This is a genomic window from Streptomyces sp. NPDC086023, from assembly GCF_044540325.1.
In the GTDB taxonomy this organism is placed as follows: domain Bacteria; phylum Actinomycetota; class Actinomycetes; order Streptomycetales; family Streptomycetaceae; genus Streptomyces.
Genome location: NZ_JBITRX010000001.1, coordinates 225,033 through 282,532, shown reverse-complemented (window position 1 = coordinate 282,532; position 57,500 = coordinate 225,033). Strand labels below are relative to the sequence as shown.

The 57,500-nt window shown below is 73.2% G+C and carries 43 protein-coding genes (2 of these 43 cut by a window edge); 23 read left to right on the top strand and 20 right to left on the bottom strand.

The genetic code is table 11. The features are described 5' to 3' along the window. From ACIF6F_RS01265 to ACIF6F_RS01245, 5 genes are all read left to right on the top strand, one after another. Positions 1-1,665, top strand: partial view of a hypothetical protein gene (locus ACIF6F_RS01265; protein WP_399939496.1) — the 3' portion only. The gene continues 294 nt to the left of window position 1, outside the view; only the last 1,665 of its 1,959 coding nucleotides appear in the window; the start codon falls outside the window, past its left edge; it ends in the stop codon at positions 1,663-1,665. A gap of 90 nt (positions 1,666-1,755) precedes the next feature. Continuing rightward, complete coding sequence (locus ACIF6F_RS01260) at positions 1,756-2,640, top strand: metal-dependent hydrolase (protein WP_399939494.1); 885 nt, start codon at positions 1,756-1,758, stop codon at positions 2,638-2,640. 1 nt (position 2,641) lies between these two features. Beyond that, positions 2,642-3,688 (top strand): PDR/VanB family oxidoreductase, encoded by a 1,047-nt coding sequence (locus ACIF6F_RS01255; protein ID WP_399939492.1) that lies wholly within the window; start codon positions 2,642-2,644, stop codon positions 3,686-3,688. An 83-nt stretch (positions 3,689-3,771) separates the two neighbouring features. Further along, entirely contained in the window at positions 3,772-4,572 is an 801-nt protein-coding gene (locus ACIF6F_RS01250) for a TetR/AcrR family transcriptional regulator (RefSeq protein ID WP_399939489.1), read from the top strand. A 7-nt stretch (positions 4,573-4,579) separates the two neighbouring features. Beyond that, complete coding sequence (locus tag ACIF6F_RS01245) at positions 4,580-5,104, top strand: GNAT family N-acetyltransferase (protein WP_399939487.1); 525 nt, start codon at positions 4,580-4,582, stop codon at positions 5,102-5,104. 116 nt (positions 5,105-5,220) lie between these two features. Here the strand turns inward: ACIF6F_RS01245 and pulA are convergent, their stop codons facing one another. From pulA to ACIF6F_RS01210, 7 genes are all read right to left on the bottom strand, one after another. Further along, complete coding sequence (gene pulA, locus ACIF6F_RS01240) at positions 5,221-10,575, bottom strand: pullulanase-type alpha-1,6-glucosidase (protein WP_399939484.1); 5,355 nt, start codon at positions 10,573-10,575, stop codon at positions 5,221-5,223. A gap of 343 nt (positions 10,576-10,918) precedes the next feature. Next, the gene (locus tag ACIF6F_RS01235) at positions 10,919-12,628 is read right to left on the bottom strand and encodes a carbohydrate-binding module family 20 domain-containing protein (protein WP_399939482.1); all 1,710 of its coding nucleotides are present in this window, start codon (positions 12,626-12,628) and stop codon (positions 10,919-10,921) included. A 270-nt stretch (positions 12,629-12,898) separates the two neighbouring features. Continuing rightward, complete coding sequence (locus tag ACIF6F_RS01230; protein WP_399939479.1) at positions 12,899-13,960, bottom strand: LacI family DNA-binding transcriptional regulator; 1,062 nt, start codon at positions 13,958-13,960, stop codon at positions 12,899-12,901. Next, a complete protein-coding gene (locus ACIF6F_RS01225; RefSeq protein WP_399939476.1) occupies positions 13,957-15,606 on the bottom strand; it encodes a glycoside hydrolase family 13 protein in 1,650 nt (549 codons plus the stop codon). Before ACIF6F_RS01225 ends, ACIF6F_RS01230 begins: the two co-directional genes overlap by 4 nt. 159 nt (positions 15,607-15,765) lie before the next feature. Then, positions 15,766-16,647, bottom strand: a complete 882-nt coding sequence (locus ACIF6F_RS01220; RefSeq protein WP_399939474.1) for a sugar ABC transporter permease — start codon at positions 16,645-16,647, stop codon at positions 15,766-15,768. A gap of 2 nt (positions 16,648-16,649) precedes the next feature. After that, positions 16,650-17,666: a carbohydrate ABC transporter permease gene (locus ACIF6F_RS01215; protein WP_399939471.1), complete on the bottom strand. Its 1,017-nt coding sequence runs from the start codon at positions 17,664-17,666 to the stop codon at positions 16,650-16,652. A gap of 44 nt (positions 17,667-17,710) precedes the next feature. Further along, a complete protein-coding gene (locus ACIF6F_RS01210; RefSeq protein WP_399939469.1) occupies positions 17,711-18,988 on the bottom strand; it encodes an extracellular solute-binding protein in 1,278 nt (425 codons plus the stop codon). 211 nt (positions 18,989-19,199) lie between these two features. Between ACIF6F_RS01210 and ACIF6F_RS01205 the strand changes: the two genes are divergently transcribed. The 3 genes from ACIF6F_RS01205 (at position 19,200) to ACIF6F_RS01195 (ending at position 23,021) form a co-directional block, all read left to right on the top strand. After that, entirely contained in the window at positions 19,200-20,915 is a 1,716-nt protein-coding gene (locus ACIF6F_RS01205) for an alpha-amylase family glycosyl hydrolase (protein WP_399939467.1), read from the top strand. A 25-nt stretch (positions 20,916-20,940) separates the two neighbouring features. Further along, entirely contained in the window at positions 20,941-21,963 is a 1,023-nt protein-coding gene (locus ACIF6F_RS01200; protein WP_399939464.1) for a LacI family DNA-binding transcriptional regulator, read from the top strand. A gap of 170 nt (positions 21,964-22,133) precedes the next feature. Then, positions 22,134-23,021, top strand: a complete 888-nt coding sequence (locus tag ACIF6F_RS01195; RefSeq protein WP_399939461.1) for a phosphatase PAP2 family protein — start codon at positions 22,134-22,136, stop codon at positions 23,019-23,021. A gap of 47 nt (positions 23,022-23,068) precedes the next feature. Here the strand turns inward: ACIF6F_RS01195 and ACIF6F_RS01190 are convergent, their stop codons facing one another. From ACIF6F_RS01190 to ACIF6F_RS01175, 4 genes are all read right to left on the bottom strand, one after another. Then, the gene (locus ACIF6F_RS01190; protein WP_399939458.1) at positions 23,069-24,352 is read right to left on the bottom strand and encodes a hypothetical protein; all 1,284 of its coding nucleotides are present in this window, start codon (positions 24,350-24,352) and stop codon (positions 23,069-23,071) included. A 383-nt stretch (positions 24,353-24,735) separates the two neighbouring features. Beyond that, positions 24,736-25,101, bottom strand: a complete 366-nt coding sequence (locus ACIF6F_RS01185; RefSeq protein WP_399939455.1) for a YbjQ family protein — start codon at positions 25,099-25,101, stop codon at positions 24,736-24,738. Between the two features lie 78 nt (positions 25,102-25,179). After that, the gene (locus ACIF6F_RS01180; protein ID WP_399939452.1) at positions 25,180-27,276 is read right to left on the bottom strand and encodes a PIG-L family deacetylase; all 2,097 of its coding nucleotides are present in this window, start codon (positions 27,274-27,276) and stop codon (positions 25,180-25,182) included. Between the two features lie 214 nt (positions 27,277-27,490). Further along, positions 27,491-29,533 (bottom strand): PIG-L family deacetylase, encoded by a 2,043-nt coding sequence (locus ACIF6F_RS01175; protein ID WP_399939450.1) that lies wholly within the window; start codon positions 29,531-29,533, stop codon positions 27,491-27,493. 261 nt (positions 29,534-29,794) lie between these two features. On the opposite strand from ACIF6F_RS01175, the gene ACIF6F_RS01170 reads away from it, so the two are divergent. Then, a complete protein-coding gene (locus ACIF6F_RS01170; RefSeq protein WP_399939447.1) occupies positions 29,795-32,791 on the top strand; it encodes a bifunctional [glutamine synthetase] adenylyltransferase/[glutamine synthetase]-adenylyl-L-tyrosine phosphorylase in 2,997 nt (998 codons plus the stop codon). Between the two features lie 240 nt (positions 32,792-33,031). On the opposite strand, the gene ACIF6F_RS01165 is transcribed toward ACIF6F_RS01170, so the two are convergent. After that, positions 33,032-34,393, bottom strand: a complete 1,362-nt coding sequence (locus ACIF6F_RS01165) for a glutamine synthetase family protein (RefSeq protein WP_399939444.1) — start codon at positions 34,391-34,393, stop codon at positions 33,032-33,034. A gap of 162 nt (positions 34,394-34,555) precedes the next feature. Here ACIF6F_RS01165 and ACIF6F_RS01160 point away from each other — a divergent pair, with 162 nt between their 5' ends. Genes ACIF6F_RS01160 through ACIF6F_RS01150 form a run of 3 tightly spaced genes read left to right on the top strand, consistent with a single transcriptional unit; the run spans position 34,556 to position 36,350 of the window. Then, entirely contained in the window at positions 34,556-34,936 is a 381-nt protein-coding gene (locus tag ACIF6F_RS01160; RefSeq protein WP_399939441.1) for a hypothetical protein, read from the top strand. 56 nt (positions 34,937-34,992) lie between these two features. Next, the gene (locus ACIF6F_RS01155) at positions 34,993-35,640 is read left to right on the top strand and encodes a DUF3105 domain-containing protein (RefSeq protein WP_399939439.1); all 648 of its coding nucleotides are present in this window, start codon (positions 34,993-34,995) and stop codon (positions 35,638-35,640) included. Next, positions 35,637-36,350 carry a DUF305 domain-containing protein gene (locus tag ACIF6F_RS01150; protein WP_399939436.1) on the top strand — a complete coding sequence of 238 codons (714 nt, stop codon included), beginning with the start codon at positions 35,637-35,639 and terminating at the stop codon, positions 36,348-36,350. Before ACIF6F_RS01155 ends, ACIF6F_RS01150 begins: the two co-directional genes overlap by 4 nt. 19 nt (positions 36,351-36,369) lie before the next feature. Here ACIF6F_RS01150 and ACIF6F_RS01145 read toward each other — a convergent pair whose 3' ends face one another. Both ACIF6F_RS01145 and ACIF6F_RS01140 read right to left on the bottom strand, forming a co-directional pair. Continuing rightward, a complete protein-coding gene (locus tag ACIF6F_RS01145) occupies positions 36,370-37,404 on the bottom strand; it encodes an alpha/beta fold hydrolase (RefSeq protein WP_399939433.1) in 1,035 nt (344 codons plus the stop codon). After that, the gene (locus ACIF6F_RS01140) at positions 37,401-38,087 is read right to left on the bottom strand and encodes a DUF998 domain-containing protein (protein WP_399939430.1); all 687 of its coding nucleotides are present in this window, start codon (positions 38,085-38,087) and stop codon (positions 37,401-37,403) included. Before ACIF6F_RS01140 ends, ACIF6F_RS01145 begins: the two co-directional genes overlap by 4 nt. A 73-nt stretch (positions 38,088-38,160) precedes the next feature. Here ACIF6F_RS01140 and ACIF6F_RS01135 point away from each other — a divergent pair, with 73 nt between their 5' ends. The 3 genes from ACIF6F_RS01135 to ACIF6F_RS01125 all read left to right on the top strand — a co-directional run bounded on the left by ACIF6F_RS01135 (position 38,161) and on the right by ACIF6F_RS01125 (position 42,323). Next, positions 38,161-38,658 (top strand): hypothetical protein, encoded by a 498-nt coding sequence (locus ACIF6F_RS01135; protein ID WP_399939427.1) that lies wholly within the window; start codon positions 38,161-38,163, stop codon positions 38,656-38,658. A 60-nt stretch (positions 38,659-38,718) separates the two neighbouring features. Then, positions 38,719-40,359 carry a multicopper oxidase family protein gene (locus ACIF6F_RS01130; RefSeq protein ID WP_399939425.1) on the top strand — a complete coding sequence of 547 codons (1,641 nt, stop codon included), beginning with the start codon at positions 38,719-38,721 and terminating at the stop codon, positions 40,357-40,359. A 212-nt stretch (positions 40,360-40,571) separates the two neighbouring features. Then, positions 40,572-42,323, top strand: coding sequence for an NAD+ synthase (locus tag ACIF6F_RS01125; protein WP_399939423.1), 1,752 nt, complete (start codon positions 40,572-40,574; stop codon positions 42,321-42,323). Between the two features lie 116 nt (positions 42,324-42,439). Here the strand turns inward: ACIF6F_RS01125 and ACIF6F_RS01120 are convergent, their stop codons facing one another. Beyond that, positions 42,440-43,462 carry an endonuclease/exonuclease/phosphatase family protein gene (locus tag ACIF6F_RS01120; RefSeq protein WP_399939421.1) on the bottom strand — a complete coding sequence of 341 codons (1,023 nt, stop codon included), beginning with the start codon at positions 43,460-43,462 and terminating at the stop codon, positions 42,440-42,442. A gap of 318 nt (positions 43,463-43,780) precedes the next feature. Here ACIF6F_RS01120 and panB point away from each other — a divergent pair, with 318 nt between their 5' ends. The 3 genes from panB (at position 43,781) to ACIF6F_RS01105 (ending at position 46,758) form a co-directional block, all read left to right on the top strand. Next, a complete protein-coding gene (panB, locus tag ACIF6F_RS01115) occupies positions 43,781-44,632 on the top strand; it encodes a 3-methyl-2-oxobutanoate hydroxymethyltransferase (RefSeq protein WP_399939418.1) in 852 nt (283 codons plus the stop codon). 231 nt (positions 44,633-44,863) lie between these two features. Continuing rightward, on the top strand, positions 44,864-45,907 hold the full coding sequence (locus tag ACIF6F_RS01110; protein ID WP_399939416.1) for an ATP-binding cassette domain-containing protein: 1,044 nt from the start codon (positions 44,864-44,866) through the stop codon (positions 45,905-45,907). Continuing rightward, positions 45,904-46,758, top strand: a complete 855-nt coding sequence (locus ACIF6F_RS01105) for an ABC transporter permease (protein WP_399939413.1) — start codon at positions 45,904-45,906, stop codon at positions 46,756-46,758. Before ACIF6F_RS01110 ends, ACIF6F_RS01105 begins: the two co-directional genes overlap by 4 nt. A gap of 68 nt (positions 46,759-46,826) precedes the next feature. Here the strand turns inward: ACIF6F_RS01105 and ACIF6F_RS01100 are convergent, their stop codons facing one another. Further along, positions 46,827-50,468 carry an AfsR/SARP family transcriptional regulator gene (locus ACIF6F_RS01100; RefSeq protein WP_399939412.1) on the bottom strand — a complete coding sequence of 1,214 codons (3,642 nt, stop codon included), beginning with the start codon at positions 50,466-50,468 and terminating at the stop codon, positions 46,827-46,829. 81 nt (positions 50,469-50,549) lie between these two features. Between ACIF6F_RS01100 and ACIF6F_RS01095 the strand changes: the two genes are divergently transcribed. Then, positions 50,550-51,371, top strand: coding sequence for a site-2 protease family protein (locus tag ACIF6F_RS01095; RefSeq protein WP_399939409.1), 822 nt, complete (start codon positions 50,550-50,552; stop codon positions 51,369-51,371). A 99-nt stretch (positions 51,372-51,470) separates the two neighbouring features. Here the strand turns inward: ACIF6F_RS01095 and ACIF6F_RS01090 are convergent, their stop codons facing one another. Both ACIF6F_RS01090 and npdG read right to left on the bottom strand, forming a co-directional pair. Next, a complete protein-coding gene (locus ACIF6F_RS01090) occupies positions 51,471-51,644 on the bottom strand; it encodes a hypothetical protein (RefSeq protein ID WP_399939406.1) in 174 nt (57 codons plus the stop codon). Between the two features lie 103 nt (positions 51,645-51,747). Continuing rightward, positions 51,748-52,476: an NADPH-dependent F420 reductase gene (gene npdG, locus ACIF6F_RS01085; RefSeq protein WP_399939404.1), complete on the bottom strand. Its 729-nt coding sequence runs from the start codon at positions 52,474-52,476 to the stop codon at positions 51,748-51,750. Between the two features lie 84 nt (positions 52,477-52,560). Here npdG and ACIF6F_RS01080 point away from each other — a divergent pair, with 84 nt between their 5' ends. Beyond that, the gene (locus tag ACIF6F_RS01080) at positions 52,561-53,163 is read left to right on the top strand and encodes a hypothetical protein (protein ID WP_399939401.1); all 603 of its coding nucleotides are present in this window, start codon (positions 52,561-52,563) and stop codon (positions 53,161-53,163) included. A gap of 84 nt (positions 53,164-53,247) precedes the next feature. Here ACIF6F_RS01080 and ACIF6F_RS01075 read toward each other — a convergent pair whose 3' ends face one another. Beyond that, entirely contained in the window at positions 53,248-53,484 is a 237-nt protein-coding gene (locus ACIF6F_RS01075) for a hypothetical protein (protein ID WP_399939399.1), read from the bottom strand. 58 nt (positions 53,485-53,542) lie between these two features. On the opposite strand from ACIF6F_RS01075, the gene map reads away from it, so the two are divergent. After that, on the top strand, positions 53,543-54,400 hold the full coding sequence (gene map / locus ACIF6F_RS01070) for a type I methionyl aminopeptidase (RefSeq protein WP_399939396.1): 858 nt from the start codon (positions 53,543-53,545) through the stop codon (positions 54,398-54,400). Positions 54,401-54,449: 49 nt separating this feature from the next. Here the strand turns inward: map and ACIF6F_RS01065 are convergent, their stop codons facing one another. Continuing rightward, positions 54,450-55,109 (bottom strand): PhzF family phenazine biosynthesis protein, encoded by a 660-nt coding sequence (locus tag ACIF6F_RS01065; RefSeq protein WP_399939393.1) that lies wholly within the window; start codon positions 55,107-55,109, stop codon positions 54,450-54,452. A 331-nt stretch (positions 55,110-55,440) separates the two neighbouring features. On the opposite strand from ACIF6F_RS01065, the gene efeO reads away from it, so the two are divergent. Both efeO and efeB read left to right on the top strand, forming a co-directional pair. Then, positions 55,441-56,583 (top strand): iron uptake system protein EfeO, encoded by a 1,143-nt coding sequence (gene efeO, locus ACIF6F_RS01060; RefSeq protein WP_399939392.1) that lies wholly within the window; start codon positions 55,441-55,443, stop codon positions 56,581-56,583. 63 nt (positions 56,584-56,646) lie between these two features. Continuing rightward, positions 56,647-57,500, top strand: the 5' portion of a protein-coding gene (efeB, locus tag ACIF6F_RS01055; RefSeq protein ID WP_399939389.1) for an iron uptake transporter deferrochelatase/peroxidase subunit. It continues 448 nt past the right edge of the window; 854 of the gene's 1,302 nt are visible here — the first part of the coding sequence; it begins with the start codon at positions 56,647-56,649; its stop codon lies off the right edge, out of view.

Below are 57,500 nucleotides of genomic sequence, written 5' to 3'. Positions count from 1 at the left end.
GAGGCCGGGCTGCCGCTGCGCCGGCGGGCCTGGCCCAAGCGGGCGCAGCTGCCGCCGGCCCTGCCCCAGGTGTGGGGGCTGCGGCTGTTCCCGCGTGCCGGGGGCGCGGAGGAGCTGGCGCTGGACCAGTGGCTGGGCACGCTGACCGGTGCCGGGCGCGCGGCCTACGTGCTGCGGGCCATGGAGGGCCTGCCGGAGGCCGAGGTGGCCCGGGTGCTGGCCGCGGCCGGGGTGGCCGATCCGGCGGAGGCGCTCGCGCAGGCCGGTGACGCGGAGTCCGACCCGCTGCTGGGCTCCCCCGAGTTCGACCCCTGCCTGCTCCAGGCCCGGCCCACCGACCTGCTGCGGCGGCGCCGGCACGCCCGTACCGCGCTCGCCGCGGCGGCTGCCGCCCTGGTGGCCGGGACGCTGCTCGCCCTGCCGGGCGGCGGTTGGGGTGCCGACGGCGCGGCGGCCCCGCCGTACGCCCGGAACGCCGCCGCCGAGCAGGCCCTGGACCCGGCGCTGGTGGCGTTCGCCGGGGCGGAGGCCTGGCGGACGTCCTCCCGCAGCGACTTCTCCGTCTGGCCCGCGCGGGGCGGGCGGACCGCCGACCGCGAGCTGCTGCGGCGCGCGCTGGCCGTGTGGGCCCGGCCGGGCGCCGCCGTACGGGTGTCCGCGACGCCGGGAACGCCGACCGGCCCGGCGATGGGTCCCCCGCAGCTGCTGTACGCGGGCGAGGTGGACCAGGCCGTGGTGGTGCTGCTGTACGACGGGCTGCGCATCGTGCGGTACGCCGAGCCGCGCGCCGGGACCGCGGGCGCCGCCCTGGACTTCGCACGGGTCGACGGGGCCTCCGCGGAGACCGCGAACGCCCTGGTGCTGAGCCGGGTGGACGGCAACGTCCGCTACCTGACGGCCCCCTGGGTGCGTTCGGCTGCGGTGCGGGACCTGCTGAAGCCCGCCGCCGAGCCGACGCCGCTGCGGCTGACGGACGGGGTGACCGCGCCCTCCGCCGGCCCGGCGCTGGACCGTTCCTGCGCCTCGTGGAACGCGCTGGCCTTCACCTCGGCCACGGCCGCCGGTGCGGGCTCCGGGGACGGATCGGGGTCGGGCTCCGGCTCCGTCACCCGCCTGGTCACGGACCTGGGCGAGCTGATCCCGGCCCGGCTGACCTCGGGCCCGCCGGAGGCGCCGACGGATGTGGCCGGCGCGACGGAACTGGGTCAGTGGGCCCGTACGGCCTGTCTGCTCCCGGCGGTACGGGCGCACGGCGTCCGGTCGGTCAACTCCTGGGCGTACGCGAAGCAGCAGCTGCCCGAGGGCAACGGCACCGCCGCCTGGCTGTGCACCCGGGCGGACACCTGGCGGGGCACGGCCGACCGGGTGCTGGCGCAGTTCCAGGCGCCGGGCAGCGGCGTCGGGGCGCTGGTGGCGCGCGGCGAGGGGGCGGCCGAGTGCGGCCCGAGGCTGCCGCGAGTGCTGGCGGGTGTGCTGTGGAAGTCGCGGGCCGGGAACTGGTACGTGCTGGCCGCCGGCAGCCGGCAGTTCGCCTCGGTGACCGTCGGCGGGGCGGTGAACCGTACCGTCGTGGGCAACCGGCTCGCCGCGCCGGCCGAGGAGGGCGCGCAGGTGGAGCTGAGCGGACGGCTGGCGGACGGGACGAAGGCCGGGGTGCTGCGGTAGGGCGTGCGGGGCTGCCCGGGAGGCGGCCTTCCGCGACAACTGGCTTGCAGGGGGTATTGCAGAAGCTCTACCCATCAGTACATTGACGCCATGTCTAATACGCAGCCTGCCCCGGTGGCGTCCGAGCACATGGAACTCAAGGCGCGCCAGGTGTCCTTCGACTGGGAGGACACCCCGCTCCACTGGCTCCCCGGCGACCCGTTCTCGACGCACACGATGAACGTGCTGCACCTGCTGCTCCCGGCGGGCGAGCGCTGGTTCGTGCACGTCTACAAGCAGGTGCTGCCGTACATCAGGGACGACCGGCTGCGCGAGGACGTGATCGGCTTCATCGGGCAGGAGGCGATGCACTCCCAGGCCCACGACGACGTACTCCCCCACCTGCGGCGGCTGGGCCTCGACCCGACGCCGTACACCGCCCAGGTGGACTGGCTCTTCGAGAAGCTCCTCGGGGACCGCACGCTGCCGCCGGGCAGGGCGCGGCACTGGTGGCTGATGGAACGGGTCGCGATGATCGCGGCCATCGAGCACTACACGGCCTTCCTCGGCAACTGGGTGCTCAACGCGGACGAACTGGACCGGCGGGGCGCGGACCCGGTCATGCTGGACCTGCTGCGCTGGCACGGCGCGGAGGAGGTGGAGCACCGGTCGGTGGCCTTCGAGCTGTTCATGCACGTGGACGGCGGGTACCGGCGGCGGGTGCGGACCTGGGCCACGGCCTTCGGCGCGCTGGTGTTCCTGTGGCAGCGCGGGGCCCGGTTCTTCATGGAGAACGACCCGACGCTGACGGACGCCAAGGCCTCCTTCGGCCAGTTCTACCGGGCGGGCCGGGCGGGCACGCTCCCCTCCACCCCCGCGATGCTGAAGTCCATACCCCGCTACCTGTCGAAGGCGTACCACCCCTCCCAGGAGGGCTCGACGGCCCAGGCGGCCGCGTACCTGGCCTCGTCGCCCGGCGCGAACGGCGGTGCGTGAGGTGTCCCGTGCCCTGAAGCTGGCCCTCGCGGCCGGCACCGCGCTGGTGGTGAGGCGGGCCCTGCGCACCCGCATCGAGCGGTCCCCGCTGTGGCCGCTGCCGGCCCTGGCGGACCCGGTCTCGGGCTACTCGCCGCGCCGCCCGCTGTACGGGCTGATCACGCGGCGGGACGTGGTCGCCGACGGCGTGGTCCGGATCCGCGTCGAATCCCCGGACCTCCCCTCCTGGGAGCCGGGCGCGCACGTCGACGTACACCTCCCCTCGGGCCTGGTCCGGCAGTACAGCCTCTGCGGGGACCCTGCCGAGCAGGGCGCGTACGAGTTCGCCACCCGGCTGGTCGAAGACGGCCGCGGCGGCTCGCGCGAGGTACACGAGCAGCTCGTGGAGGGCGCCGAACTGGAGCTCCGCGTCCCGCGCAACCGCTTCCCACTGGTCCCGGCCGGCCGGTACGTCTTCATCGCCGGCGGCATCGGCCTCACCCCCGTCCTCCCCATGCTCCGGACGGCATCGGCCTCGGGCACGGACTGGCACCTGCACTACGGGGGCCGCAGCCGCGCCACGATGCCGTTCCTGGCGGACCTGGCCGGGTACGGGGACCGCGTCACGGTCACCCCGGAGGACGAATCGGGCCTCCTGGACCTGGACTTCGTACGCACCCTGCCGCCGGGCACGGCGGTCTACTGCTGCGGCCCGGAACCCCTGATGGACGCGGTGACGGCCCTCGTCCCTCCGGCCGCCACGCTCCACCTGGAACGCTTCGCCCCGACCACGGCCACCGCGGACGCACGCCCCTTCACGGTGGAACTCCACCGCTCGGGCCGCACGATCGAGGTCCCCGCGGACTCGACGGCCCTGGCGGCCATCCGCAGGGAACTCCCGAACACCCCGTACTCCTGCGAGCAGGGCTTCTGCGGCACCTGCCAACACCGCGTCCTCGCGGGCGAGGTCGACCACCGCGACGAACTCCTCACCGACGGGGAACGCGCGGACTCGATGCTCCTCTGCGTCTCCCGCGCCAAGGACGACCACCTGGTCCTGGACCTCTAGCGAGGCCGGGACCGCCCTCTGCCCGCGGGCACCGGGACCGGTGGCTGGGCCGGGTGGGGGGCGGGCTGGGTAGGGTGGTTCGTATGACAACCGGGGTACGGCGCAGGATGGGTGTCGAGGAGCGGCGGCAGCAGCTGATCAGTGTCGCGCTGGAGTTGTTCAGCCACCGGTCGCCCGACGACGTGTCGATCGACGAGATCGCCGCGGCGGCGGGGATTTCGCGCCCGCTCGTCTACCACTACTTCCCCGGGAAGCTGAGCCTGTACGAGGCCGCGCTGCGGCGGGCCGCCGACGAGTTGGCGGGGCGGTTCGAGGAGCCCAGGGAAGGGCCGCTCGGGGCGCGGCTGTTGCGCGTGATGGGCCGGTACTTCGAGTTCGTCGAGGATCACGGGCCGGGTTTCTCCGCGCTGATGCGCGGCGGGCCGGCGGCCGGGTCCAGCCGGACCAACGCGATGATCGACGAGGTGCGTCAGGCCGCCTACGACAACATCCTGGCCCACCTCGGGATCACCGACCCGCCGGCGCGGCTGGAGCTGGTGGTCAGGTCGTGGGTGTCGCTGGCCGAGTCCACCGCCCTGATCTGGCTGGACGGGCGGAAGATCCCCCGGGCCGAGCTGGAGCTGCAGCTGGTGCACGACTTCGCGGCGCTGGCCGCCGTGAGCGCCGCGTACGACGCGGAGATGGCCGGGGTGCTCGTGCGGATCCTGTCGGGCGAGCCCGCGGACGGGCCGTTCGGCGATCTGGTGGGGCGGCTCGTGGCCCTGGTTCCGGCGGAGGTGGTCACGGAGGTGGTGACCGAGGTGGCCCCGGCTGCGGGGATGGGTGCGGAGGCGGGGGCCGCGGTTGCCGCCGAGGCGCCCGGCGCGGTGCCCGCGCCGCGATAATTCCCGCGTGATCATTGACGATGGGATTGTGTTCCGGCGGGCCGAAGAGAAGGACGCGCCGGTCCTCGTGCGGCTGTACGACGGCGCCGCGGCCTGGATGCGCGAGAACGGCATCGAGCAGTGGAAGGCCGGGGAGAAGGACGCCGAGCACTTCCGGCGGAAGATGCGCGAGGGCGAGGTGTGGCTGGCCCGGGACGCCGACGGCGCGGTCTGCGGCGCGTACGAGCTGTGGTGGTCCGACGAGGAGGCCTGGGGCGTGCAGCCGCCGGTCGCGGGCTACGTGCACCGGCTGATGGTCGACCGGGCGACGGCCCCCGCCGGGACCGGGCGGCGCCTGCTGGAGCACGCCGAGGCGCGGATCGCGCGGACCCGGCGCGAGCTGGCCCGGCTGGACTGCCAGTCGACCAACCCGCGGCTGCTGTCCTACTACCGGAGCGCCGGTTACCGGGTGGTCGGCGAGTTCCCCTCCAAGGTCGCCAAGGACGGGCGGGTCTACGGCGTGATCCTGCTGGAGCGGCGGCTGGACGTGTAGGCGGCCGCTGGACGTGTGGGCGTGGCCGGACGTGCAGGGGCCCCCGGACGCGCGCCTGCCGTGCCCGGCCCTCCTCGGGGCCCGGACACGGCAGGCGTTCCTGCGGTGCGCGTGGGTCAGCCGCGCTTGAAGACCGCCACCGTCCGGGCCGGGACGGTGAAGGTGCCCGACGCGTACGCGGCCCCCTTCACCACCGGGTCGGTGCCGGCGGCCTGGACCGGGTGCAGGCGGTACGCGTCCCCGGTGCCGAGGGTCTGCCGCTGCTCGGCGGGCGTGGCGTTGAAGACGACGACCAGGTCGCCCAGCTTCATCGTGACCACGCCCGGGGTCTCGTCCTTGCCGGAGAGCGGGAAGGACAGGGCGGACTGCACCTCGGCGGTCGTGGCCAGCGAGAACGCCGGCTCCGTCGTCCGGACGCGGAGCAGGTCGGCGTACCCGCCCGCCGCCGCGGTGATCTCGGCGCAGCCGGGGGCGGCGCCGGTCAGCAGCGGCTTGGCGTACACCCACTTGGACCGGTTGTCGGCGGCCGGGGGCAGGCCCCGGCCGAAGCCGTTGCCGTCGCGGCAGTCCCAGTGGACCGCGTTGAACCAGTCGCCGCTGTCGTACGAGTTGCGGTCGAGGGACTTGGAGCGGAGCAGGTCCGTGCCGGCCTGGGAGAGCGCCGGGCCCTGCGAGAGTGCGGCCGTGGCCATGGCCAGGACCTGCATGCGGGAGCGGTCGGCCGTGGACGTGCCGGCCGGCAGCTTGTAGGCGAGGGCGTCGTAGAGGGACTCGTTGTCGTGGGCGTCCACGTAGGCGAGGGCGTCGCCGGGGGCCGCCGCGTAGCCGGCCGGCTGGCCGTTGTAGTCCACCTCGGAGCCCTTGACCGTGCGGCCTGCGGTGTCGGTGAAGGAGTAGCCGGCGAGGTTGCCCGACAGACCGACCTTGAGCAGGTCCTGGGCGTGCAGCAGGCGGGCCTTCTGCTGGTCCGGGGTGCCGTTGGCCGGCGATGTGTTCGGGTCGGTGTAGAGGCCCGAGGCGAAGCCCTGGACGCGCGGGTCCTCGTCGAAGGGGCCGCCGCCGCGGACCGCGTCGCGGGCCCGGTCGGAGAAGGTGGCGATGCCGGTGCCGGCCATGTTCTTCTGCGTGGCCTGGACGAAGCGGGCGTCGTCGGCGACCTCGCCGAAGTTCCAGCCCTCGCCGTAGAGAACGATCCTCTTCCCGTCGACCCCGTCCTTGGCGACCGTGAGGGCGTCGAGTGCGGCGCGGACGGCCAGGATGTTGGCCTTCGGGTGGTGGCCCATGAGGTCGAAGCGGAAGCCGTCGACCTTGTACTCCCTGGCCCAGGTGACGATCGAGTCCACGACGAGCTTGCCCATCATGGCGTTCTCGGGCGCGGTGTTGGCGCAGCAGGTGGAGGTGGCGACGGAGCCGTCGGCCAGCAGCCGCTGGTAGTAGCCGGGCACGATCCGGTCGAGGACCGACTTGTCCGACTGCCCGGCGGCGACGGTGTGGTTGTAGACCACGTCCATGACCGTGCGCAGGCCGGCGCCGTTCAGGCCCTGGACCATCCGCCGGAACTCGACGGTGCGCCGGGTGCCTTCGGGGTCGCTCGCGTACGAGCCCTCGGGGACGGTGTAGTGCAGCGGGTCGTAGCCCCAGTTGTACGCGTCCTTCGCGGCGGCCGCGGCGACGCAGGCCTGCTGCTCCTCGGAGTCCGGCGCGTAGACGGACAGGTCGCAGGCGGGTTCGGTGCGGTCGGCCGGCTTCTCGGGGATGGTGCCGATGTCGAAGGCCGGGAGGAGGTGGACGTACGAGGTGCCGGCGGCGGCGAGGCTCCGCAGGTGCTTCATGCCGGCCGAGCCGGTGTCGGTGAAGGCGAGGTACCGGCCGGGGTGGGCGGAGGTGCGGTCGGCGACGGAGAAGTCGCGGACGTGCAGCTCCTGGATCTGGGCGCGCTGGAAGGGCACCGCGGCGGGCTTCTTCAGCCCGGTCCAGCCGGCCGGCTTGAGGGCCGGGTCGGCGAGGTCCACGGCGAGGCTGCGGGCCGAGTCGGTGGTGAGGGCGGCGGAGTAGGGGTCGGTGACCCGGTTGGTGACGAGCTGCTGGACCGAGGGGGCCCAGACGGTGACGGCGTAGCGGTAGGGCTTGCCGCGCCAGTCGGCGCCGCCGGTGGCGGTCCACACGCCGGAGGTGGCGTTCCGCTTCATCGGGACCGTGCGGTCGCCGAGTTCGAGGGCGACGCGCTGGGCGGTCGGGGCCCAGACGGAGAGGCGTACGGAGCCGTCGCGGCCGAAGACGGGGCCGAGGGCGGCACCCTTGGCGGCGGGCGCGTACAGGTCGTCCAGGACGCCGGCGAGCTGCACGCCGGTGGCGGCGAGCACGGCGCCGTTGGCGGCGCGGGCGGCGGCCACGAGCTGGCCGCGCAGCGCCTCGCGGACCCGGTCCCGGTCACGCTCGTCGACGGTGAAGGCGGTGTACTTCGCCAGGTGCGGGAAGACGGCCTTCTGGGCGTCGGTGAGCTGCGTGCGGTTCAGCCGCAGCCAGCTCGCGTTGCCGGTGAGGGCGCCGCCGGAGGCCTTGACCGAGCCGTCGCGGGAGGTCAGGAGCTGGGCGGAGGCGGCGGCCTCGGGCGCGTTCCAGGCCACGGTGTTCCGGTCGATCCAGACGGCGTGGGCCTTGCCGAGGTCCAGGGCGGCGGAGGAGCCGGCCGGCTGCGGGAGGAGGTACTTCTCCTTGCCGCCGAGGAGCCAGACCTCGTGGCCGTTGGCCTTGAGGTCCAGGGACTGGTCGGAGGGCAGGTCCTTCTCGTCGCCCTTGTGGAGGATGTAGCTGAGGCTCGCGGCGCCGGCAACGAGCGGGACCTCGTACACCGCGCCGTACGGGTCGAAGCGGGCCGGCATCAGCGGCTTGGACCACTCGGTCGGGTTCGCGGCGCCGGTCCAGGTGTGCAGGCCCCAGCCGTCGTACTGGCCGTCGGCGCGCTGGTAGTGCAGCACGGCCTTGGCGGTGTCCTGGGCGGGGTACTCGGGCCGCTCGGTGCGGGCGGCCTCCTTGCCCTGCTCCAGCCAGATCTCGCCGGTCTTCGTGACGTCGATGCTGCGGTCGGCGGCGACGTCCTTGTTGCCGTCCTTGTCGATGACCAGGTAGCCGACGGAGGTCGCGCCGGGCTTGAGGCGTACGTACGCGAAGGCGCCGTACGCGTCGCGGCCGGTGAAGCCGTGGCCGGCCGGCCAGGGGGTGGCCTCGCCGTCGGCGATGTCGCCCCAGGCGTAGAGGCGCCAGTCGGTGTAGTCCCCGTCGGGGCGCTTGTAGTGGACGACGGCGTAGTCGCGCTGGGTGGCGGTCGGCACGTCCTTCGGCGGGACCTGTCCGGCGACGGACTCCGCGAGGGCGCTCGCGGTGTGGCCGGCGGTGTCGACGGCCACGGCCTTGTAGCGCAGCGGGGTGCCCTGGGGGGCGGTGACGTGCTGGGTGACCCGGTAGGGGGCGTGGTCCGCGGTGCCGAGGACCCGCCAGGGGCCGTCGCCGGTCTGGGCGGCGAACACCACCCGGTTCAGGCCGCCGCCGGTGACCTGGGCGGACAGCTCGACGGTGCCGGTGGCGCCGGGCGCGGGGGCCTGGAGGGTGACGGAGGGGCCGGGGGCGGGGAGGGCCAGCGGGGTGTCCGCGGCGAGGACCACGGAGCCGAGGGCGGGGACGGTGACGGTGGCCTTGCCGTCGGCGTCGACGCGGGCGGCGTCCCGGGTGCCGTACAGGGCGGTGAGGTCCGTGCCCGGCGCGCTGTCGACCGGGACCGTCACGGTCTTCGGCTCGCCGGCGTTGTTGACGGCGACCAGGTACTCGGCGCGGGAGTAGGCGTCGGTACGGGTGAAGGCGTAGAGCGAGTCCTTCGCGAGGCGCTCCGTCTGGACGCCGTTGCGCAGCGCCGGGTGGGCCTTGGTCAGCTTCGAGAGCGCGGCGATCTGCCGGTAGAGCGGGTGCTGCGGGTCGTAGGCGTCGCTCGCGTGGGTGCGGTCGGTGCCGAGCTGGTCGTCGTCCAGGTAGTCGGCGGTCTTCGAGGCGAAGAGCGACTGGCGGGCGTCCTTGTCGCCGCCGGCGCCGGTGTAGCCCTGCTCGTCGCCGTAGTAGACGACGGGGTTGCCGCGGTTGAGGAACATCAGCTCGTTGGCGAGCCGGTAGCGGTCCAGCAGCTCCCGCTCGCCCTTGCCGGCGTTGTCCTGCCGGAGGAAGGTGCCGAAGCGGCCCATGTCGTGGTTGCCGAGGAAGGTGACCTGCTCGTAGGCGTTGGCCCGGTCGCTGGTGTAGCGGTGGTCGTCCGCGAGGACCGAGGCCAGCCGGCCGGCGGGGGCGCCCTGGGAGGCGTACGCGCGGATCGCTTCCTGGAGCGGGAAGTCGAGGGTGGCGTCGAGCCGGCCGCGGGTCACGTACGGCGAGGTGACGGCGGTGTCGGCGGAGTAGACCTCGCCGAACATGAAGAAGTCGGGCCGGCCGCGCTGTGCGGCGTACCGGTCGAGGGCGGTGGCCCACTGGGTCCAGAACTCGGTGTTGACGTGCTTGACCGTGTCGATGCGGAAGCCGTCGATGGCGAAGTCCGCGACCCACTTCTCGTAGATCTTCTGCATGCCGCTGACGACCTCGGGGCGCTCGGTCCACAGGTCGTCGAGGCCGAAGAAGTCGCCCTGGTCGGAGGATTCGCCGGCGAAGGTGGAGTCGCCCCGGTTGTGGTACATCGTGGGGTCGTTGAGCCAGGCGGGGACCTTGAGGTCCTTCTTGGCCTCGGGGACGACCGGGGTGCGCGGGAAGGACTTCGCGGAGACCGCGGGGAACTTCCTCTTCCCGTCGGCGTAGTCGGAGTCGTCGAAGGGGACGCCGTCCTTGGTCAGGTACGGGAAGGCGCCCTTGGAGAGGTAGTTGTAGGACTTCTCCTGGTAGTCGACGACGTCGGCGGTGTGGTTGGCGATGACGTCGAAGAAGACCTTCATGCCCTTGCGGTGGGCGGTGTCGATCAGTTTCGTGAGGTCGGCGTTGGTGCCGAAGTGCGGGTCGACCTGCGTGAAGTCGGTGATCCAGTAGCCGTGGTAGCCGGCCGACGCGTCCTTGCCGGTGCCCTGCACCGGCTGGTTCTTGAAGATCGGCGCGAGCCAGATCGCGGTGGTGCCGAGGCCCTTGATGTAGTCGAGCCGCTGGGTCAGGCCCTTGAGGTCACCGCCCTGGTAGAAGCCCTTGTCCTCGGGGTCGAGGCCGGTCTCCAGGCGGGTGCCGGTGAGGCCGCCCCGGTCGTTGGCCGGGTCGCCGTTGGCGAAGCGGTCGGGCAGGACGAAGTAGAACTGCTCGCGGGTCAGGTCGTGCCGGGTCGGCTGCTTGGCGAGACTCGCGTCCGAGGGCGGTGCCGGCGGCGTGGCCGCGGCGGCCGGGAGGGCGGGCGCGAGGGTCGCTGCCAGGGCGGCGGCGGCCGTCACGGCCGCCGCGCGCAGGGCTGGGCGTATCAAGGGAGGATCTCCTTGAAGCGGGGACAGGGGCCGTGCGGGGTGGAGCGTGCTGCCGGGTACGGAGTCCCGGTGCTGCCCGGGTACGCGCTCCCGGTGCCGCTCCACCGGCTGGTGCGGTCGGTACGGGTGAGGGCCGCCCGGCGGTGGCGGGAACTGGATGGTGCCGGGCGGCCCTGGTCTGAGGGGGTCAGGGGGTGTTGCGAAAGTCCTGTGTGGTGCCCGCGGTGTCCGGTGCGTGCTCTCGGCGTGCCGGACGAAGACCCTCGTACTGGGCGTACTCGGGGCTTTGGCCGGTGCGGCGAGAGTGCGTGCCGGGCGCCGTGCGGGACTTTCGCAACACCCCCTAGCTGCGCCAGGTGTCGTCGAGCACGACCTTGCCGCTGGCGGGGACGGTGGCGGTGCGGTTGGCGCCGCTCTCCCAGGTGACGTTGCCCGCCGCGTCCTTGCGGACGTACTTGTACTCGAAGGCGGTGCCGGCCGGCATCGTCACGTCGAGCTTCCAGACGGGGTAGGCCGCGGGGTCGAGCTTGAGCGCGGAGCCGGTGTTCCAGTTGCCGAGGGCGGCCTGGTTGCCGACCACGTAGACGTTCTGGCCCCAGCTCGTGGTGGCGTTGACGCCGAAGCTCGCGCCGGTGTCGCCGCTGGGCGGCGGGACGGGCGTGCCGGAGCAGGTGCGGGCGCCGGTGTGCAGCGCGAGGGCGGTGCCGGCGGCGAGGGTGGCGGTGAACTGCCCGGAGGAGTTCACGGTCACGTTCCGCCCGCTCTGCACGTCGCAGTAGTCGCCCGCGGCGAGCGAGGTCTGGAAGGTCCGGGTGAGCGCCGCGCCCTCGTGGTTGATGGCGACGTACGCCTTGGTCCCGCGGCCGAAGGCGATCTGGTCCCCGCCGTTGTCCCACCAGTTCACGACACCCTGACCGCGGGCCGTGTTCCGGAAGGCGACCATCGAGGAGATCTCGCGCCAGGCGTGCTGGCACTTCCAGCCATCGGCGTAGCAGGCGTTGACCGTGCCGCCGTTCGGCGGGCCCGCGTCCTTGTCGGTCCACTCGTAGCCGGAGTGGACGTCCGGGGAGCCGTACGGCCAGGCCAGCATGAACACGCTGGCGAGCGTGTAGGCGGACCCGTCCTTGTAGCTCAGGGTGTCGCCGCCGCGCTCGGTGTCGTGGTTGTCGACGAAGACCCCGGACTGGCCGCTCGGCATGTGGCCCCAGGCCTCGCCGAAGTTCTTGAGGTAGGCGAGGTTCTCGTTCTGGAAGACCCGCTTGAGGTCGCGGGCGTAGCGGAACTCCTGGACGTCGCCGTTGCCGAGGTACTCGCTGGGCGAGACGGCCTCGCCGGCGCCGTATATCGCCTCCTGCTTCCAGTAGACGGAAGGATTCGTCAGCCGCGACTTGATGTTGGCCAGGTCCGCGGCCGGCATGTGCTTGGCGGCGTCGATGCGGAAGCCGTCGACGCCCAGCGACAGCAGGTCGTTGAGATATCCGGCGATCTTCCCGCGGACGTAGTCCTCGCCGGTGTCCAGGTCGGCGAGCTGGACCAGCTCGCAGTTCTGGACGTTGGCCTTGTCCTGGTAGTTGGAGATGGTGGCGCGGCAGTCGTCCATGTCGGCGCCGGAGTACAGGCCGGGGTAGTTGTACTTCGAGTACGCGGAGCCGCCGGTGCCGACGCCGGAGCCGTCCTGGCCGGCCATGTGGTTGACCACGGAGTCCGCGATCACCTTGACGCCGGCCGCGTGGCAGGTGTCGATCATGTTCTTGAAGGCGGTGCGGTCCCCGAGCCGGCCGGCGATCTTGTAGCTGACCGGCTGGTACGAGGTCCACCACTGGCTGCCCTGGACGTGCTCCTGGGGCGGGGAGACCTGGACGAAGCCGTATCCGGCGGGGCCGAGCGAGTCGGTGCAGGCCTTGGCCACCGAGTCGAACTTCCACTCGAAGAGCACGGCTGTGACGTCCTTGGTGCCGGGCGGCACGGCCGACGCCTGCGGTGCCTGGACCGTGAGGGCGGCCGCCGCGAGGGCGACGGTCACCCCCGCGGCTCTGCGGGTGCGTGGGGGCATGGGTCCTCCTGGCAAGAGGGTGCGGGTGCGGGTGACCTCGTACGGCAACGCGCCATGCCCGTAAGGCCGAGAACTGCTCTGCAAGTTGACTGAAACTTCTTGCGGTCGCGACCGTACGAGGCCCACCACCGCACCGTCAACCCTTTGGACACACCTTCGTCATCCGCCGGTAATACAGGCGTTTTTTGGCCGCAACAACTTACGCAAGAGATTGCAACGCTGTACGGTTCAACCCAGTCCCGGCCCGGCCGGACGGGGGCCCTGAGGGCCCTACGCGCCCGGACGGGCGGGCCGGGGCGCCTGCGCCGTCGACCCCCGCACCACCAGCTCCGGCTGGAACACGAACTCCGTCCGCTCCACCGGGTTCCCCCCGACGGCCTCCAGCAGCGCACCCACCGCAGCCGTCGCCATGGCGCGGACCGGCTGGCGGATCGTGGTCAGCGGCGGATCGGTGAACGGGATCAGCGGCGAGTCGTCGAAGCCGACCACCGACACGTCCTCGGGCACGCGCAGCCCGCGCTCGCGCACCGCCCGGATCACGCCCAGCGCCATGGGGTCGCTGCCGCAGACGATGCCGGTGCACCCCTGGTCCAGCAGCGCGCCGCCGGCCGCGTGGCCGCCTTCCACGGTGAACAGGGTGCGCTGGATGTACGGCTCGGGGTCGTCGATCCCCAGCACCTCGGCCAGCACGGCCGCGAAGCCCTCCGCCTTCCGGCGCGAGGGCACGTACCGCGTGGGGCCGATCGCGAGGCCGATCCGCTCGTGCCCCAGCTCGGCGAGGTGGCGGACCGCCATGGTGGCGGCGGCCCGGTCGTCCGGGGACACGAACGGCGCGCTGATCTTCTCGTTGTAGCCGTTTATCAGCACGAACGGCGTGCCGCGCGCCGCCAGCCGCAGGTACCTGGCCGGATCCGCGGCCGCGTCGGCGTGCAGGCCGGAGAGGAACACGATGCCGGTGACACCGCGCTCCTCCAGCTGCTCGACCAGCTCGTCCTCGGTGGCACCGCCCGGCGTCTGCGTGCACAGCACCGGGGTGTAGCCGTGCCCGGCCAGCGCCTGCTCGATGACCTGCGCGAAGGCCGGGAAGATCGGGTTGGTCAGCTCCGGGATGAGCAGGCCGACCAGCCCGTTGCTCTTGCGCCGCAGCCGTACGGGCCGCTCGTAGCCCAGCACGTCGAGCGCGGCCAGCACCTTGTGCCGGGTGGACTCGGCCACGCCCTGCTTGCCGTTCAGCACCCGGCTGACGGTCGCCTCGCTGACCTGGGCCTGCGCGGCGATGTCCGCCAGCCGTGGTGCCCCGGGCTCGCCGCCGCGCGGCGCGGGGACGGTCACACCGCCCACCACACCGTGCCGTCGGCCGGCAGCACGCCGTCCTCGACGGGGCCGCTGGCCAGCAGGCGGGTGCCGGGCGCGGTGAACAGCACCGGCTCGCCGGTGGTGTTGGCCGCGCACACGAAGGAGCCGCGGCGGAAGGCCAGTACGCCCTCGGGGGCCGCCAGCCACTCCACCTCCTCGCCCGCGCCCAGGTCCGGGTGGTCCCGGCGCAGGCGCAGCGCGGAGCGGTACAGCTCCAGGGTGGAGTCGGGGTCGCCGGACTGCGCCTCGACGCTCAGGCCGGCCCAGGACGCGGGCTGCGGCAGCCAGCTGGGGCCGCCGGCGACGGGGCCGAAGCCGTACGGGGCCTCGGTGCCCGACCACGGGATCGGCACCCGGCAGCCGTCGCGGAAGCCGTCCTGGCCGGCCGCGCGGAAGAAGGACGGGTCCTGGCGCACCTCGTCGGGCAGGTCGGTCACGTCGGGCAGGCCCAGCTCCTCGCCCTGGTACACGTACGCCGAGCCGGGCAGCGCGAGCATCAGCATCGTCGCGGCGCGGGCCCGCCGCAGGCCCAGCTCGCGGTCGCCCTGCTCGCGCAGCTGCGTGCCGAGGCCGGCGGGGTTGGCGTAGCGGGTGGCGTGCCGGGTGACGTCGTGGTTGGACAGCACCCAGGTGGTGGGGGCGCCGACGGGGCGCATCGCGGCCAGCGAGCCGTCGATGACCTCGCGCAGCTCGGCCGCGTCCCAGTTGGCGGTGAGGTACTGGAAGTTGAAGGCCTGGTGCATCTCGTCGGGGCGCACGTACCGGGCCGTCCGCTCGACGGTGGGGGTCCAGGCCTCGGCGACCAGCACGCGGTCGCCCTCGTACTCGTCGAGGATCCGGCGCCAGGAGCGGTAGATCTCGTGCACGCCGTCCTGGTCGAAGAACGGCATGATGTCGTTGCCGAGCAGCTTCAGCTGGTCGCCGGAGCCGATGTCGGGCAGGCCGGGGGCCTTGACCAGGCCGTGGGCGACGTCGACGCGGAAGCCGTCGGCGCCGAGGTCCAGCCAGAAGCGCAGGATGGAGCGGAACTCGTCCTGGACGGCCGGGTGCTCCCAGTTGAAGTCGGGCTGCTCGGGCGCGAAGAGGTGCAGGTACCACTCCCCGTCCTCGACCCGGGTCCAGGCGGGGCCGCCGAAGATGGACTCCCAGTCGTTGGGCGGCAGTTCGCCGTTCTCGCCCTGGCCGGGGCGGAAGTGGAAGCGCTCGCGCAGCCGGGAGCCGGGGCCCTCGCGCAGCGCCTGCTTGAACCAGTCGTGCTGGTCGGAGCAGTGGTTGGGCACGAGGTCCACGATGATGCGCAGGCCCAGTGCGTGGGCCTCGCGGATGAGCGCGTCGGCGTCGTGCAGGGTGCCGAACATGGGGTCGATGGCCCGGTAGTCGGCGACGTCGTAGCCCGCGTCGGCCTGGGGGGAGGCGTAGAAGGGGCTGAGCCACACCGCGTCGACCCCGAGCTCCTTGAGGTACGGGAGCCTGCTGCGCACGCCTTCGAGGTCGCCCATGCCGTCGCCGTTGCTGTCGGCGAAGCTGCGCGGGTAGACCTGGTAGATCACCGCGTCTCTCCACCATCCCCTGTGCGTGCCGGTGGTCGGGGCGGCGGCGGGGGCAGCGAGGTGCTGGGTCATGTCATCCCTGAAGGTCTCGGGGTGGGACGGCGCCGGACGGTCGGGGTCGGCGCCGCGCTGAATCGTGTACGCGCGTCGGTCGGTGGTACGGGGTGGGGGCCGTACGCACGGGACCCTGTGCGGGGGTTCCGTACGTACGGCCCGGGGAGGCCCCGCGCGTCAGCCCTTGGTGGCGCCGGCGGTCATGCCGGCGACCAGGTGGCGCTGGGCGAAGATGAAGAACGCCGCGGCCGGGATCGCGATGAGCACCGAGGCGGCGGTCATCGGGCCCCAGTTGGCGGTGTACTGCGTGACGAAGGTCTGCAGGCCGCCCGCGAGCGTGAGGTTCTCCTCGCCGACCATGAAGGCGGAGGCGTACGCGACCTCGCCCCAGGCGGTGATGAAGGAGTAGAAGGCGGTGACGGCCAGGCCGGGCTTGGCCAGCGGCAGGATCAGCCGCCAGAAGGTGCCGAAGGGGTTGAGTCCGTCGACGCGGCCGGACTCGTCGATCTCCACCGGGATGGTGTCGAAGAAGCCCTTCATCATCCAGGCGCAGAACGGCACCGCGATGGTGAGGTAGGTGATGATCAGGCCGACGGGCTGGTTGAGCAGCCCGAGCTGCCCCATCAGGTTGTAGAGCGGCACGATCAGGATCGCCATGGGGAACATCTGCGTGATGAGCAGGGTCCACATCAGCGGGCGCATGCCGGGGAACTTGAAGCGGCTGACCGCGTAGCCGGTGGTGGCCGCGATCATGACGCCCAGGACCGTGGTGACGCCGGCGACGAGCGCGGAGTTGGCGAACCAGGTGAAGAAGGAGGTCTGCTCGACGAGGTAGCGGTAGTTGTCGAGCGTGGTGTCCTTGAGGAAGTCCGTGGTGATCGCGTACTTCGCGGGCTTCAGCGAGGTCAGCAGCACCCACAGGACCGGGAAGACCGCCACGGTCGAGGCGACCGCCAGGGTGGCGTGCAGGCCGAAGGAGGCGAGCGGGCTGCGCTCGCCGCGCTTGCGCACGGGCTTGGCCGCGGCCGTGCCGGGGGTGGTGGGGTTCGTCGTGGCCATGGTCACCACACCTCTCCCTGCTTGCGCAGCGAACGCCGGTAGACCAGCGCGAAGATCATGAGCAGGGCGAGGATCAGCACGCCCCAGGTCGCCGAGCCGGCGAAGTCGCGGGGGCTTTCGATGAACGCCTCGCGGAAGGCCTGGGTGACCAGGATCTCGGTCGCGTCGCCGGGACCGCCCCGGGTGAGCAGGAAGATCACCGGGAACATGTTGAAGGTCCAGATGGTGGAGAGCAGGATCACCGTCATGCTGACCGAGCGGAGGCCCGGCAGGGTGATGTGCCGGAAGCGCTGCCAGGGGCCGGCGCCGTCCATCTCGGCGGCCTCGTAGAGCTCGCCGGATATGGACTGCAGGCCGCCGAGCAGGGCGACCATCATGAAGGGGACGCCGAGCCAGACGTTGACGGCGATGACCGAGACCTTGGCCCAGGTGGGGTCGTCGAGCCACGGGATCGCGCTGATCCCGCCGCCTTCGAGGAGCTTGTTGAGGATGCCGTTGTCGCGGTTGAAGAGGAACCGCCAGGCGAAGACGGAGACGAAGCCGGGCACGGCCCACGGCAGGATGAGCGCCATCCGGTAGAAGCCGCGGCCCTTGAAGGTCCGGTTCAGCATGTTGGCCAGGACCAGGCCGAGCGTGAAGGTGATGGAGACGCAGGCGACGGTCCACACCACCGTCCACACCAGGCGCTGGAGGAAGACCGGGTCGGAGAGCACCGCCGTGTAGTTGTCGAGGCCGACGAACTCGTACGTGGCCTCGATCTCGTTCACGCCGATGGTGCGGGCGACGTTGCGCTCGTTGGCGTCGGTCAGCGACAGGTAGATGCCGCGGACCAGGGGCCAGCCGATGATCACGCCGAGCACGATCACCACGGGGGCGGTCATCGCCCACGCGTACCAGTGCGTCGAAACCGCCCGGCGGAACTTTCCGGGTCGCTGGTCAGTCCTGCGGCTCCGGCCGCGGGCGAGATCCTCGCCCGCGGCCTTTGCCACCGACTGGCTCGTGGTGGTGTCCACAGCCATCCTCCGTCGGCCTGCCTTCCTCTACCGTCTTCGGCTCTCGGCTCTTACTTCCAGCCCTTGAGGATCTTGCGGAACTCGGCGCCGGCCGCCTTCGCCGCGTCCTCCGGGCTCGCCGCACCGGTCACAGCCTTGGTGTACTGCACCTGGAGCGGGGCGAACAGGCTGCCGTTCTCCGGGATCCAGGCGCGCTCGACGGCCTTGTCCACGGCGGGCTTGAAGAACTGGACCATCTCGTTGCCCTTGACGTCCGGCTGCTCGTAGGCGGCGGTACGGGTGGGCAGCAGGGAGAGCTCCTTGGCCGACTGCACCTGGACCTCCTGCGAGGTCATGTACTCGACGAAGGCGTGGGCGGCGTCGCGGTTCTTCGAGCCCGCGTAGACCGCCAGGTCGTGGCCGCCCTGCGGGGCGCCCTGACCGGCGGAGCCGGCCGGGACCGCGGCGATGCCGAGGTTGGCCTTGTCCTTGAACTCGTCACCGGCGTAGGCGTCGGCGACGGCCCACGGACCGTTGATCATCATGGCGACCTTGCCCGACTTGAAGGCGGTCTGCATGTTGTTCCAGCCGTCGGTCGCGTTGGTGAGCGCGGCGCCGGAGGTGACCAGGTCGCGGGCGGCCTTGAAGGCCTTCACGCCGGCCGGGGAGTCGACGGTGACCGTCTTGTTCTTGGCGTCGACCAGGTCGCCGCCCTCGCCGTAGATGAGCGGCAGGAACCAGTACGAGTCGTCGCCGCGCAGGTAGAGGCCGGTCTTGCCGGTCTTGCTCTTGATCGTGGCGGCGGCCTTCTTCAGCTCCTCCAGGGAGGTGGGGGCCTCGACGCCGGCGTCCTTGAGGATCTTCTTGTTGTAGAAGAGGCCCATGGTGTCGATGACCTGCGGGACCGCGTAGGTGGTGCCCTCGAACTTGCCGGAGGCGGCGGCCTGCGGCAGGAACTCGGAGTCGACCTTCTTGGCCGTCTCGGCGGGCACCTTGTCCAGGTAGCCGAGGGAGGCGAAGTCGGCGACCCAGCCGACGTCGGCGCGGATCACGTCCGGGGCGTCGGCACCGCTGCTGAAGGCGTTCTTGGCCTTGTTCTGCGCGTCGCCGTACGGGACGTTGACGTACTTGACGGTGACCTTGGGGTGCTTGGCGGTGAAGGCCTTCGCGATCTTCTCGAAGGTGGCCTTCTCGGCGTCGTTGGAGGTGTCCCACCAGGTGACGGTGCCGGAGAGCTCGCCGCCCGCCTTCTTGCCGTCCTCGCCGCCGTCGTTCTTGTCGCCGCCGCAGGCCGTCGCCGCGAGCGCCAGGGCCGCGACCAGCGCGGTGGCCGCTATGCCACGCCGCATATGAACTCCTTCAGTGATCCCGACCGCTCCCTCGCGGTGCCGAGTGGAAGGGAACGTAACAAGCTTGAAAGACGACCGAAAGACCTTGCGGCAATTTTCTGCAAGCTCGGGGGATCGTTACATCCACGTGTCCGGAAGGTTGCCGCTCCTTGCTGGCTGTTCGACGCCGGAGGCCCGCAACCCAGGGGGGTGTCGTCGCGTTGACCCCGATATGACCCAGGAGCTGACCGCCGTCCACACTGAAAGTCCTTCCAGCAAGCCGACCGGCTGGTGGCGCGACGCGGTGATCTACCAGGTATACGTACGGTCCTTCGCCGACAGCGACGGCGACGGCGTCGGGGACCTGCGCGGCATCCGCTCCCGCCTGCCGCACCTCGCCCGGCTGGGGGTCGACGCGGTCTGGCTCACCCCCTTCTACGCCTCCCCCCAGGCCGACGGCGGCTACGACGTGGCGGACTACCGGGCCGTCGACCCGCTCTTCGGCACCCTGGAGGACGCCGCCGACCTGGTGCGGGCCGCCCACGACCTGGGGCTGCGGGTGATCGTCGACGTGGTGCCGAACCACACCTCCGACCGGCACCGCTGGTTCCAGGAGGCGCTCTGCGACCCCTCGGCCCGGGCCCGCTACCACTTCAGGCCCGGCCGCGGCCCCGGCGGGGACCTGCCGCCCAACGACTGGGAGTCCGTGTTCGGCGGGCCCGCCTGGACCCGGGTCGACGTGCCGGTGGGCAGCGGGGGCTCCCGGCCGGAGGCCGGGGGCGAGTGGTACCTGCACCTCTTCGCGCCCGAGCAGCCCGACCTGAACTGGGAGCACGCCGAGGTCCGCGAGGAGTTCGACTCGGTGCTGCGCTTCTGGCTCGACCTGGGCGTCGACGGGTTCCGCGTCGACGTCGCCCACGGCATGGTCAAGCCCCCCGGCCTGCCCGACATCGGACACAGCGGCCAGGCCCGGCTGATCGGCGAGCAGGTGCTCCCCTTCTTCGACCAGGACGGGGTGCACGAGATCCACCGCTCCTGGCGGCGGCTCCTCGACTCCTACTCCCCCGCCCTCCGCCCGTGCGGCACCCCCGGGCAGCGGATCGGCGTCGCGGAGGCCTGGGCGCCCACCTCCGAGCGGCTGGCCCTGTACGTCCGGCCCGACGAGCTCCACCAGGCCTTCAACTTCCGCTTCCTGAACTGCCCCTGGGACCCGGAGGCGATGCGCCGCGTGATCGACGAGTCGCTGGCCGCGACCGCCTCCGTGGGCGCCCCCACCACCTGGGTGCTGTCCAACCACGACGTCGTCCGGCACACCACGCGGTACGGCAGCCTGGCCCGGGCGCGGGCCGCTGCGCTGCTGATGCTGGCGCTGCCCGGGTCGGCGTACCTGTACCAGGGGGAGGAGCTGGGCCTGCCGGAGGTCACCGACCTGCCGGACGAGGTGCGGCGCGACCCCGCCTTCCGGCGCGGCGGCCCGGCCACCGGGGCGCAGGGCGCATCGGCGGACGGGCAGGAGGGGCTGCGGGACGGGTGCCGGGTGCCGATGCCGTGGTCGGGCGCGGAGCCGCCGTACGGTTTCGGCCCCGGCGGCAGCTGGCTGCCGCAGCCCGCGGACTGGGCCGGGCTGACCGTGGAGGCGCAGACCGGCGATCCGCACTCCACACTGGAGCTGTACCGCGCGGCCCTGGAACTGCGCCGGGCGCTGCCGGGGCTGGGCGCGGGACCCGACCCTGCCGGGAACGGCGAGGGGAACGGCATGCGGTGGCTGGACTCCCCGGCAGGGGTGCTCGCCTTCGGGCGGCCGGGCTTCGTCTGCACCTTCAACACCCGGGGCACCCCCGTCGAACTCCCCTCCCCAGGACGGCCGGTGCTCTCCAGCTCCCCGCTCGGCGGGGACGGGAGGACTGTCCTTATTCCCGCTGATTCCTGCACGTGGTGGGCAATCTGACATGCGACCGGTACAGTCCAATCCCATGACCGCGAGGCTTGCCGACATCGCAGCCCAGGCGGGGGTCAGCGAAGCCACAGTCAGCCGCGTGCTCAACGGCAAGCCCGGCGTGGCCGCGGGCACCCGTGAGTCCGTGCTTGCCGCGCTCGACGTGCTCGGTTACGAGCGGCCCGTGCGGCTGCGCCAGCGCAGCGCCGGCCTCGTCGGACTGATAACCCCCGAACTGGACAACCCGATCTTCCCCGCCCTCGCGCAGGTCATCGGACAGGCCCTGACCAGGCAGGGGTACACGCCCGTCCTCGCCACCCAGACCCCGGGCGGCTCCACGGAGGACGAGCTCACCGAGATGCTGGTGGACCGCGGGGTCTCCGGCATCATCTTCGTCTCCGGTCTCCACGCGGACACCACCGCGGACATGACCCGGTACGACCAACTCCGCGGCCAGGGCGTGCCGTACGTCCTCATCAACGGCTACTCCGCCAAGGTGCAGGCGCCCTTCGTGTCGCCCGACGACCGCGCCGCCATGCACCTGGCCGTCACGCACCTCACCTCGCTCGGCCACACCAGGATCGGCCTGGCCGTCGGCCCGAAGCGGTTCGTCCCGGTGCTGCGCAAGATCGAGGGCTTCCACTCGGCGATGCGCGAGCGGCTGGGGCTGAGCCCCGCGGAGACCGAGGAGCTGATCCAGCACTCCCTCTACAGCCTGGAGGGCGGCCAGGCTGCCGCGACCGCGCTGATCGGGCGGGGCTGCACGGCCGTGGTCTGCGCCAGCGACATGATGGCACTCGGTGCCATCCGGGCGGCGCGACAGCAGGGGCTGCGTGTGCCGCAGGACGTCTCGGTGGTCGGCTTCGACGACTCCCCGCTCATAGCGTTCACGGATCCGCCGCTGACCACGATCCGCCAGCCGGTGCAGGCCATGGGTCAGGCGGCCGTCCGCACGCTGCTGGAGGAGATCGGCGGCACCCCCGCCCCGCCCAGCGAGTTCGTCTTCCTCCCGGAGCTGGTGGTCCGCGGGTCGACGGCCTCGGGTCCCGGCCGGCCCTGAGGGGCCGGGATCGGGCCCGGCGGGTGGTCCGGGGAGGGTCTCGGGAGGGTCTCGGGACGATCCCGGAGGGATCCGCCGTACGAAGGTCATACGTAGGACTGATCTGATGCACTGAAGACCGTCCCGAGGGATGATCGGAGGGCAGTACCGATCTGGCAGACTCTTTCCCTATGGGTGAAGCGAGCGTGAAGACACTGGAAACCCGGACGGATGTCGCGTCACCCATCGTGACCGAGGACGACCGCCCGGGCGGGTCCACGCGCACCCTCTGGGAGCGGCTCCGCGCACCGCGCCGGCCGCGCCTGTGGTTCGAGATCCTGCTGATCGCGGTCAGCTACTGGACGTACTCCCTCATCCGGAACGCCGTCCCGGAGCAGAAGGCCGCCGCCCTGCGCAACGCCGACTGGATCTGGCGGGTGGAGCACGACCTGGGCATCGCCGTCGAGAAGACGGTGAACCACGCCGTCGACTCCGTGACCTGGCTGGTCGTCGGCATGAACTACTACTACGCCACGCTCCACTTCGTCGTGACCATCGGCGTCCTCGTGTGGCTCTACCGCCGGCACCCGGGCCGTTACGCGCCCACGCGCCTGGTCCTGTTCGCCACCACCGGCGTGGCCCTGGTCGGCTACTACCTGTATCCGCTCGCGCCGCCGCGGCTGATGACCGGCGAGAACTTCATCGACACGGTGCTGGTGCACCACACCTGGGGCTCCATGGCCTCGGGCAACCTCAAGCACATGTCGAACCAGTACGCGGCCATGCCCTCCATGCACATCGGCTGGTCGCTCTGGTGCGGGCTGACGATCTTCGCGCTGGCCTCCGCGCCCTGGGCGAGGATCCTGGGCCTGCTCTACCCGACGGCCACGCTGGTCGTCATCGTGGCCACCGCGAACCACTTCTGGCTGGACGCGGTGGGCGGCATGCTCTGTCTCGCCTTCGGCTACTCCCTGTCGTACGTCTGGTACGGATCGCTCGCGCACCGGCTGCCCCGGCTGCCCGAGGACCAGTCGCCTCCGCCGCTGAGCAACGCGCTGCTGAACCGTATCCGCCGCTGAGCCACGGCCGCCGCAGAGGCCGCGGGGCCGGTGGGCAGGCGGCCGTCCTACTTCTTCTCCCTCACCTTGTCAGCGAGATCGCCGAGCGTCTCCTTGAGGATCTTCCCGAAGTTCGAGAACCCGGTGTCGGCCTGCCGGCGCACCTCGGCCAGGGCGACCTTGGCGTCGGCGAGCTTCTTGTCGATGTCCGCGCCCACCTGTTCGACGTTGGCTCCGACCGTGATGCCCACCTGGGCGAGGGCCAGCTCGACGCGTGCCCGCTTGTGCCCTGATCCGTCGACCATGAGGGAGTCAAGCCCCACGCTCCGCACCATGGAGTTGTACTTGTCGTCGGTGAGCTCCTCTTCCAGCAGGTGCTCGGCCAGGGTCTTCAGGAGGTACTTCTCGTCAGGGTCCAGCGCGAACGCCTCCGCGCGGGCGGGCGGCTCGGGCGGAGCGCCTGCGGACACCTTGGCGACCAGCTTCTTCACATCCTGCTCGATCTCGGCTGCGGTCCTCCTGGCTCCGTTGACCAGCTCGTTCCACCGGGATTCCGCGGGAATGACCTCCTCCCGCACGGTCTGGAGGGTCTGCTCGACGAGGGGCAGGGCAGTGGACCTCAGGCAGCCCGATTCGATCAGGGCCTGGCACGCCCTGAACCGTTCCAGGCTCTCCTCCAGCACGGCCAGCTTGAGGGTGAGTTCGTGCTGGAGCTCCGGGGACTTCCCCAGCCATCCACCGGAGAGCAGGGATCGGATCTCCCCTGCGGTCGCATAGCCCTTCAGGCACGCCTTCCGGACCAGCATTCCCTTCGAGGTAGGGTTCGGCCCGATGGCGATGACGGCGTCCAGGATCTTCTCCGTGCCGTGCACCTTCGACAGGACTTCGGCGACCGCCGACGCCCCGTCGCGCTCGGCGTAGTACTTCAGGATGTACTGCGCCGTGTCGACGATCTCCTGTACCAGCACGACCTGCTCGGCGGCGGCCACGACCCGCTGCCGAGCGTTCTCCTCCTGCGCCTGGAGCTCGCTCACCTCCCAGAGCCGGCGGGAGAGTTCCTCGTCGAATGCGCGCTGCCCGTCCGGTTCCGCACCAGTCGGCCGGTCCGGTTCGGGTGCCGGGGAGTCGGCGTCAGCGATGCGCTGTTCGGCCTGCCGCCGGGTCTCCATCACCTTCCGCTTCTCTTCCCGGACGATGGAATCGAAGGCCTCGGCGGCCTCCCGGAGCGAGGGGATCTTGCTGTTGGCCAGCTCCGGAATCCCCTGCTGCTGCCACTTCTCGATCTCCCGGATCAGTACTGCGGCCTTGCCCAGCTCGACGGCTCGCTGCTTCGCAGTAGCGGCCCGGACCACCCCCTCTTCGGTGATCGCAAGTACTTCGGTTTCGGTCGCCGGGGAGGGTGGAGGCGGTGAGGTCATGCCTGTGCCTGTTCATGAGGTGGGTGGTCGAGGGGCCCGTGGGGCCCCGCCTTGCCTCATGAGTTTCCGCCGGTCCCGCGCGCTTGTCGTGGTCCGGAAGGGGAGCCACAGAGGAATTCCGGGTTCCCCCAACGGGCACGCCCGGCGGGCGGCCTAGGGGGTGTTGCGAAAGTCCTGTGTGGTGCCCGCGGTGTCCGGTGCGTGCTCTCGGCGTGCCGGACGAAGGCCCTCGTACTGGGCGTACTCGGGGCTTTGGCCGGTGCGGCGAGAGTGCGTGCCGGGCGCCGTGGGCGCCGTGCGGACTTTCGCAACACCCCCTAGGCCGGGGCCAGGACCACCGCCGTGCCGTACGCGCATACCTCGGTGCCCACGTCGGCGGCCTCGGTGACGTCGAAGCGCATGGCCAGGACGGCGTTGGCCCCGCGTGCCTGCGCCTGCTCCACCAGTCGCTCCATGGCCTGGTTGCGGGTCTCCACCAGCGTCTTCGTCAGGCCCTTCAGCTCGCCGCCGAGCATGGACTTCAGGCCCGCCCCGATCTGGCTGCCGAGGTGCCGCGACCGCACGGTCAGGCCGAAGACCTCGCCGATCACCTGCTGCACCCGGTGCCCCGGGACGTCGTTCGTCGTCACGACCAGTACGCCGGCGTGGGGTGCCTGGCCCCCGCCGTATTCGTCGATGCCCATGGGCCCACCCTGGGGCGCGCCCCAGGGCCGCGCATCCCGGGTGAGGCGTTCTCGTGACCTCCCGGGGGCCGTCCGGGGTCAGCCGGCCGCGGGGCCCACGGGTGCCCACGGGGACAGCGCGGCGTCCGGTGAGCCCTCGGTGGCGCTCCAGTACAGGCGTCCGTCGATGCCGACGACGGCCAGCGTGGTCCGTCCGTCGTCGGTACGGGCAGCGGCGGGGGCGCCGTCGAACATCACCCGGGCGCGCTCCCAGGCCCGCCCGGGCCCGCCTGCGGTGCCGAGCCCGCCGTCGGCGGAGCGGGCGGCCAGCACCCGTCCCGCGGCCGCGATCCCGCCGTAGCCGCCCGGTCCCCCGGTCTCGGCGAACGGGGAGACCCGCAGGCCGGCGGTCTGTCCGGCGAGGGCGGTGCGCACGTCGCCCGAGTCCGGCTTGCGGAACCAGAGCCGTACGCCCGCACCGTCCGGCACCGCCGTGAGCGGGATGGTGGTCGGGGGCAGTCCGGTGGCGGTGGCCGGGCCGAGCGGGGCACCGGCGGAGCGCTGCGCCCAGCCCAGGACGGACCGGCCGGTGCTGGAGAACACGTAGCGCCGGCCCCGGGCGTCGGTGGCGGCCGCCGGGTTGCCGTGCAGGTCGGTGCCGCCGAGCCGGTCCCAGGGGCCCCAGTCGCCGGCCGCCCGCCGGGTGCGGCCGCGTAGCGTCTGGGCGCCGTCGCGCACGTACACCGCGAGGCGGCCCGTGCCGTCGGCAGCGAGCGCGGGGGCGCCGAGGTCGGAGAGCCAGGTCGCGTCGTCCCGCTCGGGGGTGCCCAGGGACTGCCACGGGCCGAAGGCGCCGCCCGGGGTCCGCTGGACGGCCAGGACGACCTCGCGCCGGTAGTCCGTGCCGCTCGCGCCCGGCTCGGTGCGGGTGCCGGTGACCGCGATGCGGCCGTCGGGCAGCCGGAGCGCGGAGACGCCCTGGTCCATGCCCGTGCCGGGGACCAGGGCGGGGCCGGTCCAGGGGGCGGCGGGGCCGGGGCGTTCCCAGACCGCCAGCTGCCCGTCGAGCACGGAGAAGGCCGACAGCCTGCCGCCGGGTGCGGGGACGAGCCACGAGGTGCTGTTGCCGCGGGCGTAGCGGATGTCCTGGCTCCAGTGGTTGCCGCCGGGGTTGCGGGACACCTTGAGGTCGCCGCAGCCGGCCGGGCTGCCGCAGTCCTGGCCGCCGAGCCAGGCGTACGCGTCGAGCACCGCCAGCTTCCGCCGGGCGTTCTCGGGGTCGAGGGCCGTGGCGAAGGAGCTGTTCTGGTACCCGAGGTAGTTCTGGACGGTGAAGTGCGGGCGGTGCCGGTCCTCGGCGGCGTACCGGGTGAGGGCGGCCTGCAGGAACCGCGCCCCGTACACGTGGTCCTGGTGGTCGGTGGGCTTGCGGGTGGCGCGGTACCGGCCGGGGGTGGGGTCCTGGGTGCGGACCAGGGTCGGGTGGTAGGTCTCCAGCAGGCCGGTGAGGGTCCGGACGACCTGCTCCCTGTCGTAGGCGAAGGGGGTCCTGACCGGGGTCCCGGAGGTGAGCTGCGACTCCAGGCGCGGCACCCGGCCGTCCCAGAGGCCGTGCAGGCTGTGCGGCTGGTCCGCGCTGACCACGCGCGCCTCGCGCATCTGGAGCCAGACCAGGCGGACCGAGGGCGCGGCGTCGAGGACGTCGAGCTCCGCGTGGCCGCCGCCGCGGGTGGCGACGGCCGACCGGGTCCAGCGGGAGGTCCGGTCGCCGGTGGCCATCTGGGCGTAGGCGGCGCGGATGCCGTTCTGGCGGGCCTCGGCGTAGGCGGCGCGGTCGGCGGCGGGGCGGGGGGCGCCGCGGCCGCCGGCGGCGTTGACCCCGTCGCTCTCGCCGGAGGTGAGGTAGACGGTGGTGAGGGGGTGGCCGGCGGCTATCGACTGCGAGAGGTCGGGGTTCATGAAGTACAGGTCGTCGTCGGGGTGGGCGACGACCTGGAGTACGGAGCCGCGGCCGGCGTTGGTGCCGGAGTGGGTGCCGGCGGCGGTGTCGTCGCCGGCCGCCGCGGTGCCGGTGCCGCCGGGGGCGGCCTCGTAGGCGACGGTTCCGGCGGCCGCCACGCAGAGCGCGGCGAGGAGGGCGAGGGTGCCCTTGCGCATCGTCCGGGGTGGGGTGCGGCGACGATGCGTCGGGGGCATAACGGAACGTCACCTTCCATACCGGGCAATTTTTAGCATCATAAGCACGGCGATGTGATGGTTGGCGTCGTATGTCCGTTACGGGTACCCGGCGGATGTGTAACAGCCGCCCGGGCCGCAGCCGCCAGGTGCCCGAAGGGGGCCGAAGGGGGCTCGGTGGCGTCCGAAGGCCGGTGGCGTCCGAAGGGGGCCCGTGGGGGCCGAAGCCCGTTCCCTAGGGCCGGTCCTGGGGCTCCGTCACCGCCGGGCGCCACGGCTGGGGCCGGCCCCCCTGGAGGCTCCCCGGCGGGTACGTCGTCCAGTGCAGCTTCGCGTCGAGCCCCAGCACGGCCGTGGTGGCCGGGCCGGTGCTCTCCGCCACGCTCGCCGGCGACCCGGCGAACAGCATCTCCGACTCCGACCACGCGGGCGGCCCCGTGAGCGGCGAGACCCCGACCGTGCCGCCGGCGACCCGCCCGGTGAGCAGTCCGCCCGCGGCGCTCACCGCGCCGTACCCGGCGGTGCCCCCGACCTCGCGGACCGGGGAGACGAGCGCCCTCGCGGCCCCGGGCGCGAGGGTCACGGTGCGGACCGCGCCCGAGTCGGGCTTGCGATAGAAGAGCCGTATCCCATCGCCCTCGGGGGCCGCCGAGAGCGGGAGGGTGGTCGGCGGCAGGCCGGTCGGGTGGGGGCCCGTCAGCCGGCCGCCGGGGACCTGCTGGTACCAGGCGAGCACCGTGCGCGGAGTGGTGGCCGTCACGTACCGGCGGCCCGACGCGTCCTTCGTCACCACCGGCTCGCCCATCAGGTCGGTGCCGCCGAGCCGGAGCCAGGGGGTCCAGCCGCCCTGGGGCAGCTGCTCGCGCACCCGCAGCGTGCGGCGCGCGTCCCGTACGTACACCGCGAGGCGTCCGCTGCCGTCGAGGACCACCGGGGCGGGACCGCTGATCGCGGAGGTGCCGGGGGCGTCCGCGGTCTCCGGGGTGGCCAGGGACTGCCAGGAGCCGAAGGGGCCCCCGGGCAGGTCCTGTACGGCGAACACCACGTCCCGGCGGTAGTCGGCGGCCCGCTGCCCGAGGGTGGTGCGGGTGCCGAAGACCGCGACGCGGCCGTCGGGCATCCGTACGGCCGACGCGCCCGGGTCCATACCGGGACCGGGCAGCAGCTCGGGCCCGGTCCAGCGGCCCCGGGGGCCGGTGCGGTGCCAGACCGCCATCCGGCCGTCGAGCACGGCGAAGGCGTAGAGCCCGCCCTGCGCGTCCTCCACCAGCCAGGACGTGCCCTCGCCGCGCGTGTAGCGCTGGCTCTGCACCCAGTTGGCGCCGGTGGGGCGGGCGGCCACCTTGCGGTCGCCGCAGCCGGCCGGGCTCCCGCAGTAGTTCTCCTTGTCCATCCACGCGTACGTCTTGAGGGTGCGCAGCTTGGCGTTGGCGGTGGCCGGGTCGAGGGAGTGGGGCAGGGCACTGTTGAGGTAGCCGAGGTAGTTCTGCACCGAGTAGTGCGGGCGGTTCGGGAACCGCTCGTACCGCGCCGCCGCGGCCTGCACGAACCGGGCGCCGTACATGTGGTCCTGATGGTCCGTGAACTTGCCGCTGCGGGCGTGCCGTCCGGGGGTGGGGTCCTGCATCCGTATCGTCGTGGGCCTGAAGCGCTCCAGCACGCCGGTGATGGTGGCGACGACCTCGTCCTTGGTGTACGCGAAGGGGGTCGTGACCGGGCTGCCCGAGGCGAGCTGGGACTCCAGGCGCGGTATCCGGCCCTCCCACAGGCCGCGCAGGCTGTCCGGCCGGTAACCGCTGACGGTACGGGCCTCCCCCAGCTGCAGCCAGACCAGGCTGATCTGGGGCCGGGACACCAGGACGTCTATCTCGGCGTGGCCGCCGCCGGCCGTCTCGATGGCGGAGCGCTTCCAGGGGCTGGTGCGGTCGCCGGTGGCCATCTGGGCGTAGGCCGCGCGTATGCCGTTCTGCCGGGCCTCGGCGTAGCGGCCGCGGTCGGCGGCCGGGCGCGGGTCCTTGAAGTGCGGGCCGCGGGCCGCGTTGATGCCGTCGGACTCGCCGGAGGTGAGGTAGGCGGTGGTGAGGGCGTGCCCGGAGGTGAGCGAGCGGCTCAGGTCCGGGTTCATGAAGAAGAGGTCGTCGTCGGGGTGGGCGACGATCTGCAGCACGGAGCCGCCGACGGTACGGGTCGGGGCCGCGGCGGGCTGCGGGGTGTCCAGGGCCGTGACCCGTCCTCCGGACACGACGGCCACCGCGGCGGACGCGCTGGCGGCAACCACGGTGAAAAGGGCAGCGAAACGGATGCGGCGGGCAGGGGGCATCGGGTCACGCCTCGGGATCGTGCGGGGCCGGTGCCGCGGAACGCGGACACCTCATAGCAGTCAGACAGAGGGAAAACGAAGGGATTTGGTTCATCGGGCGGCGCGGGTTCATCAGGTTGTGAGGTCGGTCGGGGCTCGGGCGATCCGGTCCGGCTAGGCTCGTGACCCGGACCCGGCTGGGCAGGCCGGAGCGGACGGCAGGGAAGCGGAGGCGACGGGATGACGGTCCCCGGACGCAGGAGCAGTACGTTCACACGGCTGCTGCGACACGGTTTCACCGACCCCTCGGCCGCCGAGCGTCTGTTGGACACCCGGGAGCTGGCCCCCGTACGCACCGATCCGGTGCTGCTCGACGCACTGGGAGCGGTCGCCGACCCCGATCTTGCCCTACGCGGTCTGGTGCGCCTCACGGAGGCCCAGGATCCGGAGGGCAGGAGCGCCCTGCTGTCCACGCTGACCACGGCGAAGCCGCTGCGCGACCGGCTGCTCGGGGTGCTCGGCGCCTCGGAGGCGCTGGCCGACCACCTGGCCCGCCATCCCCTGGACTGGCAGGCCCTGGTCACGTACGAGGCGGCCGATCTGCACCCGGGGCTGCCGGAGTTCGAGGCGGGGCTGGCGGACGCGCACGATCCGGTCGCGCTGCGGGTCGCGTACCGGCGGTGCCTGCTGTCCATCGCCGCGCGGGACGTGTGCGGCACGACGGACGTGGCGCAGACCGCGGCGGAGCTGGCGGACCTGGCGACGGCGACGCTGCGCGCGGCGCTGCGGATCGCCACGATGGCGGCGCCGCAGGACGCCGCGGAGTGCCGGCTCGCGGTCATCGCGATGGGCAAGTGCGGGGGCCACGAGCTGAACTACGTCTCCGACGTGGACGTGATCTTCGTCGGGGAGGCGGCCAAGGGGGCGAGCGGGACCGACGAGGCGGCCGCACTGCAGGCGGCGACCCGGCTGGCCTCGCACCTGATGCGGATCTGCTCCGAGACCACCGTCGAGGGCACGATCTGGCCGGTGGACGCGAACCTGCGGCCCGAGGGGCGCAACGGACCTCTGGTGCGCACCCTGTCCTCGCACCTGGCGTACTACCAGCGGTGGGCCAAGACCTGGGAGTTCCAGGCGCTGCTGAAGGCGCGGGCCGTCGCGGGCGACGAGGAACTGGGCGAGGAGTACGTCTCGGCCATAACTCCGCTGGTGTGGCAGGCGTCGGAGCGGGAGAACTTCGTCGCGGACGTGCAGAAGATGCGCCGCCGGGTGGTCGACAACATCCCGGCCTCCGAGGTGGACCGGGAGCTGAAGCTCGGTCCCGGCGGGCTGCGGGACGTCGAGTTCGCCGTCCAGCTGCTGCAGTTGGTGCACGGGCGCAGCGACGCCACCCTGCACTCAGGCACCACCCTCGACGCCCTGCACGCGCTGGCCGCCGGCGGGTACGTCGGCCGCACCGACGCCGCGCAGCTGGGGGACGCGTACCGCTTCCTGCGCGCCATGGAGCACCGCATCCAGCTGTACCGGCTGCGGCGCACGCACCTGGTGCCGGAGGACGAGAACGACCTGCGGCGCCTGGGGCGGTCGCTGGGGCTGCGCACGGAGCCGGTGGCCGAGCTGAACAAGGCCTGGCGGAGGCACGCCTCGGTGGTGCGGCGGCTGCACGAGAAGCTCTTCTACCGGCCGCTGCTCGACGCTGTGGCCCAGCTGGCGCCGGGTGAGATCCGGCTGTCGCCGCGGGCCGCGGGGCAGCGGCTGGAGGCCCTGGGGTACGCCGACCCTGCCGCGGCCCTGCGCCATCTGGAGGCGCTCGCTTCGGGCGTCACCCGGAAGGCCGCGATCCAGCGGACCCTGCTGCCGGTGCTGCTGGGCTGGTTCGCCGACTCCGCCGACCCGGACGCCGGCCTGCTGGGCTTCCGCAAGGTCTCCGACGCGCTCGGCAAGACGCCCTGGTACCTGCGGCTGCTGCGGGACGAGGGCGCCGCCGCCGAGAACCTGGCCCGCGTACTCTCCGCCGGCCGGCTCGCTCCCGACCTGCTGCTGCGCGCCCCGGAGGCGGTGGCGCTGCTCGGCGACGAGGAGGGGCTGCGGCCGCGCGAACGCGAGGCGCTGGAGCAGGAGGTGCTGGCGGCGGTCGGACGGGCCGACGACGCGGAGACGGCGATCACGGTGGTGCGCGGGGTGCGGCGGCGCGAGCTGTTCCGTACCGCCGCGGCGGACATCATCGACTCGTACGGCACCGAGGAAAACCCGGTGGAGGAGGACCACGGCACGCTGGTCGACCGGGTCGGCAGCGCGGTCTCCGACCTGACCGCGGTCACCCTGGCGGGCGCCCTGCGCGCCGCCGTCCGCGACCAGTGGGGCGACGAACTCCCCACCCGCTTCGCCGTCATCGGCATGGGCCGCTTCGGCGGCCACGAACTCGGCTACGGCTCCGACGCGGACGTGCTCTTCGTCCACGAGCCGCGCGAGGGCGTCGACGAACAGGAGGCGGCCAAGGCGGCGCAGGCCGTCATCGCCGAGATGCGCCGGCTGCTCCAGCTGCCCACCGCCGACCCGCCGCTGCTGATCGACGCGGACCTGCGCCCGGAGGGCCGCAGCGGCCCCCTGGTCCGCACCCTCGGCTCGTACGCGGCCTACTACCGCCGCTGGTCGCTGGTGTGGGAGAGCCAGGCGCTGCTGCGGGCCGAGCCGGTGGCCGGCGACCCGGACCTGGGCCGGCGCTTCATCGACCTGATCGACCCGCTGCGGTACCCGGTGGAGGGGCTGCACGAGGACGAGGTCCGCGAGATCCGCCGCCTGAAGGCCCGCATGGAGTCGGAGCGGCTGCCGCGCGGCGCCGACCCGACCCTGCACACGAAGCTGGGCCGGGGCGGCCTGAGCGACGTCGAGTGGACCGTACAGCTCCTCCAGATGCGGCACGGCTGGGCGGAGCCCGGCCTGCGCACCACCCGCACCCGCGAGGGCCTGGCCGCCGCCCACGCCGCGGGCCTCATCCCGACCGAGGAGGCGCAGATCCTGGACGAGGCCTGGGTCCTGGCCACCCGCGTCCGGAACGCCGTGATGCTGGTCCGCGGCCGCGCGGGCGACACCTTCCCCTCGGACGCCCGCGAACTGGGCGCGGTGGGCCGCTACCTGGGCTACGGCGAGGGCGGCGCCGGCGAAATGATCGACGACTACCGCCGCACGACCCGCCGCGCCCGCGCGGTGGTGGAGGAACTCTTCTACGGGGCGTGAGCACCGGCCGGCCGACCGGCCGCCGCGGACCGTCAGACCGGCCCGGCGTCGCCCCGCACCCGGGCGTGCAGGTGCTCGTCGTACGTTGGACGCAGCCGCCACCGCACGGGCGGGACCCGGCCGCTCCGCGGCCGGACGGCCCACGGTCGGCCCGAGGGGCCTGCACACGGCTCCGGGCCGGTGGTCGACGACCACCGGCCCGGAGTGACGTGCGCGTCGAGAACCGCCGCTGACCTGCGGTTACAGGACCGGGAGGTTCTTGCGGAGTTCGAAGGCGGTGACCTCCGAGCGGTATTCCTCCCACTCCTGCTTCTTGTTGCGCAGGAAGAAGTCGAAGACGTGCTCGCCGAGGGTTTCGGCGACCAGTTCGCTGCGCTCCATCAGGGCGATGGCCTCGCCCAGGTTCTGCGGGAGGGGTTCGATGCCCATCGCGCGGCGTTCCGAGTCCGAGAGGGCCCAGACGTCGTCGTCGGCGCCGGCCGGGAGTTCGTAGCCCTCCTCGATGCCCTTCAGGCCCGCCGCCAGCAGGACCGCGTACGTGAGGTACGGGTTGGCGCCCGAGTCGATCGAGCGGACCTCGATGCGGGAGGAGCCCATCTTGCCCGGCTTGTACATCGGGACGCGGATCAGGGCCGAGCGGTTGTTGTGGCCCCAGCAGATGTACGAGGGGGCCTCGCCGCCCGCGCCGGCGCTGCGCGAGGAGCCGCCCCAGATGCGCTTGTACGAGTTGACCCACTGGTTCGTGACCGCCGAGGTCTCGCCCGCGTGCCGGAGGAGGCCCGCGATGAAGGAGCGGCCCACCTTCGAGAGCTGGTACTCGGAGCCGGACTCGTAGAACGCGTTGCGGTCGCCCTCGAAGAGGGAGAGGTGGGTGTGCATGCCCGAGCCGGGGTACTCCGAGAACGGCTTCGGCATGAAGGTGGCCTGGACGCCCTGCTCCAGGGCCACCTGCTTCATGACCAGGCGGAACGTCATGATGTTGTCCGCCGTGGAGAGGGCGTCGGCGTACCGGAGGTCGATCTCCTGCTGGCCCGGGGCGCCCTCGTGGTGGCTGAACTCCACCGAGATGCCCATGGACTCCAGCATGGTGATGGCCTGGCGGCGGAAGTCCATGCCCACGTTCTGCGGGGTGTGGTCGAAGTAGCCGGAGTTGTCCGCCGGGACCGGACGGGAGCCGTCCAGCGGCTTGTCCTTCAGCAGGAAGAACTCGATCTCGGGATGGGTGTAGAAGGTGAAGCCCAGGTCGGAGGTCTTGGCCAGGATCCGCTTCAGGACGAAGCGCGGGTCCGCGAAGGACGGGGACCCGTCGGGCATCAGGATGTCGCAGAACATCCGGGCGGTGCCCGGTGCCTCGGCGCGCCACGGCAGTATCTGGAAGGTCCCCGGGTCCGGCTTGGCGATCATGTCCGACTCGTAGACACGGGCGAAGCCCTCGATCGCGGAGCCGTCGAAGCCGATGCCCTCGTCGAAGGCCTGCTCCAGTTCGGCGGGCGCCACGGCGACCGACTTCAGGAAGCCGAGCACGTCGGTGAACCACAGGCGCACGAAGCGGATGTCGCGCTCCTCGAGCGTCCGGAGGACGAATTCCTGCTGCTTGTCCATGCCTTCATCCTCGCAGTTCAGAGGGCCTGTGCACCACCAGCCGGGCATCGGGGGGCCGCCCCAGTATCGCCAGCCGCGGTTTCGGCCACATTACGGGCCCCCCGGTACCTGTGACACCCCGCACTGACGGCGGTGCCGCCCCGCCCACTACCATCTGCGGCCATGGGGGGCGGGCAGCACATCCGACACGGGCGCACCAGGCGCCACGTCGCGCTGCTGTGCGCCCTGGGCACCCTGCTGGCGGCCCTCTTCCTGTGTACGGGCACGGGGTCGTCCGGCCCGGTACGGGACCCCGGCGGCGCCGTCGCGCGTCACGCCGCCGAGGCGCACCGCGCCGCGTACGTCTGCCCGTACGACCTGCCGGGCTGCTCGCCCTTCTCGCACCTGACCCCGGGTGTCCTCACCGCGCCCCCGCCCGCGGCCGCGCTCCCCGCGGTGGTGCCGCCGCCGGCCGGCCCGGACCTCCCGGCCGGCCGGCGGCTGCCTCCGGAGCCGTCGGCGCGCGCCCCCGACCTCCACGTCCTTCAAGTGCTGCGGACCTGAGGCGGACCGTTTCTCCCGCTCACCCCGCCAACCCCCACATACGAGAAGGACCAGCCATGGGCAGCAAGACCTCCAACCCCTCCCGCCAGGCCCGCATAGCCGAGATGCGGCGCGCCGAGCAGGCCCGCGACCGCCGCAACAAGATCATCGCGATCACCGTCTCCGTCCTCGTCCTGGGCGGCGTCGGCGGCTTCGGCGCGTACGTCCTCAACAAGAAGGCCGACGAGGTCCAGGCCAAGGAGGACCTCGTCAAGAAGCCGGTGACGGCCGAGCAGAGCTGGGACGTGAAGAAGCTGGGCCGCAACCACGTCACCAAGGCCGTGTCGTACCCGATGAAGCCCCCGGTCGGCGGCGACCACAACCCCGTCTGGATGAACTGCAACGGCGACGTCTACACGACCGCGATCCCGGACGTGAACGCCGTCCACTCGCTGGAGCACGGGGCCGTCTGGATCACGTACAACGCCAAGGCCGCCAAGGGTGACGTCGAGAAGCTCGCCAAGAAGGTCAAGAAGACCCCGTACACGCTGATGAGCCCGGTGGACGGCCAGGCGGGCGCGATCATGCTGAGCGCCTGGGGCAAGCAGGTCTCGGTCGACGGCGCGGACGACGCCCGGGTGGACCAGTTCCTCGCCAAGTACGTCCAGGGCCCGCAGACGCCGGAGCCGGGTGCCGCGTGCACGGGCGGAATGGCCGCCCAGTGAAGCGGGCGCAGTGGGCCGCCGTGACGGCGGTCGTCGGGGCCCTGCTCTTCGCGGGTGCGGCGACCGTCGCGACCGCGGGCGACGGGTCCGCGGAGGACCGCGTCCCGGCCGTCACCTCGGCCGACGCGGGATTCGCGCGGGACATGTCGGTGCACCACCAGCAGGCGGTGGAGATGTCCTTCATCGTCCGCGACCGCACGCAGGACGAGGCGGTGCGCCGCCTCGCGTACGACATCGCGAACACCCAGGCCAACCAGCGCGGCATGATGCTCGGCTGGCTCGACCTGTGGGGGCTGCCGAAGGTGTACCCGGCCGCCGAGCCGATGGCCTGGATGGCCGGGGGCGGCGACGCCGAGGCCGGCGAGGGCGGTCACGCGGGACACGGGCAGGCCTCCGGCGGGCACGGGTACGGCGGGCACGGCGGCCACGGCGGTGTCGCCGCCAAGGAGGGCGCGCTGATGCCGGGCATGGCCACGCCGGCCGAGCTGGAGCAGCTGCGCAAGGCGGAGGGCAGGCAGGCCGAGATCCTCTTCCTGCAGCTCATGACCGACCACCACAAGGGCGGTGTCGCCATGGCCCAGGGCTGTGTGAAGCTCTGCGAGCCGGGCGTGGAGCGCGACCTCGCCCAGGGGATGGTCGAGGCCCAGCAGTCCGAGCTGACCCTGATGGCGGACATGCTGCGGGAGCGGGGCGCCGCGCCGCGCTCCTGAGTCACCCGCAGACACGGCCTCAGGCCTGAACGGCCGCCACGACCGCCCGCGCCACCTGGCGCGGGCGGTCGCGCATGACCAGGTGTCCCGCGGGCTCGGCGACCTCGAAGCGGGCGCCGAGGGCGTCGGCCAGGGCGGCCTGCGCGGCCAGCCAGCGCAGCGCGGTCCGGCGGGCGGAGCCGTCGTAACCGGCGAGGACGGTGACCGGGAGGCCCGCGGGGAGCGGGCGGGTGGCCCGGAGCGCGAGGACCTCGGCCGCCATGGCGGGGTACCGGGCGTTCTCCAGCAGCATCCCGCGCCACACCCGGCTCGTGCGGTGGCAGCGCCGTACGAGGCCGGGGTCGGCGGCGCCGCGGTACGGGGCGGGGGCCCCGCCCGCGTCGTACGGGGCGGGCGATCCCGCGTCCCACGCGTCCGGGGCACCCGCGCCGTACGGGGCGGGCGTGCCGCCGTACGGACCCGCCGCGCCCCCGACCCGCTCCGCCGCCCCGTCGTACGGGCCCACCGTGCCCAGTCGCAGCATCGCCCGCCGGGCCGCCGGACCCAGGGCCGCCGGCAGGCCCGCTGCGGTGGCGAGGGTGCCCAGGGCCCGGGCGGCGGCGGTGCGCAGGGCCGGCAGCGGTGCGGCGGGCGCCTCGGCCACACTGCCGTCGACCAGCAGCAGGGCGGCGGCGCGGCCGGGGTGCAGGCGGGCGAAGGCCTCGGCGTGGAACCCGGCGGCGGAGTGGCCGGCCACCGTGACCGGGCCGCCCCCGGAAAGACCCAGGGCATCCAGGAGCACGGCGATCCGGCGGGCCTCCCCCGCGGCCGTGGGCGGCACCGCCGCCGGGCCGCTCAGTCCGTGCCCGGGACGGTCGAAGCGGACCACCGTGCGGTGCGGGGCCAGGAAGGGCACGACGGGGTCCCAGTCGTACCAGCCGAGGCCCAGCCCGGCGCTGAGCACCGCCACCGGCCCAGAGCCCTCGACCCGGACGTGCACGGGCACCCCGTCCACCCGCACGAAGCCGTCCCACCCGGCACCGGCCACGAAGCCGTCTCCCCCGGCGCCGGTCACGTCCGGCGCTCCTTGGCGACCGCCCAGGCCAGGGTGGCGAGCCAGACGGCCACGAGCAGCACCTGGAGCCGCTGTCCGGCACCGAGGGACCAGGTCCCTCGCCCCGCGGTGAAGGCGGTGACGGCGCCCAGGGTCCAGACGGTGGCGAGGAGTTCGAGCAGGACGAGGACGGGGCCGGTACGGGCCACCGGCGCCCACCACCCGTAGCGGCGGGCGGCGACGGTCAGGCAGATGATCCCGGCCAGGGCACCGGTCATGGCGAGGCTGCTGCTGACCGCGTGGGCCTGGTGGGTGGCCGGCACCAGGCCGGCGGTCTCGCGGGCCGCGCACTCGGGGTCGACGGTGGGCGCGCAGCTGAGGGGGAGCCAGGCGTCGGCGGCCGTGGCGGCGCCGAACAGGGCGAGGCCGGCCCACCCGGCCAGGGCCCAGGGGCGGCGGGACTCCGGACGGCGGACGGTACGCAGCAGGGCGAGGAGCGCCCCGGCCAGGACGAGCAGGCCGGCGGTGAAGTCGGTGGCGCGGAAGAGGCCGCCCATGGGCTGGTCCTCGGCGGCGAGTTCGCTGACGTAGGTCTGGACGGGGTCGAGGCCGGTGGAGAGCACGACTTCGAGGACCCAGGCGGTGTAGGCCGTGGCGCCGAGACCGAGGAGGGCGGCGACGGGCCGCGTACCGATTGTGGACATAGTGGGAGCAATCCTAGGAGTCCGCGCCGCACCCCTTACGCCATGCATACCCTCCGGGGGTAAGCTGCGCCGCATGACCGCCCGCCTCGCCCTCACCCGCGCGCTGCTGCTCGCGGGGCTGCTGCTGGGGCTGGTCACCATGCACACGCTCGGCCACCCGGCCCCCGCCGCCGCGGCGGCGGGACACGCGGGGCTCGGGCAGCACGGGCAGTACGGGCAGTACGGGCACCACGCGCAGCCCGAGCACCACGGCCGGCCCTCCACCGAGGATGCCGGGGGTACGGAACCCGCCCACGACCGGCACGGGGTCCCCGCGGCGCACACCGGCGAAGCGGCGAACGCCCAGGCCGGCACCGCCCAGGCCGGTGGGGCCCAGGCCGGTGGGGCCACGGGCGGGCTCGACCCGATGGCCGTGTGTCTGGCCGTACTCGGGGCGCTGGTGCTGGTGGCGCTGGCCGGCGGGCATCCGCTCGCCCGGCGCGGCCGGCCGGCACCGTACCCGGGGCGGACCCGGCGCCGGTGGGCGGCGGGCAGGGCGCCGCCCTCCCGGACGGTGGTCCTGCGGGTATAGGACGGACCGGCCCAAGACGCGTCCACCCCACACCCGCCACCCTTCACGAGGTGCACACCCATGCGCACGCCCACTCCCCTCACCCGACGCGCCCTGATCGGCGCCGGCATGGCCCTCGCCGCCGGCACCGTCCTGTCCGCCTGCTCCGGCAACTCCGGCGGGAGCGGTCACGGCGGCCACGCCATGCCGGGCTCGACCCCCGGCACCGGCGCCACCCCCGCCGGTTACGTCACCCCGGACGGCCCCGAGGTCAAGGCGGCCGAGGCGGCCCGCCCCGACGGCGGCCGGGTCCGCGAGGTGCGGCTCACGGCCACCCCCGGCACCCTCGACCTCGGCGGCGGCCGCACCGTGTCCTCCTGGGCGTACGGCGACCGGCTGCCCGGCCAGGAGGTACGGGCCACCGCCGGCGACACCCTGGCGCTCACCCTCGCCAACCACCTCCCCGAGGCCACCTCCCTCCACTGGCACGGGCTCGCCCTGCGCAACGACATGGACGGCGTGCCCGGCCTGACCCAGCGGGACGTCAAGCCCGGCGGGTCCTTCGCGTACCGCTTCAAGCTCGCCCACCCGGGCACCTACTGGTTCCACCCGCACTCCGGCGTCCAGCAGGACCGGGGCCTGTACGCGCCGCTGGTTGTCGAGGACCCGAAGGAGCCGCTGCGGTACGACAGGGAATGGGTCGTCGTGCTCGACGACTGGCTGGACGGGGTCGGCGGCTCGACCCCGGACGCGGTCCTCGCCGAACTGTCCAGGGGCATGACGGGCCACGGCTCGGCCGGCGCAGCAGGCACGGGCGGCCACGCCGGCCACGGCCCGGCCGGCACGAGCACCTCCCCCGCCGCCACCCCCGCCCCCGCCCCCAGCGGCCCCTCCCGCGTCCTGATGGGCGCCCGCAGCGACGCCCTGATGGGCGACGCGGGCGACGTCGCGTACCCCCACTACCTGGTCAACGGCCGTGTCCCGGAGGACCCGGAGACCTTCCGCGCCCGCCCCGGCGACCGCATCCGCCTCCGCATCGTCAACGCGGGCGGCGACACCGCCTTCCGGGTGGCGCTGGGGGGCCACGAGCTGACCGTCACGCACACCGACGGCTTCCCCGTCACCCACGCCCCGGCGGACGCCCTGCTCATCGGGATGGGCGAGCGGTACGACGTACTCGTGACCGCCGGGGACGGGGTGTTCCCGCTGACGGCGGTGGCGGAGGGCAAGGGCGGCGCGGCCCTGGCGGTCCTGCGCACCGGCAGCGGCGCCACCCCCGCCCCGGGCACCCGCCCGGCCGGGCTGACCCGGCGCCTCGTGACCGGCAAGGACCTCCGGGCGGCCCCCTCCGCGGCCCTCCCCGAGCGCGCCCCGGACCGTACCGTCAAGATCCGGCTGACCGGCGGCATGGCGAAGTACGACTGGGCCTTCGACGGCAAGCCGTACACCCCGGACCAGCGGCACCCGGTCGAGGCCGGCGAGCGCGTGCGGCTGGTCTTCGCGAACTCCACGTCCATGTGGCACCCGCTGCACCTGCACGGGCACACCTTCGCGCTCGGCGGCGTCCGGGGCGGGGCGCGCAAGGACACGGCCCTGATCCTGCCGAACGGCACGCTGGTCGCGGACTTCGACGCGGACAACCCCGGCCTGTGGATGATCCACTGCCACAACGTCTACCACGCGGAGGCGGGGATGATGACGGTCCTGGGTTACCGCCGCTGACGTGACGGGACGCCCGGCCGGGAAGCACGCACCGAGACCGGCGGGGTCCGGCCGGGGCCCCGGATCGCCCCCAGCCGGGCCCCGACGCGGGTCTCGCAGGCCCCCCGCCGGGCCCCGACGCGGGTCTCGCACGCCCCCGGCCGGACCCCGGTCGAGGACTCCGCCACCCCCACCCCAGGACATCGCGTCAGAAAGACGATTACACTGGCGGCGTGCCTCAACTTCGCCTCGCTCTGAATCAGATCGACTCGCACGTCGGCGACATCGCCGCCAACGCCGAGGCGGTCGTGCACTGGACCCGGCACTCCGCCGAGCAGGGAGCCCACCTGGTGGCGTTCCCCGAGATGGTGTTGACCGGCTATCCCGTCGAGGACCTCGCACTGCGCGAGTCCTTCGTGGACGCCTCCCGCGAGGCCCTGCGCGGCCTGGCCGCCCGCCTGGCGGCCGAGGGCTTCGGGGAACTGCCCGTGGTGGTCGGCTACCTGGACCGCTCCGAGCAGGTGGCCCGCTACGGCCAGCCCGCCGGCTCCCCGCAGAACGCGGCCGCCGTGCTCCACCGCGGCGGGGTCGCCCTGCGCTTCGCCAAGCACCACCTCCCCAACTACGGCGTCTTCGACGAGTTCCGCTACTTCGTGCCGGGCGACACCCTGCCCGTGGTCCGGGTGCACGGCGTCGACGTGGCGCTCGCGATCTGCGAGGACCTCTGGCAGGAGGGCGGCCGGGTGCCGGCGGCCCGGTCCGCCGGGGCGGGGCTGCTGATCTCCGTCAACGCCTCCCCGTACGAGCGCAACAAGGACGACGTCCGCCTCGAACTGGTCCGCAAGCGCGCCCAGGAGGCCGGCTGCACCCTCGCCTACCTGGCGATGACCGGCGGCCAGGACGAGCTGGTCTTCGACGGCGACTCGATCGTCGTGGACAGCAACGGCGAGGTCGTCGCCCGCGCCCCGCAGTTCACCGAGGGCTGCGTCCTGGTGGACCTCGAACTCCCCGCGGCCGCCGCGGAGCCCGTCGAGGGCACGGTGGACGACGGCCTGCGGATCGACCGCGTGGTCCTCTCCGAGGAGCCGGTGCCGCCCTACGCGCCCGAGGTGACGGGCGGTTACGCGGACCGCCTGGAGGACGACGAGGAGGTCTACTCGGCGCTGGTCGTGGGCCTGCGCGCGTACGTCGCGAAGAACGGTTTCCGCTCGGTCCTGATCGGCCTGTCCGGCGGCATCGACTCCGCCCTGGTCGCCGCCGTCGCCTGTGACGCGGTGGGCGCGGCGAACGTGTACGGCATCTCCATGCCGTCCAAGTACAGCTCGGACCACTCCAAGGGCGACGCGGCGGACCTGGCGCGCCGCACCGGCCTCAACTTCCGCACCGTGCCGATCGAGCCGATGTTCGACGCGTACATGGGCTCGCTCGGGCTCACCGGCCTGGCCGAGGAGAACCTCCAGTCCCGGCTGCGCGGCACGATGCTGATGGCCGTCTCGAACCAGGAGGGCCACCTCGTCCTCGCGCCGGGCAACAAGTCGGAGCTGGCGGTGGGATATTCGACGCTGTACGGCGACTCGGTCGGCGCGTACGGGCCCATCAAGGACGTCTACAAGTCGGACGTCTTCCGCCTCGCGCGCTGGCGCAACAGGGCCGCGGAGGAGCGGGGGCAGGTGCCGCCCATCCCCGAGAACTCCATCGTGAAGCCGCCGAGCGCCGAACTGCGACCGGGGCAGGTCGACACGGACTCGCTGCCGGACTACGAGGTGCTCGACGCGGTCCTCGCGCTGTACGTGGACCGGGACCAGGGCCTGGAGCAGATCGTGGCCGCCGGCTACGACCCGGAGCTGGTCGCCCGGACGCTGCGGATGGTGGACACGGCGGAGTACAAGCGCCGCCAGTACCCGCCGGGCACGAAGATCTCGGCGAAGGGCTTCGGCAAGGACCGCCGCCTGCCGATCACGAACGGCTGGCGCGAACGCGCCTGATGCCGGGGCACGACCGGAGGGGGCCGGGCCCCCTCCGGTCGTGCCCCGGACCGCCGGTCGTGCCCCGGACCGCCGGTCGGCCCCCGAGCGTCCGCGGTCCCGGACCCTCGCCGGGCCTAGACCGTCAGGCGGGCCGCCACCGGGAGGTGGTCGCTGCCCGTGGCCGGGAGGGTCCAGGAGGCTTCCGGCGTGATGCCGCGGACCATGATCTGGTCGATGCGCGCCATCGGGAAGTCCGCCGGCCAGCTGAAGCCGAAGCCGTCGCCCGCCGCGCCCTGGGTCGAGCGCATCTGCGAGGTGATCGGGGACAGTGCCCGGTCGTTCATGGTGCCGTTGAGGTCGCCGAGCAGGACCACCTTGCCCAGGGGCTCCGCGGCCAGGGCATGGCCCAGGGCGTCGGCGCTGTTGTCGCGCTGGTTGGCGGTGAAGCCGGCCCGCAGCTTGACCCGTACGGACGGCAGGTGGGCGACGTACACGCCGACCGGGCCGTGGGAGGTCTCCACGGTGGTGCGCATGGCCCGCGTCCAGCCCATCTTTATGTCCACCGGCGCGGTGTTGCCGAGCGGGTACTTGCTCCAGACCCCGACCGTGCCCTCGACCGCGTGGTACTTGTACGTCTTCGCCAGCTCGCGCGAGTAGACGGGCACGGCGCTGGCCTTGAGCTCGGTGAGGGCCAGGATGTCGGCGCCGGAGGCGGCGATCCTGGTGGCGGTGCCGTGCTGGTCGGGGTTGTCGGCGTCGACATTGTGGGTGGCCACGGTCAGGTTGCCGCCGGCGCCGGACTTGTCGGTGATCAGTCCGCCGAAGAGGTTGATCCAGACCGCGGCCGTCAGCGTTATGGCGATCAGCGCGGTCGCCGAGACCCGCCACACGGCGATGACCAGCAGCACCGGCACGAACAGGCCGAGCCAGGGCAGGAAGGTCTCGATGAGGCTGCCGGTGTTGCCGACGCTGTTCGGGAGCTCCGCGTGGAAGATCATCACCAGGGACAGCAGGGCGGCGCAGGCCGCGGTGACGATGCCGCGCCGCCAGATCCCGGGGTCCCTGCGCAGTCCGGCCCAGCGGCGCCGGAACCGGGACCCGGTGCGCTCGTCCTCCGCGCCGCCGTTCCCCGTCTCCGCCATGTACGCCTGTGCCATGCCACTGCCCTCACTGCCTTGCTCGCGCACCGTCCCCGCCCCTTGACCCTAGGCGATGATCGGCTGCTTCCGTGCCGTCCTGGGACGGCCGTACGGGCACGAGGACGACGATCGGAGGGACGAGCGTTGCACTTGTAGCGAAACGCTCACATTCGCGGTGTCCGGTCACCCGTCCGGGTGGGCCGTGTCAAACGTGATCAGGCAGACAGCCGGGCGCCGTGCGCTGCACTTCCGGTCCGGCCCGGCGTGATGCCACCATGGGGGGTGAGTCCGGGGACGCCGTGAGGGCGCCACGAGATGACACAAGGAGCCGTTGCGATGACGCACGCCGTTTCGCCTGCCCGTGAGACCTCCCTGTACGGAGGCAAGGGCAACCGCCGCATCACCGTCCGTGATCTGACCGCCGCCAAGGAGCGGGGCGAGAAGTGGCCCATGCTCACGGCCTACGACGCGATGACCGCCTCGGTGTTCGACGAGGCCGGGATCCCCGTGATGCTCGTGGGTGACTCCATGGGCAACTGTCACCTCGGTTACGACACGACCGTGCCGGTCACCATGGACGAGATGACGCTGCTCTCCGCGGCCGTCGTGCGCGGCACCAAGCGCGCCCTGATCGTCGGCGACCTGCCCTTCGGCTCGTACCAGGAAGGTGCGGTCCAGGCCCTGCGCAGCGCCACCCGCCTGGTGAAGGAGGCGGGCGTGCACGCGGTGAAGCTGGAGGGCGGCGAGCGCTCGCTGCGCCAGACCGAGCTGATCGTGCAGTCCGGCATCCCGGTCATGTCCCACCTGGGCCTGACCCCGCAGTCGGTGAACGCCATGGGATACCGCGTGCAGGGCCGTACGGGCGAGGCCGCGCACCAGCTGCTGCGCGACGCGAAGGCCGCGCAGGACGCCGGCGCCTTCGCGGTGGTCCTGGAGCTGGTCCCGGCCGAGCTGGCCGCCGAGGTGACGCGCTCGCTGCACATCCCGACCGTCGGCATCGGCGCGGGCTCCGACTGCGACGCGCAGGTGCTGGTCTGGACCGACATGATGGGCCTGACCGGCGGAAAGATGCCGAAGTTCGTCAAGCAGTACGCGAACCTGCGGCAGACCATGGGGGACGCCGCCAGGGCCTTCGCCGAGGACGTGGTGGGCGGGGCGTTCCCGCAGGAGGAGCACTCCTTCCACTGAGCCGCCGGGCCGCGTGAACGAGTGACCGCGTGACCGGAGGCCCGCCGGCACGGACAACCCGTGCCGGCGGGCTTCGGTGTTCCCGGGCCCGGACGCCGTCGGAGACCTCGGCGGAACCGTCGGGGAACATCGGCGGCATGTCGGCGGAATGTCGGCGTCCGGCCCCTCCCCGCCCCGGGTCCCGCCTCCTGTCGGCGCCCTGTCGGCGCGTTGTCGGTGGCAGCTGGTCCCATGGTCCGCATGACGCGAATCGACAAGAACCCCGGAAGCGGCCCCAACGCCGTCGAGGTGCGGGGGCTGGTCAAGCACTACGGCGAGACGAAGGCGCTCGACGGAGTCGACCTGGACGTGCGCGAGGGCACCGTCCTCGGCGTGCTCGGCCCCAACGGCGCCGGCAAGACCACCCTGGTGCGCTGCCTGTCCACCCTGATCGTCCCGGACGCCGGCACGGCCACCGTGGCCGGCTTCGACGTGGTCCGCCAGCCCCGCCAGCTGCGCCGCACCATCGGCCTGACCGGCCAGTACGCCTCGGTCGACGAGAGGCTGTCCGGCTGGGAGAACCTCTACATGATCGGGCGCCTGCTCGACCTGTCCCGCAAGGACGCCCGCCGCCGGGCGGACGAGATGCTGGAGCGGTTCTCGCTGGCGGACGCGGCCAGGAAGGTCGCCGGGCTGTACTCCGGCGGCATGCGCCGCCGCCTGGACCTCGCGGCCTCCCTCATCGGGAACCCGTCCGTGATCTACCTGGACGAGCCCACCACCGGCCTGGACCCGCGCACCCGCAACGAGGTGTGGGACGAGGTGCAGCGGCTGGTGGCCGAAGGCGCGACCGTCCTGCTCACCACCCAGTACATGGAGGAGGCCGAGCAGCTGGCGAGCGAGCTGACGGTCATCGACCGCGGCAAGGTCATCGCCAACGGCAAGGTCGACGAGCTGAAGGCCCGCGTCGGCGGCCGCACCCTGCGGGTCCGCCCGGCGGACCCGGCGGACCTGCCCGGCATGGCCCGGTCGCTGGCCGAGGCGGGCCTCGACGGCATCGCGGGCTCGCAGGCGGTGCCGGACGAGGGCGTGCTGCTGGTCCCGATCCTGAGCGACGAGCAGCTGACCGCCGTGGTCGGGCTGCTGGCGGCCCGCGGCTACGGGATCGCCGACCTGGGCACGTACCTGCCCAGCCTGGACGAGGTGTTCCTCTCCATCACCGGCCACAAGCCCCTGTCCGCGGACGACTCCGCGGACTCCGTCCCCACCGGCACGACCGAGGAGGTCGCGGCATGAGCACGACGACTACCGCCCCGGCCCGCGACGCGGCCCCCGGCGCCCCCTCCCCCGCCGCGTCCACGGCCGCCGACAGCCGGATCGGGCTGCGCGGGAACCTGCGGCACATCGGCGCCCTGGCGCGCCGCAACGCCCTCCAGATCAAGGCGAACCCGGAGTCGATCTTCGAGGTCGTCCTGATGCCGATCGTCTTCATCCTGCTGTTCGTGTACGTCTTCGGCGGCGCGATCGCGGGCAAGGGCAACCAGGACGCCTACGTCAACTACCTGGTCCCGGGCATGATGGCGATGATGGGCCTCAACATCGCCATGGCCGTCGGCACGGGCGTCAACGAGGACTTCCAGAAGGGCGTGATGGACCGGTTCCGGTCCATGCCGATCGCCCGCTCCTCGGTCCTCATCGCCAAGATCGTGGTCGAGATCGGCCGGATGCTGGCGGCCACCGCGATCCTGCTCGGCATGGGCTTCCTGCTGGGTCTGGACATCAAGACCTCGGTGCTGGACCTGTTCGCCGCCGTCGGCCTGTCGATGGTCTTCGGCGCCTCACTGATGTGGATCTTCATCCTGCTCGGTCTGACCATGAAGACGGCGCAGGCCGTCCAGGGGGTCGCGATGCTCGTCCTGATGCCGCTGCAGTTCGGCAGCTCGATCTTCAGCCCGCCGTCGTCGATGCCCGGCTGGCTGCAGTCCTTCACCGACTACAACCCGCTGTCCAACCTGGCCGACGCGGCCCGCAACCTCATCAACGGCGGCCCGGTCGCCCACTCGGTGTGGATGACGCTGGGCTGGGCCGTGGTGATCACCGCGGTCACGGCGCCGCTGGCGGTCGCGAAGTTCCGCAGGAAGACCTGATCCGGACCGGCACCCGGTCCCGGGGGAAGGACCTGGTCCGGCATCCGGATCGCGTCCCGAAGGCCGGATCAGACGAGGGCGGCGGCCTCCTCCAGGGTGAGGCCGCCGCCTTCGGCGTACGCCGCCTCGTAGGCGGCGTCACCCAGCGCTGCCCGCGCGTTGGCGGCCGCCCAGTCCCTGCCCTCCCGCTCCATGAGGGGCGCGAAGTGCCCGGGCGGCAGCAGCCCCTGGTAGGCGCCCAGCAGCCGGGCGGCCCGGTGGGCGTTCGCCCCGCCGCCCTTGCCGGCCAGCGCGCCCGCGGCCGTCATCAGGTACACGGCCCCCATCTGCGGGGCCACCATCCGCGTCAGGGGGTCCGCGGCCTTCTCCAGGGAATCCCGGATCCGGGCCAGTGCGGCGTCGTACTCGCCCTCGACGTTGTCGAGCCAGGCCAGTACGCCGAGCACGATCCCGTCGAAAACCGCGTAGGCGCCGTACGCGAACTCCTCGCGCAACTGCTCCAGCTGTGCCCGGGCTTCGGCGTGCCGGCCGGTGCGCCCCAGGAGCATGGCCAGGAAGATCCGGGCGGCGGGGATCGCCTCGTTGCCGGTGCACTGCCCCCGGGCCGCGATCTCGGTGAGGATCTTCTCGGCCTCCGGGGCGTCCGGGCCGTCCGGCTCCTCGGCCAGCACGCCGGCCAGCCGTACCCTCAGCAGCGCCACCTGGGCCTCGGCGCCGAGCCGGTGCGCGTACTCCACGGCGGCCCGGAAGTCCCGGGCGGCCTCGGCGAACGCGCCGCGCCGCTCGTGCGCCTCGCCGCGGGCGGACAGCGCCTCGGCGGCACCCCAGTCGTCCCCCAGCTCGGTGTAGATCCGCAGGCTCTCCTCGGCGTCGACGGAGGCCTCCCCGGCCCAGTCGGCCCGGTTCGCGCGGATGTTGGCCCGCAGCTGGAGGATGTTGGCCAGCTCCCAGCGGTAGCCGTGCCGGCGGCAGGTGTCCACCGTCTCGTCGATCACGCCGCGCAGCCGCTCGGGGTCTCCGGCCAGCATCACCGCGTACACCCAGAGGGAGCCCGGGGTCCAGCAGGTCTGCGGCAGTCCGGGCCGGTAGGTGGCGACCACCGCCTCGACCAGCGCCCGGGCGGCGGGCGCGTGCCAGGACTCGTAGTTCTGGTCGCGGGAGGCCAGCTGCATCAGCCGCACCCCGCGGCGCGCCTCGGCCAGCAGCTCGCCGGTGAACGGCGGCGCCACCTCCACGACCCTCTGGTGGACGGGCTGCGCGGGGACGACGGGCGTGCCGAACGCCTCGGGGCCCAGGGCGATCGTGGCCTCGGTCCAGTGCCGGGTCTCGGCCCGCAGGTCCCGCATCTGCCAGTACCAGGCGAGGGAGTGCAGCAGGCTGAGGCACTCGTGCTCGTCCCGGCCGGCGACGGCGCGGCGCAGGGCGGTGCGGAGGTTCTCGTACTCGGCGGAGAGCAGCGCCAGGGCCGCGCGCTGGCCGGGGCCGCGAAGGCGGACGTCGGCGCCGCGGGCGAGTTCGCGGTAGTGGACGAGGTGGCGGCGCTCGGTGGCGGCGCGGTCGCCGTCGGCCTCGGCGAGGCGTTCGGCGGCGTACTCGGCGACGGTCTCCAGGAGCCGGTAGCGCATCTCGCCGGTGCCGGTGCCGGCGGCGACGACCAGGGACTTGTCGACGAGGGAGCCGACGAGGTCGGGCACGTCGAGGGGGTCCAGGCCGCCGGACGCTCCCGGGCCGCCGGTGCCGGCCGCGGCGTCGGACCCGGTGCCGGACCCGGCGTCGGCGCAGACCGCCTCCGCAGCGGCCAGGTCGCAGCCGCCGGCGAAGACGGACATACGGCGCAGGACGGCGCGTTCGGGAGCGTCGAGCAGGTCCCAGGACCAGTCGACCACGGCCCGCAGGGTCTGCTGGCGGGGCAGCACGGTGCGGGCCCCGCTGGTGAGCAGGCGGAAACGGTCGTCGAGCCGGTCGGCGATCTGACGGGGGGTCAGGAGACGCAGCCGGGCGGCGGCCAGCTCGATGGCGAGCGGCAGGCCGTCGAGCCGGCGGCAGATCTCCGCTGCGGCCTCGGGGTCCTCGTCCGGGGTGAACCCGGGGCGGGCGGCGGCGCCGCGGTCGGCGAGCAGCCGCAGGGCCATGGGGTCGGGCAGCGGTTCGACGGGGCGCAGGCTCTCGCCGGGCACGCCGAGGGGCTCCCGGCTGGTGGCGAGGACCTGTACGCCCGGGCAGTGGGCCAGCAGGTGCTCGGCGAGGCGCGCGGCGGCGTCGACCACGTGCTCGCAGTTGTCGAGGAGGAGCAGCAGCCGGCGGCGGCCGCAGTGCTCGACGAGCCGGGCCAGGGGATCGTCGCCCAGCCGGTCGGTCATGGCGCGCAGTTCCTCGGCCGCGGCGCCGCGCAGCTTGGTCTCCCGGGCGCCGAGGGCGGAGAGCACGGCCTCGGGCACGTCCTCGGGGTCGTCGACCGGGGCGAGTTCGGCCAGCCAGACGCCGTCGGGCCAGCGGTCGCCGATGCCGGCGGTCTCGGCGGCCTCCTGGGAGAGCCGGGTCTTGCCGGCGCCGCCGGGGCCGAGCAGCGTCACCAGCCGGGCCCTCGTCAGGTCCTGGCCGATGACCCGGATGTCCTCGTCGCGCCCGACGAAGGTGGTCAGCCGGGCCCGCAGGTTTCCGGGCACGCGGATGCGCCGGCCCCCGGCGGGGCCCTCGGGGCGGCGCGCGCCGTCCGCGGAGCTCGGGGCGTACGGGCCGTCCGCGGCGTTCCGGCCATACGGGCCGTCGCCCGAGTCCCGGACGTACGGGCCGTCGGCCGAGTCCCGCGCGTCCGGACCGGCCGTGCCGCCCGTGCCGGACGTCCCCGGTGCGTGCGGCCCCGACCCGCCGTCTTCATACCCGGCCCCGCCGCGCGACCAGGCCGGGGCCGCACCCGGGGCCGCCGGGGCGGGGTGGCCGTACCGCCCCGCCGTGGCCGCCCCCGTGGGCCGGCCGCCCCCGGCCGGGGACTCCGCCGGGCCGGGGTTCAGGAGTTCGGCGTGGAGCGCGCGCAGGGCCGGGCCCGGGTCGGTGCCGAGGCGTTCGGAGAGGTCCTCGCGTACGGACTCGTAGGCGGCCAGTGCCTCGGCGGGGCGGCCCGCGTCGCGCAGGGCCCGGATGCGCAGGGCCTGGAGCGGCTCGTCCAGCGGGTGGTCGGCGCAGAGGGCGGTGAGGTCCGGCAGCGACCGCTCGGCCCGGCCGAGGGCGAGGGCCGCCTCGAAGGCGCCCCGGCGCGCGTCGAGGCGTACGGCGTCCCAGCGGGCGGCCTCGGCGGAGCGGTCCGGCAGGTCGGCCAGGGCGGGCCCGCGCCACAGGGCGAGCGCCCGGTCGTAGAGGGCGGCGGCCTCGGCGGGGCCCGGAGCGGTGCCGGCCGCGGTCACCAACTGCTCGAAGCGGTAGAGGTCGACGTCCTCGCGGGCGGCGTCGAGGCGGTAGCCGCCGGCCGCCGATCCGACGGCCGTGTGCCCGAGGGTCCGCCGCAGTCTGCCCACGAGGGCCTGGAGGGCGCCGAGGGCGTCGGCCGGCGGATCGCCGTCCCACACCTCGGCCACCAGCGTGGCCGCGGCGACGGTGCGCCCGGGTCGCAGTGCCAGCGCCGTGAGCAGCGCCCGCAACCGCGCGCCGCCGACCGCGACGGCCGTTCCGTCGTCTTTGACCACCTGTGTGGTGCCGAGAATCCCGTAGCGCACCCGCCCATTCTCCCTGCCGTCCCGGCCGGCGCGGGAACCCGGTACGGTCGGACCCGCCCGTCCCGCCGAACGAGGAGCCGCATGGCCACGCCGATCCGCCGCAGCAGCCGGAGCGACCGACGGGTGAGCCCCGTCTTCCTCGGGATCGTTGCCGTCATGGCGGTCACCGGGTGGGCGGTGTGGACGGAGTTCGCGGCGAGCACCGGCTTCGCCGTCTTCCTCTTCGTCACCTCGGCCTGGGTGGTCTCGCTCTGCCTGCACGAGTACGCGCACGCGCGCACCGCCCTGCACGGCGGCGACATCTCCGTGGGCGCCAAGGGCTATCTGACGCTGAATCCGCTGAAGTACACGCACGCGCTGCTCAGCATCGTGCTGCCCGTGGTGTTCGTGATCATGGGCGGCATCGGCCTGCCCGGCGGCGCGGTCTTCATCGAGCGGGGCCGGATCCGGGGCCGCTGGAAGCACAGCCTGATCTCGGCCGCGGGGCCGCTGACGAACGCCCTGTTCGCCGTGGTGTGCACGGCTCCGTTCTGGCTGAACGCGCTGGACGGGGTGCCGTCCGGCTTCCGGTACGCGCTGGGCTTCCTGGCGCTGCTCCAGGTGACCGCCGCGATCCTGAACGCGCTGCCGGTCCCGGGTCTCGACGGGTACGGGGTGGTGGAGCCCTGGCTGTCGTACAAGGTCCGCCGGCAGGTCGAGCCGTTCGCGCCCTTCGGGCTGCTGGCGGTGTTCGTGCTGCTGTTCGTGCCGGAGGTGAACGCGCTGTTCTTCGACGCGATCGACGCGGTGCTGCGGGGGCTGGGCGTGTCGGGCTTCGAGACGGCCTGCGGCCAGGACCTCTACCGCTTCTGGCAGGACACCAACCCGCTGTGCGAGCCGGGAGCCGTACGCCTGGGGCCCTGACCCCCGCCGTACGCGGCCCGGCTCCTCGCCGTACCCGGCCCGGCCCTGCGGTCCGGCCCGCCCTGCCCGGCCGCGGCGCCGGGCCCGGGACGCCGCGCCCTACTGCTGCTTGGCGGCCTTCGCCTTGCGGAGGTGGAACCAGGCGATGTTGGAGGAGACGCCCGCGAGCAGCACCCAGATGATCCCGAGGTAGTCGCCGTTGACGAAGGCGACCACGGCAGCGGCGGTGGCGAGGACGCAGACGACGAGGGCGAACAGGGCGAGGCGGGGCATGGGGTGTGGCTCCTAGCGGGCGGTCCGGGGTCGGGTCGTGCCCGACCAGTGTCCCCCATGCCCCGCAGTGGTCCCGTAAAGAAGCCGCGGGACCGGGGCCGGCTCAGACGTCCGTGACGCGCAGCCCGGCGTGGGCCTTGTAGCGGCGGTTCACCGAGATCAGGTTGGCGACCAGCGCCTCGACCTGGTGGGCGTTGCGCAGCCGGCCGGAGAAGACACCGCGCATGCCGGGGATGCGGGCGGCCAGGGCCTGGACGAGGTCGGTGTCGGCGCGGGACTCGCCGAGGACCATCACGTCGGTGTCGATCTCCTCGACGGACTCGTCCTGGAGGAGCACGGCGGAGAGGTGGTGGAAGGCGGCGGTGACGCGCGACTCCGGCAGCAGCGCCGCGGCCTGCTCGGCAGCGCTGCCCTCCTCGGGCTTGAGGGCGTACGCGCCCTTCTTGTCGAAGCCGAGCGGGTTCACGCAGTCGACCACGAGCTTGCCCGCGAGGTCCTCGCGCAGCGCCTCCAGGGTCTTGGCGTGGCCCTCCCACGGCACGGCGATGATCACGACGTCGCTGCGGCGGGCGCACTCGGCGTTGTCGGCGCCCTCGATGCCGAGGCCGAGCTCCGCGGCCGCGGCCTCGGCGCGCTCGGCGGCGCGGGAGCCGATGATCACCTTCTGGCCGGCCCGGGCGAACCGGTAGGCGAGGCCGCGGCCCTGGTCGCCGGTGCCGCCGAGGACGCCGACGACCAGGCCGGAGACGTCGGGGAGGTCCCAGGGGTCCTTGGCGGGGGCCTTCGCGGGAGCCTGTCCCGCACCGGCCTGAGCACTCTCAGTGGAAGTCATGGGCCGACCTTACTGGTGCTGCGAACGGGTGAGGAGGCGACGACCGCTCCCGTCCGGGTGTCCGGTGCGGCAGGATGCGCGTTCATGGATGCCGTACGTGTCGCGCTGCTGCGCGAGGTCCTCGCCGGGACCGAGTGGCCGGGCGCCGCCCGGCGGTTCGCCGTGGCCCTGCGCACCGCGCTCGTGCCGTCCGGCGGCGGGCTGCTGCTGGTGGGGACGGAGGCGTACGAGCCCTGGCACCTGGCGGCGCACCTGGTGGACGAGGCGGCCTGGTCGGGGCTGCCCGAGCTGGCGCCGACGCTGGTGCGGCACCGGGTGCAGCCGGGCGAGCCGCCGCACCTGTCGGTGGGCCTGGGCCGGCTGGAGGCGGCCGGGCGGGGCGAGACGCTGCTGGTGGTGGCGCCGGAGGAGCCGGGCGAGGGGCTGCTGGAGCGGGTACACGACGCGCGCCGGGCGGGGGCGACCGTACTGTCCCTGGACGGCGGGGACCGTGAGCTGGGGGCGCTGGCGCACGACGCCCTGTCCGTGCCGCCGGCGGCCGGGCTCGACCTGGACACCGTCCAGCACCTGGTGAGCGCGGCGGCCGGGGAGAACAGCCTGCCGGTGCAGCGCACGCCGCTGCGGTTCCGGGACCGGCTCACCCGGATGGCCGACCAGCTGACCGCGCCGCCGCCGAGCCGCTGGTAGCGGCCCGCGGCCCCGCCGGCCCGGGCGGGGCCGCGGGCCGGAGCCGGGGTGCCGCGGGCCCGCTCCGAGGCGTCGACCCTTGTGTCAGGTCGCGGTGCCCTCTCCCTCTTCCCGCGACCTGTCGTTCCACTTCGGGTCGGTCTGCCACTCCAGGTTGCGCTCCTGCGCGGTCTCCATGGCGTGCGACGCCTCCTCGGGGGTGGCGTACGGGCCGAAGCGGTCCTTCGCGGGGCACTCGGGCCCCTCCTCGACCTTCTTGTGGACGAGGCAGTAGTACCACTCGCCGGGCTTGCCCACCTGGCGCTTCTTGAACAGGGCCATCTGCGGCTCCTCTCTCTGCCGCCATGCTGCCCGATCCCCGCTGGATACACTCGCTTGCATGTCTGGCCAGTCGCTGCTCGTCCCAGGGGAGCTCTCTCCCACCCGTTCCGTCCCCGGCAACATCCGGCGCCCCGAATACGTGGGCAAGCCCGCGCCGAAGCCCTACAAGGGACCGGAGGTGCAGACCGCCGAAACGATCGAGCTGATGCGCATCGCCGGCCGCATCGCCGCGCAGGCGATGGCCGAGGCCGCGAAGCTGATCAAGCCCGGGGTCACCACCGACGAGCTCGACAGGGTGGCGCACGAGTACATGTGCGACCACGGCGCCTACCCCTCGACGCTGGGCTACCGGGGTTTCCCGAAGTCGCTGTGCACCTCGGTGAACGAGGTCATCTGCCACGGCATCCCGGACTCGACCGTCCTCCAGGACGGCGACATCGTGAACCTGGACGTCACGGCGTACATCGGCGGCGTACACGGCGACAACAACGCCACCTACCTGTGCGGCGAGGTGGACGAGGAGTCGCGGCTGCTGGTCGAGCGCACCCGCGAGTCGCTGGAGCGTGCCATCAAGGCCGTGAAGCCGGGCCGCCAGATCAACATCATCGGCCGGGTCATCGAGTCGTACGCCAAGCGCTTCGGCTACGGCGTGGTCCGCGACTTCACCGGCCACGGCATCAACTCGTCGTTCCACTCCGGCCTGATCATCCCGCACTACGACAGCCCCCACGCCACCACCGTGATCCAGCCCGGCATGACCTTCACGATCGAGCCGATGCTCACGCTGGGCACCCACGAGTACGACATGTGGGCGGACGGCTGGACCGTGGTGACGAAGGACCGCAAGCGGACCGCGCAGTTCGAGCACACGCTGGTGGTCACCGCGACCGGTGCGGAGATCCTCACGCTGCCCTAGCGTCCTGCCGGCAGACGGCCGGGAGGGGGTGGCGCCCCTCCCGGCCCTCCTACTGCTCCACCGGGGCGAAGCGGACCCGGCCGCCGATCTCGACGGTGCCGTCCGGGCCGGGGGCGGTGAGGATCTGCGAGCCCCTGCCCTGCGTGATGTTCAGGGCGCGGTTGAGCTGGGCGGTCAGCAGCAGCGCCGCCGAGCCGGTGGCCTCGTCCTCCGCGATGACGCCGTCGGGGCGGCGCGGGAAGCCGCGGGCCCGTACGCGGCCGGCCGCCTCGTCCTCCCAGGCCCACGCGTACAGCCAGCCCTCACCGGGCGGGGGGCTCGGCAGGGCCTCGACCTCGGCGACGGTGGCGTACTGCTGCGTCCGCTTGTCCTCGACCCACTCGGGGCGGGCGGTGATCCAGGTGAACTCGCCGTCGTCGCGGGCCCAGACCTCTCCGGCGGGCGGGTTCAGCAGTTCGATGTCGAGCAGCCACGCGAGCCCGACCAGCGGGTGACCGGCGAAGGACATCCGCACCCCGGGGGTCCAGATGTCGACGACGCCGCGCTCGGGGTCGTCCACGAACACGGTCTCGCTGTAGCCGAGCTCGGCGGCCAGGGCCTGCCGGGAGGCGGCGTCGGGATGGCGGCGGCCGTCGCGGACCACACCGAGCGCGTTGCCGTGGCGCCCGTCGGCCGCGCAGAACACCTTGAGCACGTCGAGATCGTTCACGCGGGCATTGAAGCACGGGGACGCGCGGCCACCAGGGGGTCCGCCGCGGAACCTTTGGCTCCGGCAGGGGGACGGGTCGCCGGATCGTGATCCGCCGGGGCGTTCCGGCGTACCGAACGGTAACCTCCGCGACGCCGCCGCTTGACCCTCCCTTTACCCCTCAATGGGGCCTTCGTGGAGCGGCCGTGACGGCCCCGTGTCCGGGCCCGTGCGGGTGTTAGACGAATCACTGGACGGGCGGGTATGGGTGAGGTAAGCCTCGGTTAAGTTAGGTCCGCCTCATCGGCCTGCCTCACCCCGAGGCGGTCCCCTGACCCCGTCTGGAGCCCGTATGCGACCCGTCCGCTTCTCCGTCGTCACCGCTGCCGCCGCCGCGGCCGCCCTGACCGCCGTCACCGGCTGCGCCGAGAAGACCGACGCGAAGGGCGAGGGCGGCATCAGCGTGACCGCGACCGACACCGCGTGCGAGGTCTCCAAGAAGGAGTTCCCCGCGGGCAAGGTCGTCCTGGAGGTCGAGAACAAGGGCTCCAAGGTCACCGAGGTCTACGTGCTCTTCCCGGACGACCGGATCGTCACCGAGCGCGAGAACATCGGCCCCGGCACCAAGGCCACCATCACCGCCGAGATCAAGGCCGGCGACTACGCCATCGCCTGCAAGCCCGGCATGAAGGGCGACGGCATCCGCCAGGCCGTGAAGGCCACCGGCAAGGGCGCCACCGCCGTCAAGCGCAGCCCCGAGCTGGACGCGGCCGTGGCCGAGTACCGCAAGTGGGTCCAGCAGCAGGCCGACGAGACCCTCCCGAAGGTCAAGGTCTTCACCGACGCCGTCAAGGCCGGTGACATCGAGGCCGCGAAGAAGGCGTACGCCGACTCGCGCATCGGCTGGGAGCGCACCGAGCCCGTGGCCGAGTCCTTCGGCGACATCGACCCCAAGGTCGACGTCCGCGAGGACGGCCTGGAGGCCGGCCAGGAGTGGACCGGCTGGCACAAGCTGGAGAAGGCCCTGTGGGCCGACAAGAAGATCGGCGACGCCGAGAAGAAGCACGCCGACACCCTGATCGCGGACCTGACCGACTGGCAGAAGCGCGTCGGCACGGCCGAGATCACCCCCACCTCGATGGCCAACGGCGCCAAGGAGCTCCTCGACGAGGTCGCCTCCGGCAAGGTCACGGGCGAGGAGGAGCGCTACAGCCACACCGACCTGGTCGACTTCAAGGCCAACGTCGAGGGCGCCCAGAAGTCGTACGAGCTGCTCAAGCCCGTCGCCGCGAAGAACGACCCGGCGCTCGCCGCCGAGCTGGACAAGCAGTTCGCCGCGATGACCACGCTGCTCGACAAGTACCGCGCGGACAAGAACAGCTACGTCTTCGTCTCGTACGACACGGTCGGCAAGGACCAGCGCAAGGAGCTCTCCGACGGCGTCAGCGCCCTCGGCGAGCCGCTGTCCAAGCTCGCCGCCGCGGTCGTGAAGTAGCCCGAGCCCGCGTCCTCACGTCCAGTGTCCAGGGGGTGCAGCCCGATGTCCGGAAAGCCTGAGATGAGCGAAGAGAGCACCACGGTGTCCACCGAGCCCGAGTCCGCCGCCGCGGCCGCGGCCGAGCCCAGCGGCCCCTCCCGTCGGTCCGTCCTGGGCTGGGGCGGCGCGGGCCTCGCGCTCGGTGCCGCGGCCGCGGGCGGCACCGCCGCCGCGCTGGCCGGTTCGGGCGACGCCGTGCCGGCCGCCCTGACGGGCGCCGCGGTGCCCTTCCACGGCGCCCACCAGGCGGGCATCGCCTCGGCGGTCCAGGACCGCCTGCACTTCGCCGCCTTCGACGTGAAGACCACGGACCGCGCCGAGCTGGTGCAGCTCCTGAAGGACTGGACCCGGGCGGCCGAGCGGATGACCGCCGGCCTCCCGGTCGGCGAGGGCGCGGTCGGCGGTCTCCCGGAGGCCCCGCCGGACGACACCGGCGAGGCCCTCGGCCTGAAGCCGTCCCGCCTCACCGTCACCATCGGCTTCGGCGCCTCGCTCTTCGCCAAGGGCCGCTTCGGCCTGGAGGGCAGGCGCCCCGAGGCCCTGGTCGACCTGGAGCTGTTCCCCGGCGACAACCTGGACCCGGCCCGCTCCAACGGCGACCTGTGCATCCAGGCCTGCGCCGACGACCCGCAGGTCGCCGTCCACGCCATCCGCCAGTTCGCCCGCATCGGCTTCGGCAAGGTCGCGGTGCGCTGGTCGCAGCTCGGCTTCGGCAAGACCTCCTCGACCACCCCCGAGGAGCAGACCCCGCGCAACATGATGGGCTTCAAGGACGGCACCCGGAACATATCGGGCACCGACACCGCCGCCCTGGAGAAGCACGTCTGGGTCGCCCCGAAGGACGTGCCGGGCGAGTCGGCCTGGCTGGCCGGCGG

What these genes read in the sequence shown, in the direction of transcription:
- ACIF6F_RS01235 (WP_399939482.1), bottom strand. Translation starts at nt 12,628, where the DNA reads ATGCCCCCACGCACCCGCAGAGCCGCGGGGGTGACCGTCGCCCTCGCG.
- panB (WP_399939418.1), top strand. Translation starts at nt 43,781, where the DNA reads ATGACGCACGCCGTTTCGCCTGCCCGTGAGACCTCCCTGTACGGAGGC.
- ACIF6F_RS01215 (WP_399939471.1), bottom strand. Translation starts at nt 17,666, where the DNA reads ATGGCTGTGGACACCACCACGAGCCAGTCGGTGGCAAAGGCCGCGGGC.
- ACIF6F_RS01130 (WP_399939425.1), top strand. Translation starts at nt 38,719, where the DNA reads ATGCGCACGCCCACTCCCCTCACCCGACGCGCCCTGATCGGCGCCGGC.
- ACIF6F_RS01180 (WP_399939452.1), bottom strand. Translation starts at nt 27,276, where the DNA reads ATGCCCCCGACGCATCGTCGCCGCACCCCACCCCGGACGATGCGCAAG.
- ACIF6F_RS01095 (WP_399939409.1), top strand. Translation starts at nt 50,550, where the DNA reads ATGGCCACGCCGATCCGCCGCAGCAGCCGGAGCGACCGACGGGTGAGC.
- ACIF6F_RS01080 (WP_399939401.1), top strand. Translation starts at nt 52,561, where the DNA reads ATGGATGCCGTACGTGTCGCGCTGCTGCGCGAGGTCCTCGCCGGGACC.
- ACIF6F_RS01200 (WP_399939464.1), top strand. Translation starts at nt 20,941, where the DNA reads ATGACCGCGAGGCTTGCCGACATCGCAGCCCAGGCGGGGGTCAGCGAA.
- ACIF6F_RS01210 (WP_399939469.1), bottom strand. Translation starts at nt 18,988, where the DNA reads ATGCGGCGTGGCATAGCGGCCACCGCGCTGGTCGCGGCCCTGGCGCTC.
- ACIF6F_RS01165 (WP_399939444.1), bottom strand. Translation starts at nt 34,393, where the DNA reads ATGGACAAGCAGCAGGAATTCGTCCTCCGGACGCTCGAGGAGCGCGAC.
- ACIF6F_RS01135 (WP_399939427.1), top strand. Translation starts at nt 38,161, where the DNA reads ATGACCGCCCGCCTCGCCCTCACCCGCGCGCTGCTGCTCGCGGGGCTG.
- ACIF6F_RS01120 (WP_399939421.1), bottom strand. Translation starts at nt 43,462, where the DNA reads ATGGCACAGGCGTACATGGCGGAGACGGGGAACGGCGGCGCGGAGGAC.
- ACIF6F_RS01140 (WP_399939430.1), bottom strand. Translation starts at nt 38,087, where the DNA reads ATGTCCACAATCGGTACGCGGCCCGTCGCCGCCCTCCTCGGTCTCGGC.
- ACIF6F_RS01090 (WP_399939406.1), bottom strand. Translation starts at nt 51,644, where the DNA reads ATGCCCCGCCTCGCCCTGTTCGCCCTCGTCGTCTGCGTCCTCGCCACC.
- ACIF6F_RS01110 (WP_399939416.1), top strand. Translation starts at nt 44,864, where the DNA reads ATGGTCCGCATGACGCGAATCGACAAGAACCCCGGAAGCGGCCCCAAC.
- ACIF6F_RS01170 (WP_399939447.1), top strand. Translation starts at nt 29,795, where the DNA reads ATGACGGTCCCCGGACGCAGGAGCAGTACGTTCACACGGCTGCTGCGA.
- ACIF6F_RS01260 (WP_399939494.1), top strand. Translation starts at nt 1,756, where the DNA reads ATGTCTAATACGCAGCCTGCCCCGGTGGCGTCCGAGCACATGGAACTC.
- ACIF6F_RS01155 (WP_399939439.1), top strand. Translation starts at nt 34,993, where the DNA reads ATGGGCAGCAAGACCTCCAACCCCTCCCGCCAGGCCCGCATAGCCGAG.
- efeO (WP_399939392.1), top strand. Translation starts at nt 55,441, where the DNA reads ATGCGACCCGTCCGCTTCTCCGTCGTCACCGCTGCCGCCGCCGCGGCC.
- ACIF6F_RS01185 (WP_399939455.1), bottom strand. Translation starts at nt 25,101, where the DNA reads ATGGGCATCGACGAATACGGCGGGGGCCAGGCACCCCACGCCGGCGTA.
- map (WP_399939396.1), top strand. Translation starts at nt 53,543, where the DNA reads ATGTCTGGCCAGTCGCTGCTCGTCCCAGGGGAGCTCTCTCCCACCCGT.
- ACIF6F_RS01220 (WP_399939474.1), bottom strand. Translation starts at nt 16,647, where the DNA reads ATGGCCACGACGAACCCCACCACCCCCGGCACGGCCGCGGCCAAGCCC.
- ACIF6F_RS01160 (WP_399939441.1), top strand. Translation starts at nt 34,556, where the DNA reads ATGGGGGGCGGGCAGCACATCCGACACGGGCGCACCAGGCGCCACGTC.
- ACIF6F_RS01250 (WP_399939489.1), top strand. Translation starts at nt 3,772, where the DNA reads ATGACAACCGGGGTACGGCGCAGGATGGGTGTCGAGGAGCGGCGGCAG.
- ACIF6F_RS01105 (WP_399939413.1), top strand. Translation starts at nt 45,904, where the DNA reads ATGAGCACGACGACTACCGCCCCGGCCCGCGACGCGGCCCCCGGCGCC.
- ACIF6F_RS01225 (WP_399939476.1), bottom strand. Translation starts at nt 15,606, where the DNA reads ATGACCCAGCACCTCGCTGCCCCCGCCGCCGCCCCGACCACCGGCACG.
- npdG (WP_399939404.1), bottom strand. Translation starts at nt 52,476, where the DNA reads ATGACTTCCACTGAGAGTGCTCAGGCCGGTGCGGGACAGGCTCCCGCG.
- ACIF6F_RS01075 (WP_399939399.1), bottom strand. Translation starts at nt 53,484, where the DNA reads ATGGCCCTGTTCAAGAAGCGCCAGGTGGGCAAGCCCGGCGAGTGGTAC.
- ACIF6F_RS01195 (WP_399939461.1), top strand. Translation starts at nt 22,134, where the DNA reads ATGGGTGAAGCGAGCGTGAAGACACTGGAAACCCGGACGGATGTCGCG.
- ACIF6F_RS01205 (WP_399939467.1), top strand. Translation starts at nt 19,200, where the DNA reads ATGACCCAGGAGCTGACCGCCGTCCACACTGAAAGTCCTTCCAGCAAG.